At 32.9% G+C, this 57,671-nt stretch carries 48 protein-coding genes, 7 tRNA genes, 3 rRNA genes, 4 pseudogenes and 1 riboswitch (1 of these 63 running past the window's edge); of the genes and pseudogenes, 46 read left to right on the plus strand and 16 right to left on the minus strand.

What is annotated here, in order from left to right:
- From AJ932_RS05720 to rrf, 5 genes are all read left to right on the plus strand, one after another.
- Positions 1-1,512 (plus strand): 16S ribosomal RNA (locus AJ932_RS05720).
- Positions 1,513-1,614: 102 nt separating this feature from the next.
- Positions 1,615-1,690 (plus strand) — tRNA-Ala (locus AJ932_RS05725).
- An 8-nt stretch (positions 1,691-1,698) separates the two neighbouring features.
- A tRNA-Ile gene (locus tag AJ932_RS05730) sits at positions 1,699-1,775 on the plus strand.
- Positions 1,776-2,502: 727 nt separating this feature from the next.
- Positions 2,503-5,561: ribosomal RNA gene (locus AJ932_RS05735) — 23S ribosomal RNA — on the plus strand.
- 274 nt (positions 5,562-5,835) lie between these two features.
- Positions 5,836-5,952: ribosomal RNA gene (gene rrf / locus AJ932_RS05740) — 5S ribosomal RNA — on the plus strand.
- The 16S, 23S and 5S rRNA genes sit together here with 2 tRNA genes alongside, the layout of an rRNA operon.
- A 180-nt stretch (positions 5,953-6,132) precedes the next feature.
- Here rrf and murD read toward each other — a convergent pair.
- Both murD and mraY read right to left on the minus strand, forming a co-directional pair.
- Positions 6,133-7,341 (minus strand): UDP-N-acetylmuramoyl-L-alanine--D-glutamate ligase, encoded by a 1,209-nt coding sequence (gene murD / locus AJ932_RS05745; RefSeq protein WP_002861185.1) that lies wholly within the window; start codon positions 7,339-7,341, stop codon positions 6,133-6,135.
- The gene (gene mraY / locus AJ932_RS05750) at positions 7,341-8,402 is read right to left on the minus strand and encodes a phospho-N-acetylmuramoyl-pentapeptide-transferase (RefSeq protein WP_002859004.1); all 1,062 of its coding nucleotides are present in this window, start codon (positions 8,400-8,402) and stop codon (positions 7,341-7,343) included. Before mraY ends, murD begins: the two co-directional genes overlap by 1 nt.
- Before the next feature lie 79 nt (positions 8,403-8,481).
- Here mraY and gpmI point away from each other — a divergent pair, with 79 nt between their 5' ends.
- The 7 genes from gpmI (at position 8,482) to sdhE (ending at position 15,187) form a co-directional block, all read left to right on the plus strand.
- Positions 8,482-9,960 (plus strand): 2,3-bisphosphoglycerate-independent phosphoglycerate mutase, encoded by a 1,479-nt coding sequence (gene gpmI / locus AJ932_RS05755; protein WP_002861186.1) that lies wholly within the window; start codon positions 8,482-8,484, stop codon positions 9,958-9,960.
- On the plus strand, positions 9,944-10,042 hold the full coding sequence (locus AJ932_RS10960) for a hypothetical protein (RefSeq protein WP_002869268.1): 99 nt from the start codon (positions 9,944-9,946) through the stop codon (positions 10,040-10,042). The genes gpmI and AJ932_RS10960 overlap by 17 nt, the downstream gene beginning before the upstream one ends.
- Entirely contained in the window at positions 10,032-10,775 is a 744-nt protein-coding gene (gene fabG / locus AJ932_RS05765) for a 3-oxoacyl-ACP reductase FabG (RefSeq protein WP_002870134.1), read from the plus strand. The genes AJ932_RS10960 and fabG overlap by 11 nt, the downstream gene beginning before the upstream one ends.
- A 6-nt stretch (positions 10,776-10,781) precedes the next feature.
- Positions 10,782-11,192 (plus strand): pyridoxamine 5'-phosphate oxidase family protein, encoded by a 411-nt coding sequence (locus AJ932_RS05770; protein ID WP_079396802.1) that lies wholly within the window; start codon positions 10,782-10,784, stop codon positions 11,190-11,192.
- Between the two features lie 336 nt (positions 11,193-11,528).
- Positions 11,529-13,364: an 8-methylmenaquinol:fumarate reductase flavoprotein subunit gene (gene sdhA, locus AJ932_RS05775; RefSeq protein ID WP_044778828.1), complete on the plus strand. Its 1,836-nt coding sequence runs from the start codon at positions 11,529-11,531 to the stop codon at positions 13,362-13,364.
- A complete protein-coding gene (gene sdhB / locus AJ932_RS05780) occupies positions 13,361-14,326 on the plus strand; it encodes an 8-methylmenaquinol:fumarate reductase iron-sulfur subunit (protein WP_002854950.1) in 966 nt (321 codons plus the stop codon). The genes sdhA and sdhB overlap by 4 nt, the downstream gene beginning before the upstream one ends.
- A 3-nt stretch (positions 14,327-14,329) precedes the next feature.
- Complete coding sequence (sdhE, locus tag AJ932_RS05785; protein ID WP_044794418.1) at positions 14,330-15,187, plus strand: 8-methylmenaquinol:fumarate reductase membrane anchor subunit; 858 nt, start codon at positions 14,330-14,332, stop codon at positions 15,185-15,187.
- 23 nt (positions 15,188-15,210) lie between these two features.
- Here sdhE and tenA read toward each other — a convergent pair.
- Positions 15,211-15,879 (minus strand): annotated as a pseudogene (gene tenA / locus AJ932_RS05790) (thiaminase II).
- 109 nt (positions 15,880-15,988) lie between these two features.
- Between tenA and acpP the strand changes: the two are divergent.
- The 5 genes from acpP (at position 15,989) to AJ932_RS05815 (ending at position 21,287) form a co-directional block, all read left to right on the plus strand.
- The gene (gene acpP, locus AJ932_RS05795; RefSeq protein ID WP_002854831.1) at positions 15,989-16,222 is read left to right on the plus strand and encodes an acyl carrier protein; all 234 of its coding nucleotides are present in this window, start codon (positions 15,989-15,991) and stop codon (positions 16,220-16,222) included.
- 25 nt (positions 16,223-16,247) lie between these two features.
- Positions 16,248-17,462, plus strand: a complete 1,215-nt coding sequence (locus tag AJ932_RS05800) for a beta-ketoacyl-ACP synthase II (protein WP_070278948.1) — start codon at positions 16,248-16,250, stop codon at positions 17,460-17,462.
- 1 nt (position 17,463) lies between these two features.
- On the plus strand, positions 17,464-18,402 hold the full coding sequence (locus tag AJ932_RS05805) for an acetyl-CoA carboxylase carboxyltransferase subunit alpha (RefSeq protein ID WP_044779800.1): 939 nt from the start codon (positions 17,464-17,466) through the stop codon (positions 18,400-18,402).
- Positions 18,403-18,553: 151 nt separating this feature from the next.
- The gene (locus tag AJ932_RS05810) at positions 18,554-20,608 is read left to right on the plus strand and encodes a TonB-dependent receptor domain-containing protein (RefSeq protein ID WP_044778839.1); all 2,055 of its coding nucleotides are present in this window, start codon (positions 18,554-18,556) and stop codon (positions 20,606-20,608) included.
- A gap of 82 nt (positions 20,609-20,690) precedes the next feature.
- Positions 20,691-21,287, plus strand: coding sequence for an NUDIX domain-containing protein (locus AJ932_RS05815; protein ID WP_044778825.1), 597 nt, complete (start codon positions 20,691-20,693; stop codon positions 21,285-21,287).
- 31 nt (positions 21,288-21,318) lie between these two features.
- On the opposite strand, the gene AJ932_RS11030 is transcribed toward AJ932_RS05815, so the two are convergent.
- From AJ932_RS11030 to rpmB, 4 genes and pseudogenes are all read right to left on the minus strand, one after another.
- Positions 21,319-21,753 (minus strand): CZB domain-containing protein, encoded by a 435-nt coding sequence (locus AJ932_RS11030; protein ID WP_373604568.1) that lies wholly within the window; start codon positions 21,751-21,753, stop codon positions 21,319-21,321.
- Positions 21,751-22,005 (minus strand): annotated as a pseudogene (locus tag AJ932_RS11035) (methyl-accepting chemotaxis protein); the annotation flags it as partial. The gene AJ932_RS11030 and the pseudogene AJ932_RS11035, both read right to left, overlap by 3 nt.
- A 420-nt stretch (positions 22,006-22,425) precedes the next feature.
- The gene (locus AJ932_RS05825) at positions 22,426-22,641 is read right to left on the minus strand and encodes a YdcH family protein (protein WP_002855201.1); all 216 of its coding nucleotides are present in this window, start codon (positions 22,639-22,641) and stop codon (positions 22,426-22,428) included.
- Between the two features lie 184 nt (positions 22,642-22,825).
- Positions 22,826-23,020 carry a 50S ribosomal protein L28 gene (gene rpmB / locus AJ932_RS05830; protein ID WP_002854974.1) on the minus strand — a complete coding sequence of 65 codons (195 nt, stop codon included), beginning with the start codon at positions 23,018-23,020 and terminating at the stop codon, positions 22,826-22,828.
- A gap of 139 nt (positions 23,021-23,159) precedes the next feature.
- Here rpmB and rpe point away from each other — a divergent pair, with 139 nt between their 5' ends.
- The 3 genes from rpe (at position 23,160) to thiC (ending at position 26,040) form a co-directional block, all read left to right on the plus strand.
- The gene (rpe, locus tag AJ932_RS05835) at positions 23,160-23,807 is read left to right on the plus strand and encodes a ribulose-phosphate 3-epimerase (protein WP_002859889.1); all 648 of its coding nucleotides are present in this window, start codon (positions 23,160-23,162) and stop codon (positions 23,805-23,807) included.
- Positions 23,804-24,565 (plus strand): 3'-5' exonuclease, encoded by a 762-nt coding sequence (locus AJ932_RS05840; RefSeq protein ID WP_044779802.1) that lies wholly within the window; start codon positions 23,804-23,806, stop codon positions 24,563-24,565. Before rpe ends, AJ932_RS05840 begins: the two co-directional genes overlap by 4 nt.
- Before the next feature lie 21 nt (positions 24,566-24,586).
- A riboswitch (TPP riboswitch) is annotated at positions 24,587-24,691 on the plus strand.
- A gap of 56 nt (positions 24,692-24,747) precedes the next feature.
- Positions 24,748-26,040: a phosphomethylpyrimidine synthase ThiC gene (thiC, locus tag AJ932_RS05845; protein ID WP_070278945.1), complete on the plus strand. Its 1,293-nt coding sequence runs from the start codon at positions 24,748-24,750 to the stop codon at positions 26,038-26,040.
- On the opposite strand, the gene AJ932_RS05850 is transcribed toward thiC, so the two are convergent.
- The 6 genes from AJ932_RS05850 to AJ932_RS05875 are packed head-to-tail and all read right to left on the minus strand — an operon-like array spanning position 26,032 to position 30,178.
- On the minus strand, positions 26,032-26,550 hold the full coding sequence (locus tag AJ932_RS05850; protein ID WP_044779804.1) for a hypothetical protein: 519 nt from the start codon (positions 26,548-26,550) through the stop codon (positions 26,032-26,034). The genes thiC and AJ932_RS05850 overlap by 9 nt on opposite strands.
- Complete coding sequence (locus AJ932_RS05855) at positions 26,540-27,067, minus strand: hypothetical protein (RefSeq protein ID WP_044779805.1); 528 nt, start codon at positions 27,065-27,067, stop codon at positions 26,540-26,542. The genes AJ932_RS05850 and AJ932_RS05855 overlap by 11 nt, the downstream gene beginning before the upstream one ends.
- Positions 27,064-28,023 (minus strand): hypothetical protein, encoded by a 960-nt coding sequence (locus tag AJ932_RS05860; RefSeq protein WP_044779806.1) that lies wholly within the window; start codon positions 28,021-28,023, stop codon positions 27,064-27,066. The genes AJ932_RS05855 and AJ932_RS05860 overlap by 4 nt, the downstream gene beginning before the upstream one ends.
- 1 nt (position 28,024) lies before the next feature.
- Entirely contained in the window at positions 28,025-28,654 is a 630-nt protein-coding gene (locus AJ932_RS05865; RefSeq protein WP_044778821.1) for a lysophospholipid acyltransferase family protein, read from the minus strand.
- Positions 28,638-29,939 carry a tRNA (N6-isopentenyl adenosine(37)-C2)-methylthiotransferase MiaB gene (miaB, locus tag AJ932_RS05870; protein ID WP_044778820.1) on the minus strand — a complete coding sequence of 434 codons (1,302 nt, stop codon included), beginning with the start codon at positions 29,937-29,939 and terminating at the stop codon, positions 28,638-28,640. The genes AJ932_RS05865 and miaB overlap by 17 nt, the downstream gene beginning before the upstream one ends.
- Positions 29,936-30,178, minus strand: coding sequence for an HP0268 family nuclease (locus AJ932_RS05875; RefSeq protein ID WP_002851103.1), 243 nt, complete (start codon positions 30,176-30,178; stop codon positions 29,936-29,938). The genes miaB and AJ932_RS05875 overlap by 4 nt, the downstream gene beginning before the upstream one ends.
- Before the next feature lie 127 nt (positions 30,179-30,305).
- Here AJ932_RS05875 and nusA point away from each other — a divergent pair, with 127 nt between their 5' ends.
- Positions 30,306-31,394 (plus strand): transcription termination factor NusA, encoded by a 1,089-nt coding sequence (gene nusA / locus AJ932_RS05880; protein ID WP_002859895.1) that lies wholly within the window; start codon positions 30,306-30,308, stop codon positions 31,392-31,394.
- A gap of 15 nt (positions 31,395-31,409) precedes the next feature.
- Here the strand turns inward: nusA and AJ932_RS05885 are convergent, their stop codons facing one another.
- Positions 31,410-32,597, minus strand: coding sequence for an MFS transporter (locus AJ932_RS05885; protein WP_070278943.1), 1,188 nt, complete (start codon positions 32,595-32,597; stop codon positions 31,410-31,412).
- A gap of 74 nt (positions 32,598-32,671) precedes the next feature.
- Here AJ932_RS05885 and AJ932_RS05890 point away from each other — a divergent pair, with 74 nt between their 5' ends.
- The 3 genes from AJ932_RS05890 to recG are packed head-to-tail and all read left to right on the plus strand — an operon-like array spanning position 32,672 to position 36,751.
- Complete coding sequence (locus AJ932_RS05890) at positions 32,672-33,718, plus strand: dehypoxanthine futalosine cyclase (protein WP_070278941.1); 1,047 nt, start codon at positions 32,672-32,674, stop codon at positions 33,716-33,718.
- Positions 33,718-34,938 carry a M16 family metallopeptidase gene (locus AJ932_RS05895; RefSeq protein ID WP_070278939.1) on the plus strand — a complete coding sequence of 407 codons (1,221 nt, stop codon included), beginning with the start codon at positions 33,718-33,720 and terminating at the stop codon, positions 34,936-34,938. The genes AJ932_RS05890 and AJ932_RS05895 overlap by 1 nt, the downstream gene beginning before the upstream one ends.
- Complete coding sequence (gene recG / locus AJ932_RS05900) at positions 34,928-36,751, plus strand: ATP-dependent DNA helicase RecG (RefSeq protein WP_070278937.1); 1,824 nt, start codon at positions 34,928-34,930, stop codon at positions 36,749-36,751. The genes AJ932_RS05895 and recG overlap by 11 nt, the downstream gene beginning before the upstream one ends.
- Here recG and ctb read toward each other — a convergent pair.
- Positions 36,748-37,131 (minus strand): truncated hemoglobin Ctb, encoded by a 384-nt coding sequence (gene ctb / locus AJ932_RS05905; protein ID WP_002861205.1) that lies wholly within the window; start codon positions 37,129-37,131, stop codon positions 36,748-36,750. The two genes, recG and ctb, sit on opposite strands and share 4 nt — an antisense overlap.
- A 94-nt stretch (positions 37,132-37,225) precedes the next feature.
- Between ctb and nssR the strand changes: the two genes are divergently transcribed.
- The 19 genes and pseudogenes from nssR (at position 37,226) to rpoC (ending at position 53,849) form a co-directional block, all read left to right on the plus strand.
- Positions 37,226-37,822: a nitrosative stress-sensitive transcriptional regulator NssR gene (gene nssR, locus AJ932_RS05910; RefSeq protein ID WP_002868789.1), complete on the plus strand. Its 597-nt coding sequence runs from the start codon at positions 37,226-37,228 to the stop codon at positions 37,820-37,822.
- Between the two features lie 16 nt (positions 37,823-37,838).
- Positions 37,839-38,540, plus strand: a complete 702-nt coding sequence (locus AJ932_RS05915) for an amino acid ABC transporter permease (protein WP_002861207.1) — start codon at positions 37,839-37,841, stop codon at positions 38,538-38,540.
- The gene (locus AJ932_RS05920; protein WP_002861208.1) at positions 38,533-39,189 is read left to right on the plus strand and encodes an amino acid ABC transporter permease; all 657 of its coding nucleotides are present in this window, start codon (positions 38,533-38,535) and stop codon (positions 39,187-39,189) included. Before AJ932_RS05915 ends, AJ932_RS05920 begins: the two co-directional genes overlap by 8 nt.
- A gap of 1 nt (position 39,190) precedes the next feature.
- A pseudogene (locus AJ932_RS05925) lies at positions 39,191-39,951 on the plus strand (amino acid ABC transporter ATP-binding protein).
- A 91-nt stretch (positions 39,952-40,042) separates the two neighbouring features.
- A tRNA-Thr gene (locus AJ932_RS05930) sits at positions 40,043-40,118 on the plus strand.
- Positions 40,119-40,167: 49 nt separating this feature from the next.
- Positions 40,168-40,253 (plus strand) — tRNA-Tyr (locus tag AJ932_RS05935).
- Between the two features lie 6 nt (positions 40,254-40,259).
- A tRNA-Gly gene (locus tag AJ932_RS05940) sits at positions 40,260-40,336 on the plus strand.
- A gap of 104 nt (positions 40,337-40,440) precedes the next feature.
- Positions 40,441-40,515 (plus strand) — tRNA-Thr (locus AJ932_RS05945).
- A 68-nt stretch (positions 40,516-40,583) separates the two neighbouring features.
- Positions 40,584-41,783: an elongation factor Tu gene (gene tuf, locus AJ932_RS05950; protein WP_002855271.1), complete on the plus strand. Its 1,200-nt coding sequence runs from the start codon at positions 40,584-40,586 to the stop codon at positions 41,781-41,783.
- A gap of 52 nt (positions 41,784-41,835) precedes the next feature.
- Complete coding sequence (gene rpmG, locus AJ932_RS05955; RefSeq protein ID WP_002793551.1) at positions 41,836-41,994, plus strand: 50S ribosomal protein L33; 159 nt, start codon at positions 41,836-41,838, stop codon at positions 41,992-41,994.
- 11 nt (positions 41,995-42,005) lie between these two features.
- Positions 42,006-42,081 (plus strand) — tRNA-Trp (locus AJ932_RS05960).
- 18 nt (positions 42,082-42,099) lie between these two features.
- The gene (gene secE / locus AJ932_RS05965; protein WP_002854985.1) at positions 42,100-42,279 is read left to right on the plus strand and encodes a preprotein translocase subunit SecE; all 180 of its coding nucleotides are present in this window, start codon (positions 42,100-42,102) and stop codon (positions 42,277-42,279) included.
- A gap of 9 nt (positions 42,280-42,288) precedes the next feature.
- Positions 42,289-42,822, plus strand: coding sequence for a transcription termination/antitermination protein NusG (gene nusG, locus AJ932_RS05970; protein WP_002851098.1), 534 nt, complete (start codon positions 42,289-42,291; stop codon positions 42,820-42,822).
- Positions 42,823-42,847: 25 nt separating this feature from the next.
- Entirely contained in the window at positions 42,848-43,273 is a 426-nt protein-coding gene (rplK, locus tag AJ932_RS05975) for a 50S ribosomal protein L11 (protein ID WP_002861210.1), read from the plus strand.
- A gap of 54 nt (positions 43,274-43,327) precedes the next feature.
- Positions 43,328-44,029, plus strand: coding sequence for a 50S ribosomal protein L1 (rplA, locus tag AJ932_RS05980; RefSeq protein WP_002854928.1), 702 nt, complete (start codon positions 43,328-43,330; stop codon positions 44,027-44,029).
- Positions 44,030-44,180: 151 nt separating this feature from the next.
- Positions 44,181-44,660 (plus strand): 50S ribosomal protein L10, encoded by a 480-nt coding sequence (rplJ, locus tag AJ932_RS05985; protein WP_044779815.1) that lies wholly within the window; start codon positions 44,181-44,183, stop codon positions 44,658-44,660.
- A 20-nt stretch (positions 44,661-44,680) separates the two neighbouring features.
- Positions 44,681-45,058: a 50S ribosomal protein L7/L12 gene (gene rplL, locus AJ932_RS05990; protein ID WP_002854820.1), complete on the plus strand. Its 378-nt coding sequence runs from the start codon at positions 44,681-44,683 to the stop codon at positions 45,056-45,058.
- A gap of 108 nt (positions 45,059-45,166) precedes the next feature.
- Entirely contained in the window at positions 45,167-49,303 is a 4,137-nt protein-coding gene (gene rpoB, locus AJ932_RS05995; protein ID WP_074497520.1) for a DNA-directed RNA polymerase subunit beta, read from the plus strand.
- Positions 49,296-53,849 carry a DNA-directed RNA polymerase subunit beta' gene (gene rpoC / locus AJ932_RS06000; protein WP_002880691.1) on the plus strand — a complete coding sequence of 1,518 codons (4,554 nt, stop codon included), beginning with the start codon at positions 49,296-49,298 and terminating at the stop codon, positions 53,847-53,849. Before rpoB ends, rpoC begins: the two co-directional genes overlap by 8 nt.
- Positions 53,850-53,879: 30 nt before the next feature.
- On the opposite strand, the gene AJ932_RS06005 is transcribed toward rpoC, so the two are convergent.
- Positions 53,880-54,641: an IclR family transcriptional regulator gene (locus AJ932_RS06005; protein WP_002793545.1), complete on the minus strand. Its 762-nt coding sequence runs from the start codon at positions 54,639-54,641 to the stop codon at positions 53,880-53,882.
- Between the two features lie 231 nt (positions 54,642-54,872).
- Between AJ932_RS06005 and AJ932_RS06010 the strand changes: the two are divergent.
- The 3 genes and pseudogenes from AJ932_RS06010 to AJ932_RS06020 all read left to right on the plus strand — a co-directional run.
- A pseudogene (locus AJ932_RS06010) lies at positions 54,873-55,373 on the plus strand (dihydrodipicolinate synthase family protein); the annotation flags it as partial.
- A gap of 189 nt (positions 55,374-55,562) precedes the next feature.
- Positions 55,563-56,612 (plus strand): DNA cytosine methyltransferase, encoded by a 1,050-nt coding sequence (locus AJ932_RS06015; RefSeq protein WP_002875392.1) that lies wholly within the window; start codon positions 55,563-55,565, stop codon positions 56,610-56,612.
- A protein-coding gene (locus AJ932_RS06020; RefSeq protein WP_070278935.1) for an ATP-binding protein crosses the window boundary here: on the plus strand, positions 56,605-57,671 show its 5' portion. Its footprint extends 964 nt past the window's final position; only the first 1,067 of its 2,031 coding nucleotides appear in the window; its start codon is at positions 56,605-56,607; its stop codon lies off the right edge, out of view. Before AJ932_RS06015 ends, AJ932_RS06020 begins: the two co-directional genes overlap by 8 nt.

The following is a 57,671-nucleotide window of genomic DNA, read 5'->3' on the forward strand; positions in this document are numbered from 1 at the left end:
TTATGGAGAGTTTGATCCTGGCTCAGAGTGAACGCTGGCGGCGTGCCTAATACATGCAAGTCGAACGATGAAGCTTTTAGCTTGCTAGAAGTGGATTAGTGGCGCACGGGTGAGTAAGGTATAGTTAATCTGCCCTACACAAGAGGACAACAGTTGGAAACGACTGCTAATACTCTATACTCCTGCTTAACATAAGTTGAGTAGGGAAAGTTTTTCGGTGTAGGATGAGACTATATAGTATCAGCTAGTTGGTAAGGTAATGGCTTACCAAGGCTATGACGCTTAACTGGTCTGAGAGGATGATCAGTCACACTGGAACTGAGACACGGTCCAGACTCCTACGGGAGGCAGCAGTAGGGAATATTGCGCAATGGGGGAAACCCTGACGCAGCAACGCCGCGTGGAGGATGACACTTTTCGGAGCGTAAACTCCTTTTCTTAGGGAAGAATTCTGACGGTACCTAAGGAATAAGCACCGGCTAACTCCGTGCCAGCAGCCGCGGTAATACGGAGGGTGCAAGCGTTACTCGGAATCACTGGGCGTAAAGGGCGCGTAGGCGGATTATCAAGTCTCTTGTGAAATCTAATGGCTTAACCATTAAACTGCTTGGGAAACTGATAGTCTAGAGTGAGGGAGAGGCAGATGGAATTGGTGGTGTAGGGGTAAAATCCGTAGATATCACCAAGAATACCCATTGCGAAGGCGATCTGCTGGAACTCAACTGACGCTAAGGCGCGAAAGCGTGGGGAGCAAACAGGATTAGATACCCTGGTAGTCCACGCCCTAAACGATGTACACTAGTTGTTGGGATGCTAGTCATCTCAGTAATGCAGCTAACGCATTAAGTGTACCGCCTGGGGAGTACGGTCGCAAGATTAAAACTCAAAGGAATAGACGGGGACCCGCACAAGCGGTGGAGCATGTGGTTTAATTCGAAGATACGCGAAGAACCTTACCTGGGCTTGATATCCTAAGAACCTTATAGAGATATGAGGGTGCTAGCTTGCTAGAACTTAGAGACAGGTGCTGCACGGCTGTCGTCAGCTCGTGTCGTGAGATGTTGGGTTAAGTCCCGCAACGAGCGCAACCCACGTATTTAGTTGCTAACGGTTCGGCCGAGCACTCTAAATAGACTGCCTTCGTAAGGAGGAGGAAGGTGTGGACGACGTCAAGTCATCATGGCCCTTATGCCCAGGGCGACACACGTGCTACAATGGCATATACAATGAGACGCAATACCGCGAGGTGGAGCAAATCTATAAAATATGTCCCAGTTCGGATTGTTCTCTGCAACTCGAGAGCATGAAGCCGGAATCGCTAGTAATCGTAGATCAGCCATGCTACGGTGAATACGTTCCCGGGTCTTGTACTCACCGCCCGTCACACCATGGGAGTTGATTTCACTCGAAGCCGGAATACTAAACTAGTTACCGTCCACAGTGGAATCAGCGACTGGGGTGAAGTCGTAACAAGGTAACCGTAGGAGAACCTGCGGTTGGATCACCTCCTTTCTAGAGTACAAAGTAATAAGTCTCACCACTATTACTTCAATATATAAACTCAATTGATTCTTGTTTAGATTTCAAAGATTGATGATAAAGCTAATTGTTTATGGGGAATTAGCTCAGCTGGGAGAGCGCCTGCTTTGCACGCAGGAGGTCAGCGGTTCGATCCCGCTATTCTCCACCATTTATTAAGGGCCTATAGCTCAGCTGGTTAGAGTGCACCCCTGATAAGGGTGAGGTCACAAGTTCAAGTCTTGTTAGGCCCACCATAAAAAAGATTTGAATAAAAAAGCTTTAAAATCTAAAGCAAGTATATAAAGTAGATTAAATATAAAATATAAACTCTATACTTAGATTTATTTTTATCTTTAGCTATAAAAGAATATACTTTAAATAGATATAAGTAGCATATACATTATGTATTTATATTTATAATGATTATATTAATATATATATACTTCCTTTAGGTTTTAAACCTAAATGTTCTTTTTAATTATCATTGTTAAGAGTCACAAGCAAGTTTTAATAAAAACAATTTTACAGGACTTGTTAAAGGATAAAACCTATTTATCTTTTCTTTGGTTTAACTTATATCTTTTAATTATCTTTATTTCTATAATAAAGAGAATATTAGATTTAAGATTTGTAAATTAAAGACAAGTTTCAAACTCACAGCTTAGTTAAGACTAAATCATTTAGTTCTATATTAAGTGTTTGAATGCTTTCCGTCTTAAGATAAAGAAGTCTTATCATAAAAACTTTAACAAGGAAGTGATGCGTTTTAGAATCAATAAAAAAGGTAGAAGTTAGGTTATATCTAACTTTTATGCAAATTGTTTTTTTAGCGATTAAGAATTGAAGCTTTATCTACATTAATTTTTTAATGAATGTTTAGTTTATTTCGTTTTAAGCCTAATATCTTTTAGGTTGGCGGGGTAGGTCTTTAGCTTTGGTTCTTTAGGATGAGCTTTGCTCATCTGCTAAAAGAACATCAAAAGGTAAGCTACTAAGAGCGAATGGTGGATGCCTTGACTGGTAAAGGCGATGAAGGACGTACTAGACTGCGATAAGCTACGGGGAGCTGTCAAGAAGCTTTGATCCGTAGATTTCCGAATGGGGCAACCCAATGTATAGAGATATACATTACCTATATAGGAGCGAACGAGGGGAATTGAAACATCTTAGTACCCTCAGGAAAAGAAATCAATAGAGATTGCGTCAGTAGCGGCGAGCGAAAGCGCAAGAGGGCAAACCCAGTGCTTGCACTGGGGGTTGTAGGACTGCAATGTGCAAGAGCTGAGTTTAGCAGAACATTCTGGAAAGTATAGCCATAGAGGGTGATAGTCCCGTATGCGAAAAACAAAGCTTAGCTAGCAGTATCCTGAGTAGGGCGGGACACGAGGAATCCTGTCTGAATCCGGGTCGACCACGATCCAACCCTAAATACTAATACCAGATCGATAGTGCACAAGTACCGTGAGGGAAAGGTGAAAAGAACTGAGGTGATCAGAGTGAAATAGAACCTGAAACCATTTGCTTACAATCATTCAGAGCACTATGTAGCAATACAGTGTGATGGACTGCCTTTTGCATAATGAGCCTGCGAGTTGTGGTGTCTGGCAAGGTTAAGCAAACGCGAAGCCGTAGCGAAAGCGAGTCTGAATAGGGCGCTTAGTCAGATGCTGCAGACCCGAAACGAAGTGATCTATCCATGAGCAAGTTGAAGCTAGTGTAAGAACTAGTGGAGGACTGAACCCATAGGCGTTGAAAAGCCCCGGGATGACTTGTGGATAGGGGTGAAAGGCCAATCAAACTTCGTGATAGCTGGTTCTCTCCGAAATATATTTAGGTATAGCGTTGTGTCGTAATATAAGGGGGTAGAGCACTGAATGGGCTAGGGCATACACCAATGTACCAAACCCTATCAAACTCCGAATACCTTATATGTAATCACAGCAGTCAGGCGGCGAGTGATAAAATCCGTCGTCAAGAGGGAAACAACCCAGACTACCAGCTAAGGTCCCTAAATCTTACTTAAGTGGAAAACGATGTGAAGTTACTTAAACAACCAGGAGGTTGGCTTAGAAGCAGCCATCCTTTAAAGAAAGCGTAATAGCTCACTGGTCTAGTGATTTTGCGCGGAAAATATAACGGGGCTAAAGTAAGTACCGAAGCTGTAGACTTGCACACAACTTAGATTATTTAAGTTTAGAATATAAAAAACTAAGTTATATGTTTTAAGTTATATTTTTACTGATTTTTATAGAGTAAAGATAGAAATAAAACTTAGTAAAATCAGTAAAAATATTCTTGGTTTAAAGTTTAAGTAGTTTAAGTTGTGTGCAAGTGGTAGGAGAGCGTTCTATTTGCGTCGAAGGTATACCGGTAAGGAGTGCTGGAGCGAATAGAAGTGAGCATGCAGGCATGAGTAGCGATAATTAATGTGAGAATCATTAACGCCGTAAACCCAAGGTTTCCTACGCGATGCTCGTCATCGTAGGGTTAGTCGGGTCCTAAGTCGAGTCCGAAAGGGGTAGACGATGGCAAATTGGTTAATATTCCAATACCAACATTAGTGTGCGATGGAAGGACGCTTAGGGCTAAGGGGGCTAGCGGATGGAAGTGCTAGTCTAAGGTTGTAGGAGCTTATACAGGCAAATCCGTATAAGAACACTCCGAGAACTGAAAGGCTTTTTGAAGTCTTCGGATGGATAGAAGAACCCCTGATGCCGTCGAGCCAAGAAAAGTTTCTAAGTTTAGCTAATGTTGCCCGTACCGTAAACCGACACAGGTGGGTGGGATGAGTATTCTAAGGCGCGTGGAAGAACTCTCTTTAAGGAACTCTGCAAAATAGCACCGTATCTTCGGTATAAGGTGTGGTTAGCTTCGTACTAGGATTTACTCCGAAAGCGAAGAAACTTACAACAAAGAGTCCCTCCCGACTGTTTACCAAAAACACAGCACTCTGCTAACTCGTAAGAGGATGTATAGGGTGTGACGCCTGCCCGGTGCTCGAAGGTTAATTGATGGGGTTAGCATTAGCGAAGCTCTTGATCGAAGCCCGAGTAAACGGCGGCCGTAACTATAACGGTCCTAAGGTAGCGAAATTCCTTGTCGGTTAAATACCGACCTGCATGAATGGCGTAACGAGATGGGAGCTGTCTCAAAGAGGGATCCAGTGAAATTGTAGTGGAGGTGAAAATTCCTCCTACCCGCGGCAAGACGGAAAGACCCCGTGGACCTTTACTACAGCTTGACACTGCTACTTGGATAAGAATGTGCAGGATAGGTGGGAGGCTTTGAGTATATGACGCCAGTTGTATATGAGCCGTTGTTGAGATACCACTCTTTCTTATTTGGGTAGCTAACCAGCTTGAGTTATCCTCAAGTGGGACAATGTCTGGTGGGTAGTTTGACTGGGGCGGTCGCCTCCCAAATAATAACGGAGGCTTACAAAGGTTGGCTCAGAACGGTTGGAAATCGTTCGTAGAGTATAAAGGTATAAGCCAGCTTAACTGCAAGACATACAAGTCAAGCAGAGACGAAAGTCGGTCTTAGTGATCCGGTGGTTCTGTGTGGAAGGGCCATCGCTCAAAGGATAAAAGGTACCCCGGGGATAACAGGCTGATCTCCCCCAAGAGCTCACATCGACGGGGAGGTTTGGCACCTCGATGTCGGCTCATCGCATCCTGGGGCTGGAGCAGGTCCCAAGGGTATGGCTGTTCGCCATTTAAAGCGGTACGCGAGCTGGGTTCAGAACGTCGTGAGACAGTTCGGTCCCTATCTGCCGTGGGCGTAAGAAGATTGAAGAGATTTGACCCTAGTACGAGAGGACCGGGTTGAACAAACCACTGGTGTAGCTGTTGTTCTGCCAAGAGCATCGCAGCGTAGCTAAGTTTGGAAAGGATAAACGCTGAAAGCATCTAAGCGTGAAGCCAACTCTAAGATGAATCTTCTCTAAGCTCTCTAGAAGACTACTAGTTTGATAGGCTGGGTGTGTAATGGATGAAAGTCCTTTAGCTGACCAGTACTAATAGAGCGTTTGGCTTATCTTTAATAAAGCATCACTTCCTTGTTAAGGTTTTTAAGAAAGCTTTGAATATAGATAATATTTAGAGTTTCATAGAAATCTTTCAAGTAGAGTTTATATTAGAACTTGCTCTTAACATTGTTTTTTAAGTATTCTATATAAAAACTTATCAAAGATAAAAGATAAGTAAAGAAGAAAGAAAAACAAAAGAAGAAAGAGAATAAAGAAAAAAGTAAAGAAATAAAAGATTAATCTTTATTTTTTAAATTCAATCTTTCAAAGAATATTTAAATAACAATGTCCGTGATTATACAGATGTGGAAACGCCTTGCTCCATCCCGAACCAAGAAGCTAAGCACATCGTGGGTGATGATACTACGCCTTACTGGCAGGGGGAAAGTAGCTCATTGCGGACTTGTTAAATGTCTTTATTGCTTACTTTATATATAAATCCTATGTTTATTTTTATTGTTGTTTTAGATGGTGCTTAGAATCGTGTTTAAAAAAGAGTTTGTTGCTGGTTAAGGTTTTTAAGAGAATAGGGTGTTTTTAGGGGTTTGGAAAGTTAAGTATATTTGTATGGATTGTAAAATAAATTAAATTTTATTCACACATTCTTTAAAGACTTTTCCACGCTCTGAGTAAGAGTTGAACTGATCTAAACTTGCACAAGCGGGACTTAAAAGAGCCACTTCATTGTCTTTTAAGTGATTTGAAATTTCATTTACAGCTTTAGATAAAACTTCACATTTATAGGCTTTCAAATTCGCTTTTTTTGCATAATCAAGCATTTTTTCGGTACTAATACCTATAGCATAGAGTTCTATATCAAATCCTTTCATAAAATCAAATAAATTGCTAAGATCTACACCCTTATCATCTCCCCCTATGATGAGATGAATTTTTTTATCTTTATAGCGACTAAGTGCAGCCATTACCGCACTTTCATTTGTAGCTTTAGTGTCATTTACCCAAAGCCTATTTTGACTGTCTTTAAGCTCTTCGAGTTTATTTTTTTCCATTACAAAGCTATTTAAAAGCTCATAGCTTAAAGTATCAAGTAGAATTTTTTCTATAGCTAAAGCCATGATAGCATCGAGTAAAAAAGGACTTTTAAAGGAAATTTTTTCCGTATCAATGCCAAATTTAACAGCTAGATCTTTTTCATCTTCATAGCTTATTTTATGAGCTTTTGTTGGAGTATTTGCATAAATTTTAGGCAGTATTGCTACATCACATTCATTCATTCTTTTTAAAACGCTTAGCTTATCTTGAACATAATTATCAAAACTTCCATGCCAAGAAAGATGATCAGGACTTATAGGTAAAAGTGCATAAATTTCAGGTTTAGCTTTATGAGTGTAGTGTAGGGTGAAAGATGAAGTTTCAAGTATCCAAAGTTTTGCATAAGGATCAAGCTCTGCTAAAGGAGTTCCAACATTTCCACCCATAACAGCACCAATGTGTGATAATAAATGTGTAGCCATTTGAGTGGTAGTAGTTTTGCCATTGGTTCCGCTTATCCAAACGGATTTTGGCATGATATCATAAAAAAAGTCATATTCGCTTTGTAAATTTTTTGCTTTTTGAATGAGTTTGTGCTTTGGTGGAAAACCTGGACTAGGAATTTCAATATCGCTTAAATTATCATCAAAATCATTAGGATTTAAAAGTAAATTTCCTAGTGTATCTTTTTTTGTTTCTGTAAAATGATCATCATAGATATCAAAAGGCCCAAATTTATCTACCAAATTTTCAGCAATAGCACGTGTGGTTTTTCCGTATCCAAAAAGTGAAATTTTCATTATCTTAGCTTTATTGATGCAAGTGCAAGTAAATTTGAAAGTAGGGCTATCATCCAAAAACGCACTATAATTTTATTTTCTACCCAGCCAACTTTTTCAAAATGATGATGAATAGGTGCCATTTTAAAGACTCTTTTATTAAAAATTTTAAAACTTCCAACTTGTAAAATTACAGAAACAGTTTCAAGAACAAAAACAAAACCTATGAGTAAAAGTAAAATTTCATTTTTGCTAATGATAGCTAAAAATCCTATGAATCCACCTAAAGCTAAACTTCCGCTATCCCCCATAAAAACCTGTGCAGGATAACAGTTGTACCATAAAAATCCCATTAAAGCACCGATTAATGCAGCGCAAATAATCACCACTTCACCAAGTCCTTGAATTTTTGGCAAAAGTAAATATTCACTATAATTTAAATTTCCGCTCAAATATAAGAATATTCCTAAAGTAGATAAAGAAAAAATACTTGGAACTGTAGCTAAGCCATCAAGTCCATCGGTTAAATTTACAGCATTAGAGCTAGAAATTAAAACCAAAATCCAAAAAGCAATGGCAAAAATTTCCATATCAAAAAGAGGGTGTTTATAAAAAGGTATAAAAAGTTCCGTGCTAAGCTCTGAACTAAAATATAAAGGTAAGATGCAAATAAGTCCAGCGATGATTTGTGCTAAAAGCTTCATTCTTGGACTAAGTCCTGAATGATTATCTTTTTTTAGAACTTTGCCTAAATCATCTATGAGACCTATCAAACAAAAAAGTATCAAACAAAGTAAAGCACTTATAGCAAAAATATTATCAAATTTGATACAAAATAAACTTGCAATTACTGCAGAACTGATGAAAATAAGCCCACCCATGGTTGGAGTATGGCATTTGGTTTTATGAGTTTCTGGGGCGTATTCGTAAATAGGTTGACTAGCATTTTTAGCTTTTGCCCAAGTAATAAATTTAGGCATTAAAAATAAAGACAAACATAAAGCGATAAAAAATGCAAATCCTGCACGCACACTAATATAAGTAAAAAAAGCATAATGACTTAAATCTGAAAGATAATACAAAACCTAGCCTTCTTTTTGGTTTTTAAAAGTTTAATTTTAGTAAAATCTAACCAAAAAAATTCTTATAAAAGAGAGAAAAATGAAGCAAAAATGCGTTTTAATTATTACAGATGGAATAGGGTATAATAAGAATAGTAAGTTTAATGCTTTTGAAGCAGCTAAAAAACCAAGTTATGAAAAGCTTTTTAAGGAAGTCCCAAATTCTTTACTAAAAACGAGTGGTTTAGCTGTAGGTTTGCCAGAAGGGCAGATGGGAAATAGTGAAGTAGGGCATATGTGTATAGGAAGTGGGCGTGTTATTTATCAAAATTTAGTGCGTATTAATAAAACCATTGAAAACAAAGAACTTGAAAAAAATGAGAATTTACAAAAACTTTTAGCAAAATGTAAAAGAGTGCATATTATAGGGCTTTATAGCGATGGCGGGGTGCATTCTATGGATACGCATTTTAAAGCCATGCTTGAAATTTGTGCGAAAAATGGCAATGAAGTTTTTGCTCACGCAATCACTGATGGGCGTGATGTAAGTCCAAAAAGTGGCTTAAATTTCATAAAAGATTTAAAAGAATTTTGTGAAAATTTAGGCGTGCATTTTGCTACGCTTTGTGGGCGTTTTTATGCTATGGATAGAGATAAGCGTTGGGATAGGGTGAAAGAATATTATGAGTGCTTGTTAGGTAAGGCTTATAAAGTGCCAAATTTATTAGAATACCTACAAAAATCTTACGATGAAAATATTACTGATGAGTTTATTAAAGCAGCTCAAAATGAGAATTACAAGGGCATGAGAGAAGAAGATGGCATTATCTTTATCAACTTTAGAAATGATAGAATGAAACAACTTGTTGAAGTGTTAAATTCCAAGGATTTTAAAGAGTTTGAACGCGAAAAAATCTTTGAAAATTTACTTACTATGAGTGTTTATGATGATAAATTTAAACTCCCTGTGCTTTTTGAAAAAGAAAAAATTGAAAATACTTTAGCTCAAGTGATTTCTAAAGCAGGGCTTAGTCAGCTTCATACCGCAGAAACCGAAAAATATGCCCATGTAACTTTCTTTTTTAATGGCGGAAAAGAAGAGCTTTTAGAAAATGAAACAAGGGTTTTAATCCCAAGTCCTAAGGTAAAAACTTATGATGAAAAACCCCAAATGAGCGCTTTTGAAGTGTGTAATGCAGTGAAAAAAGGTATAGAAAAGGGCGAAGACTTTATAGTGGTAAATTTTGCAAATGGAGATATGGTTGGACATACAGGCGATTTTAATGCTGCTATAAAGGCTGTTGAAGCGGTGGATACTTGTTTGGGCGAGATTGTAGAATGTGCAAAAAAGCATGATTATGCTTTTATCATTACAAGTGATCATGGAAATTGCGAGGCTATGCAAGATGAAAAAGGAAATTTGCTTACCAATCACACTACTTTTGATGTTTTTGTTTTTGTGCAAGCAAAGGGAGTTTCAAAGATTAAAGATAATATGGGGCTTAGTAATATCGCTGCAAGCGTGCTTAAAATTTTAGACTTAGAAATTCCAAAAGAAATGAATGAGGCTTTATTTTAGTTTGTTTGCCTTTTTTATAAGAAATTTGTTAAGATTGCAATTTTTAAAATTAAACTTATTAAGGATAGATAATGAAATTTAGTGGAAAAAATGTTTTAATTACTGGAGCAAGTAAGGGAATAGGCGCTTCTATCGCAAAAACTTTGGCGGGTTTTGGACTTAAAGTTTGGATTAATTATCGTTCAAAACCTGAACTTGCAGATGCTTTAAAAGATGAAATTATTGCAAGTGGTGGCGTTGCTGCTGTGATTAAATTTGATGCAAGCAAAGAAGATGAGTTTGAAAATGGTGTAAAAACCATAGTGGAGAGCGATGGAGAGTTAAGTTATCTTGTAAATAACGCAGGCGTTACAAATGATAAACTTGCTTTAAGAATGAAATTAGAGGACTTTAGTGGCGTTGTGGATACGAATTTAAGCTCAGCTTTTTTAGGTTGTAGAGAAGCTTTAAAAACTATGAGTAAAAAACGTTTTGGTGCTGTTGTAAATATCGCTTCTATTGTCGGAGAAATGGGCAATGCTGGACAAGTAAATTATTCTGCTAGTAAAGGTGGAATGATAGCTATGACTAAATCTTTTGCTAAAGAAGGAGCAAGTAGAAATTTACGCTTTAACTGTGTAACTCCAGGTTTCATAAAAAGCGATATGACTGAAGTTTTAAGCGATGAAATCAAACAAACCTATCAAGATAATATCCCTTTAAAACGCTTTGCAGAACCTGAAGAAGTGGCTAATTGTGTAGCATTTTTACTTAGTGATTATGCCTCTTATGTGACAGGCGATGTACTTAAGATCAATGGTGGTTTATATATGTAAGGAAAAATGATGGATTTAAAAGAAATAGCACAATTTTTAGATGATAATGCACCGGCATTTTTAGCCACTTTAGGAACTTGTGGAAATCCTAGAGTGCGTCCTATACAAAGTCCATTGCTTGTGGGAGATAAAATTTATTTTTGCACAGCAAACACAAAAGGACTTTTTAAGCATATAAAAAATTATAATGGTATTGAATTTTGTTCTTGTGCAAAAGATGGGACTTTCTTAAGACTTAGAGCTAATGCAATTTTTGAACCAAATTTAGAAGTTAAAAAAAAGATGTTTGAAAAATATCCTTATCTTGTAAATCTTTATGAAACTCCACAAAATTCAAAATTTGAAGTTTTTTATCTCGATAATCTAAGCGCTAGAATGCAATTTATGAATGGAGAAATTAAGCTTTTTAAAGCTTAATGATTTGATAATTTTATTAACTATATATTAATTAAGATAAATATTATCTTAATTAATATTAACTTTTTGTTATTTTTTTAAGGTATAATCATTCCGTTTAATTTGCAAGGAATAGATTATGATATATTGCAAAAATTTTTTAATATTTATTTTATTATATTCGTCTATCTTCTTTGATTACTTATCTTATACTTTTTTATATTTATTAAATTATAAATTTATTTTTAATCCATTTTATATTGAAAGGAGAGTTTGTTTTTGGATTTTTGGCATGCGGTTATGTAAGATTGACTTACATTAAAAATTATTATTAATTTTTTAAATAAGGAGAATGATATGGGTGAATTTTCTAGAAGAGATTTTATAAAAACAGCCTGTATTAGTGTAGGAGCTTTAGCTGCAAGTTCAAGTGGAGTTTATGCCTTAGATGATTCATCTAAGATAGATAAAGATACAAATTTACCTTCTTGTGATGTTTTGGTAATTGGATCAGGTGGAGCAGGTTTGCGTGCTGCAGCCGCAGTGAGAAAAGAAAATCCAAAATTAAGCGTTGTAGTAGCTACAAAGATGATGCCATCGCGTAACGCAACTTGTATGGCAGAGGGTGGAATTAATGGAGTTACTGATTTTTCTAATGGAGATTCCTATAAATTACATGCTTATGATACTATCAAAGGCGGAGCTTATTTGGTAGATCAAGATGCGGCTTTAAAATTTTGTGAATTAGCTGGAAAGGCTATTTTTAATATGGATTTTATAGGAACCTTGTTTTCAAGAAATGAACAAGGTGGAGTAGCTCAGCGTTTAATGGGAGGAGCTTCTAAGAAACGCTGTAACTATTCTGCAGATAAAACAGGTCATATTTTAATGCATTCTTGTTTAGATGATGCTATTAGTAGCGGTGTGAAATTTTTAATGGATCATGAGCTTTTGGATATAGGTGTTGTGGATGGAAAATGTGAAGGTGTCGTTTTAAGAGATATACAAAGCGGTGGAATTTATCCTGTGTTATGTAAAGCTTTGGTAATTGCTACAGGGGGATACACAAGGATATTTTATAATAGAACTTCAACTCCTTTTATTGCCACAGGAGATGGTGTGGCAGCTGCTCTTAGAGCAGGACTTGGTTTTGAAGATCCTGAGATGATACAATTTCACCCAACAGGAGTTGCAAATGGTGGAACTCTTATTACAGAAGCGGCGCGCGGTGAAGGGGGATATCTTTTAAATAATCGTGGTGAGCGTTTTATGAAAAATTACCATGAAAAAATGGAGCTTGCACCGCGAGATGTGGTTGCGCGTGCTATAGAAACAGAAATTCGTGAAGGTAGAGGTTATGGTGAGGGACTTGGAGCTTATGTTTTGTGCGATGTACGCCACTTAGGAAAAGAAAAAATTTTAAAAGATTTACCAAAAATTCGTCACACTGCAATGCTTTTTGAAAATATTGATTTAGTAGATACTCCTGTACCTATCCGTCCAACGGCGCATTATTCTATGGGTGGAATTGAAGTGGCTAAATTTGAAGATATGAGTACTAAAATTGCTGGAATTTATGTAGGTGGAGAAGCTTCTTGTATTTCTATACATGGAGCTAATAGACTAGGGGGAAATTCTTTAGCCGATGCAGTTGTAACGGGGCATTTAGCAGGTATTGGTGCGACAAATTATGCCAAAGATGCAAGTTTTGGAAAAGGGGTAAAAACTCATGAACTTGCTCAAAAATGGCAGGCTAGATTTAAAGAAATTACAAATAATGGCGGAAATGGTCAAGAAATGTATGAATTGCGAGAAGAGCTAGGAAGTCAAAATTGGGATAATATGGGGATTTTTAGAACTCAAGAAAAACTCGATCTTCTAGCAAAAAATTTAGAAGATATACAAGCAAGATATGAAAAAATTCGTATTCCAAATCCTAATGAAGTGATGAATACTGCTTTTACAGATTATGTAGAGCTTGGTAATTTGATTTTACTTTCTCGCTGTGCTTGTTTAGCAGCTAGAAATAGACTTGAAAGTCGTGGGGCTCATACTAGAGAAGATTATCCAAAGCGAGATGATAAAAATTTCTTAAAACATAGCATTGTAAATTTAGAAAATGATGAATTAAAGCTTAGTTATAAAGATGTCGTGGTAACTGAGTTTTCACTTGATGGAAGGAGAGTACAATGAAAATCATCATAGATCGTTTTAATGGCAAGGAAAAATATGAACAAAGTTATGATATTGATGATAAGGATATACAGGGAAAAACTCTACTCTCTCTTTTGCTTTTTATTAAAAAAACAAAAGATATTACTCTAAATTTTACCGCATCTTGTCAATCTGCGATTTGTGGGGCTTGTGCAGTTCGTGTGAATGGGCATTCTTATCTTGCTTGTGATACTAAAATGCAAGATTTGTTAAAAGAATATGATAATCCTTCAAGTATACGCATTTCTCCGCTTGGAAATTTTAGAGTAATTTCTGATTTAATTGTGGATTGGGAGCCTTCTATAGAAAATTTAAGAAAAATTCGTCCTGCCATGGTGGCAAAAAATGAATTTTCAGCGGAAAAGGGCTGTAAACAAAGTCAAGAAGAATTTGATCGTATTAGCAAGCAATGGGATTGTATTTTATGTGGTAGCTGTGCTTCAGAGTGTAATAAATTAGAAGCAGATAGTAGCGATTATATGCAACCTTTTGTTTTTACTCATGCTTGGCGTGCAGCGGCAGACTCTCGAGGTAAGGATCCTATGTTGCATGTAAAACCTAGTGTAATGAATGGACTTTGGCTTTGTGTTCATTGTCAAGAGTGCGCTGATCGTTGTCCAAAGGGTATAAGTTCAGTAAGTGATATAGCAAATTTAAGAGTGATGGCGATTAAAAAAGGTTTAAATGAAGGCTTAGGGCCTGATCATGCTGAAGCTTTTTATAAAGATTTAGTTGAAGGTTCAGGACGTTTGAATGAAATTTATCTTGCTTTGCGTTCTGAGGGTGTTATAGGTTCTATGGGCAAAACAGATATAGCTTTTAAACTTATGCGCGCAGGAAAAATGAATCCTATGCATGTTTTTGGCGAGGATGAAATAGAAGGGCATAAAGATTTGGTTAAAATGATAAAGGCGGCACAAGAAGCTGCTGTTAAGGAGTAAAATATGCAAAAAGAATACGCTTTTTTTCCAGGTTGTGTTTTATCTCAAGCTGCAAAAGAATCTAAAATTTCACTTGAAGCTATTGCACCTATTTTGGGTTGGAAGTTGAATGAAATTAAGGGATGGAGTTGTTGTGGAGCTTCTCAAGCGCAGTGTGTTGATCCTATTGCGACTTTGGTAGCTAATGCAAGAAATATTGCTTTAGCGGAAGAGATGAAAATGCCAATGCTTACAACTTGTAGTACTTGTATGCTAACTTTAACTAAAGCAAAAAATACTCTTGATAAGGGTGCAAAAGAACGCATCAATACTTTTTTAGCACAAGGTGGAATGAAATATCAAGGTTCAACGCCTATTACAAGTCTTTTGTGGGAGCTTTATGAGGATTTGGATAATTTAAAAAGCAAGGTGAAAAAGCCGCTTTCAAATTTAAAAGTAGCTTTATTTTATGGTTGTCATAGTTTAAGACCTGAAGATACTTTCGGTAAAAAAGAAAGTTCAACCAATCCAAAAAGTTTTGAAAGTGTAGTAGAAGTTTTAGGGGCTAAAATAGTTCCTTTTGAAAAACGCCTTGATTGTTGTGGTTTTCATGCTTCTTATCCTGCAGAAAAATCTGTGAAAAAAATGTCTAGTCAAATTGTCAATAATGCAAGTGAAAATCAAGCTGATTGTGTTGTAACACCTTGTCCACTTTGTCAAATGCAGCTTGATATCTATCAAGAAAGATTTCAAGATTATACTAATTCTAAAGCAAGATTGCCTATTATTCATTTATCACAATTAGTAGGACTTGCATTAGGACTTTCTAAAGAAACGGTTGGTTTAGATTATAATATTATTGATGCAAGTAAAATTGCATAAAAACATGGGCAAAAAGCCCATGTTTAAAGATTTAATTCCATTCTTAAAGAATGCTCCCAAAAAGCCACTTCCAAGCGTGTTACAGTATGAAAAATTTCGCTGAGTTTTTGGAATTTTTGTGCACTAACACTTGAAGTATAAGAATTAACAAAATCTTCAAATTCTTTAGCTTCATTTTGAAAATTTTCACTTCCATAGGTCAAAATCCATTCCTTGTAAGGATGATCTTTTAAATTTTCATTTTTTAAACGATTTATAATTTCAGCACCTATTTTTGCATAGCCTATAGCGCAAGCACTAAGAGCAACTAACATATCTAAAAAATCTCCATTTTCACCTACGCTTAACATATAACGCGAATAGGCTATATTGACTAAACTTTCATCTTTTATATCGAGTTCATCTGCATTAATGCCAAGAGATAAAATTGCACGATGAAGCTCCATTTCTCCTTCAACTATATAATTTTGAAATTTCATAGCAAAACGAAGTTCTTTTGCGGTATTTGAGTTAAGTGCTAATCTTGCATAACATTTTGCGTAATTAAGCAAATAAATATAATCTTACTTGAGATAAAAAAGAAAATTTTCTTGCTTTAGGCTTTTATCTTCCAATTTTTTAACAAAATCATGATGTAGATAAGCATTCCAAATTTTTTGATTTTCTTTGATTAAATTAGAGAAAAGCATTATTTTTCCTTTATGTTTTAATATTTTATTTTCAAGTATAATGAAAAACTATAAATATTTTAAGCTTTTTATAGTAAAATACGCTTTATTTTAATTTTTTGAAGGAGAACAAATGGCAACATTTGATGATGTAAAAGCAGTAGTAGTAGAGCAATTAAGTATTGATGCAGATGCAGTTAAAATGGAATCAAAAATTATTGAAGATTTAGGTGCTGATTCTTTAGATGTTGTAGAGCTTATTATGGCTTTAGAAGAAAAATTTGAAGTAGAAATTCCAGATAGTGATGCTGAAAAATTAATTAAAATTGAAGATGTTGTAAATTATATTGATAATCTAAAAAAATAATTTTTTTCTTGCAAGGAGCTTATTCTTGAAAAGAGTTGTAGTTACAGGTATTGGTATGATCAATGCCCTTGGTTTAGATAAAGAAAATTCATTTAAAGCAATTTGCAATGGAGAAAGCGGAGTAAATAAAATTACTCTTTTTGATGCCACAGACTTTCCTGTTCAAATTGCAGCTGAAGTTAAAAATTTTGATCCATTAGAGGTTGTTGATGGCAAAGAGGTAAAAAAAATTGACCGTTTCATACAACTTGGAATTAAAGCAGCAAGAGAAGCAATGCAGGATGCTGGATTTAGCGAAGAATTAGACAAAGAAGAATTTGGCATTGTTTCGGCTGCTGGTATTGGAGGTTTGCCTAACATAGAAAAAAATTCCATTATTTGTTCCGAGCGAGGTCCGCGTAAAATTTCCCCTTTTTTCATACCTTCGGCACTTGTAAATATGTTAGGAGGTTTGATTTCTATAGAGCATGGACTTAAAGGGCCAAATATTTCTTGTGTTACAGCTTGTGCAGCAGGAACTCATGCTATAGGAGAAGCTTATAAAAGTATAGCTTTGGGAAATGCTAAAAAGATGTTAGTCATAGGTGCAGAAGCTGCGATTTGTCCTGTGGGTATAGGTGGTTTTGCTTCAATGAAAGCTTTATCAACTAGAAATGAAGATCCACAGCATGCTTCAAGACCATTTGACAAAGAAAGAGATGGTTTTGTCATGGGAGAAGGTGCTGGAGCTTTGATTTTTGAGGAATATGAAGAGGCTAAAAAACGCAGTGCTACAATTTATGCTGAATTAATTGGATTTGGAGAAAGTGCAGATGCGCATCATATTACTTCACCAACTTTAGATGGGCCTTTAAGAGCTATGAAAAAAGCTTTAAATATGGCAGGGAATCCAAAGGTAGATTATATCAATGCACATGGAACTTCAACTCCTATAAATGACAAAAATGAAACAGCAGCAATTAAAGAGCTTTTTGGTGATAATATCCCACTTATAAGTTCCACCAAAGGACAAACAGGTCATTGCTTGGGTGCTGCAGGTGCAATTGAAGCAGTTGTTAGTGTTATGGCTTTAAGAGATGGAGTAGTTCCACCTACAATCAATCAGCTTGTAAAAGATAATGAATGTGATCTTGATTATGTTCCAAATATATCAAGAAAAGTAGATTTAAAAGTAGTGATGAGTAATTCTTTTGGTTTTGGTGGCACAAATGGCTGTGTTGTATTTAAAAAAGTAGATTAATATGGCTTCTTATTTAGATTTTGAAAAAAATATTCAGCAAATTGATGAGGACATTATCAATGCTCAGATTAAAGGAGACACTGAGGCTGTATCGATTTTAAAGAAAAATCTTGAAAAAGAAATTTCTAAAACTTATAAGAATTTAAGTGATTTTCAACGTTTGCAATTAGCGCGTCATCCAGATCGCCCTTATGCTCTTGACTATATTGAACTTATTTTAAATGACGCTCACGAAATACATGGTGATCGTGCCTTTAGAGATGATCCTGCTATTGTTTGTTTTATGGGTTATTTAGCAGAGAAAAAAATAATTGTAATTGGTGAGCAAAAAGGACGTGGAACAAAAGATAAAATCGCTAGAAATTTTGGGATGCCACATCCTGAAGGATATCGTAAAGCCTTAAGAGTAGCAAGGCTTGCAGAGAAATTTCAAATTCCTATTTTATTTTTAATAGATACTCCAGGTGCTTATCCTGGAATAGGTGCTGAAGAAAGAGGGCAAAGTGAAGCTATCGCTAGAAATTTATATGAATTAAGTGATTTGAAAATACCGACCATTGCTATAGTTATCGGAGAAGGTGGTAGTGGCGGGGCGTTAGCTATAGGGGTTGCAGATAGACTTGCAATGATGAAAAATTCTGTTTTTTCAGTAATTTCTCCTGAAGGTTGTGCTGCAATACTTTGGAATGATCCTGCAAAAAGTGAAGCTGCAACCAAGGCTATGAAGGTAACGGCTGATGATTTAAAATCTCAAGGTTTAATTGATGATGTTATAGATGAGCCTACAAATGGTGCACATCGTAATAAAGAAGCTGCAGCAGTAGCTATTGCTGATTATGTAAAAAAATCTCTAAATGAACTTGAAAATATTGACGTACGAGAACTTTCTGCAAATCGTATGCAGAAAATTTTAAAGCTTGGAGCCTATCAAGAGGCTTAGGCTTTTACTTCGCTTTTTTAAATAATTTTATTATTTATAATTGTTATCAAAATTAAGTTAATTAAAAGTATTCTTTTTTTATACTTCAAAAATGATTTTAAATATCAAAATAATTATTTTTAAAGGAATTAATTTGACTCAAATTAAAAATATGAAATTTAAAAAAAGTTTACTGTGTTTTTTAATTTTATCTGGAGCTTTGTTAAAAGCAGAAGAAAAATATCAACTTAATGATGTTGTGGTTAGTGCTAGTGGTTTTGAACAAGATTTGGTTGATGCGCCTGCTAGTATTTCTATCATTACAAAAGAAGAGCTTGAAAAAAAGCCAATTAAGGATATAGGGGAGGCTATAGGAGATATTCCAGGTGTAGATGTGACTATGAATAAAACAGGCACTTATGATTTTAGCATACGAGGTTTTGGTAGTTCTTATACTCTAGTTTTAATTGATGGAAAACGTCAAAGTGTTGCAAATGGGTTTTATGATAATGGTTTTAGTGGCAGTGAGTCAGGATATCTACCACCTTTGTCTATGATAGAGCGTATTGAGGTTATACGTGGTCCAGCTTCTACACTTTATGGCAGTGATGCTGTAGGTGGTGTGATAAATATTATCACTAAGAAAAATCCTGATAAGACTGAGGCAAATATAGAATTTAACACTCTTTTACAACAGCACTCTAATCACTATGGCAATGCTGGGGGATTTAATGCTTATGTGGCAACTCCTTTGATTGAAGATACATTATCAATTTCTGCAAGGTTGAAGTATTATGATAAGGCAACTTCTGATTTAAAATGGCCTACACCGGTTTGGAATGGTGGTACCCAAAGACCTGAAAATTTTCAAATTGCTAGTCATAGTCCAGGTGCTTTTACTAGTTTAGGTTTTGGTTCTAGGCTTAATTGGACAGTAAATGATAAAAATAATATATATTTTGATATAGAACGATATATTAATGAAATTTCAGTGAATTCTACAAGTAGTAGGGCTATTAAAAGCGAAAGGCAACTGTTTAAAGATAATGTTGTTTTAAATCATGATGGTAATTATGATTTTGGTTCAACTAGCTCATATTTACAATATGGTAGCACTAAGGATAAGGAGTTACATAGTCAAATTTGGGTAGGAGAAGGTAAGGTTGTTTTACCTTGGAATTTAGGTCAATACGGTAATTTAGTAAATACCTTTGGTGTAAGGATTGATTATGAGATGTTAAAAAATGATCAAGCAAGCGCAGGTAGTCAAATAAGAGGTAAAAATCTTGATCAAACCACGGTTGCGCTTTATGGGGAAAATGAGTATTTTATAACCGATGATTTGATTTTTACTACAGGTTTGCGTTATATTTATAGCAATTTGTTTGATTCTGAATTTACCCCTAGGATTTATTTGGTTTATCACTTAAATGATAATATAGCCTTTAAAGGAGGTGTTTCAAAAGGCTATAAAACTCCTGCTGTCAAGCAGTTGACAAATGGATATTATAATTATGCCAATAATAATGCTTATTTTGGAAACCCTGACTTAAAACCAGAAGAAAGTATAAATTATGAATTGGGTGTTGATTTTAGGGTATTTGATTTTGCACATTATTCTATCACAGGATTTATTACTGATTTTACAAATCAAATCAGTAGTGAAGATTTAACAGGTATGCAAAATGGTATTAATTGTAACAATACCACTGTTTGCACTCGTCCTATTAATCTTGGAAAAACACAGACTAAAGGTGTAGAATTTGCATTTAATACCAAAACTTACAATGGCTTTAGCCTAAATTCAAGTTATACTTTTATGGATAATCGCTACAAAGATGGTCAAAAAAATTGGTTTGGTGGTGATAGAATAGAAAATTTACCAAGGCATATAGCAATGTTAAAATTAAACTATGAGCGAGGTAAATTTAGTTCCTATATAAAAACACGGGCAAGACTTGATACTATAGCTAAAGCAAAAGGTGGCGGTAATGGTAGTCTGCCATGGCAAAAATATAAGCCTTTTTATATAGTAGATTTAGGGATAAATTATAAAATTAATAAGCAATCTAGCTTAAGTTTTGCAGTGCAAAATCTTTTTGATAAAAATTTCTTCGATCCTCAAGTTACTAAATGGGATGGGGCTAATCCTGCTGGATATGCAAATCGTTATCAAGACTATACAGAAGGAAGGAGTTTTTGGTTGAGTTATAAATATGATTTTTAATTTTTTAAGGCTTTAATCATCTTTATATTTTCAAAAAAGCAAAAATAAAGTACAATGTGAAAAATAAATAAAAGGTTTTATTATGGCGTTTAAAAATTTAAAAGAACTTTCTTTTGAAAAATCAAATTATATTAAGCCTAAGAGATTTGCTTATGAAAGTAATGGTAAGTTTTGTACTTGGGATTTTATAGAATCTAAAGATAGTGTTTCAGTGCTTTTGTATCATAAAGAATTAGAAAGTTTTATTTTTGTACGCCAATTTCGCATACCACTTTGGTATCATCAAATGCATGATAAAGATTATGTAAAAGATGATAATATGGGCTATACTATAGAGCTTTGTTCAGGACTTGTAGATAAAAAATTATCTTTAGAGGAAATAGCAAAAGAAGAATGTATAGAAGAACTAGGGTATGCTCCTAGAAATTTAGAAAAAATAGGAGATTTTTATACAGGGTTTGGTTCAGGTGTAAGCAAGCAAAGCTTTTATTTCGCAGAAGTTGATGAAAAAGATAAAATTTCTTCTGGAGGTGGAGTTGGTGATGAAGAGATTGAAGCTGTTTATGTTAAGGTGCAGGATTTTGAAAAAAAATGTAAAAATATGATAAGAACGCCTTTGCTTGATTTTGCTTATATGTGGTTTTTAAAGGAAAAGTGGGGAAAATTAAAGATTATTTAGGTTAAACCTTAAAAAGGTTCAACCTAGGATTTTAATGATCTGACTCATCAAGCATTTCTTTAAATACATTGAAAAGATCAAGCGATGCATTTTCAGCAACTTCACATTTATTAATTATGCTGTGTTGAGTAATATCTTTGCTAATATCTTCTGTATTTGCTATTGTTATAGCATTATTCATATTTTCATGAACTTTTTCATGTGGCTCGTTAATTTTTAAGAAGCTTTTATTTTGCCCAAATCTTTCTTTTCCAGTGCTAGCAAGCCATTTTCCTAAGCGACAAGATGTATGATCGGCTAATTGCTTTCCTGATTTGGAAAAAATTTCTTTATAAGCATTTAGTTTAAAAGCTATATGATCTAGTTTTGCTAAAGATACGAAAGCTTCTGAAGCGATACCAACTGCATTTGAATTGGTAGAATGCGCTTCATTTACTAAGTGAGTAAATTTTTCGGAAAAACTCATAATATGAGCATTAGAATCTATAGAAATTTTTTCAACTTGCTCACTTTGAGTATACATTTCATTTGCATTTTGCTTTAAAAGGTTGATATTCATTTCAACTTCTGTGGTTGCTTTTTGTGTTTTTTCAGCTAGTTTTCTTACTTCATCAGCAACAACAGCAAAACCACGCCCATGTTCACCTGCGCGTGCAGCTTCTATAGCAGCGTTAAGAGCTAAAAGATTGGTTTGATCGGAAACATCTTTAATTAAATTGATTACATTAGTAATTTCATCAACACTTCTATGCAATGTTCCTGCAACATCTCTTGTTTTATTGGCTGATTCTGTAATATCCCCTAAGGAAGCATTGATAGAATTAGCAATATGGTTAAGTTCATCCATTTCAGCAAGAGAAGTTTTAGAATAGCTAGAGATAACTTCTGCCTTATTTACATTTTCTAACATATCGCCTTGAACAATAGTAATATTTTTTAAAACCCCAGTTAATAAAACATTTAAAAGATCTGTTTTAAGTTTAGACTCTAAAGCCGCTTGTTCTAATGATGTAATTTTATTTTTTAATTCTAAATTTTCCGATTGAAATTTTTCAATTTTATGTGCAAGATTTTTATTTTCTTCTTCAAGTTTTTGAAGATCAGAATGGTTTATTTTACTTCCAAACATTGTTTTGCCTTATTTTTTATAATTTGCTAGATATTGGCTAAGTTCATCTTTTACATGAAGCTTTTCTTTTTTTAAGGTTGAAATTTCCATGCTGCTAAGAGAAGTTCTACCTTCTTCTGCATCTTTAATCATGTCATCAAGTTCATTATGACGATCAAATAGTTTATCAAAATGAGCATCTTTACCTTTTAGCTCTGACATTAATTCTCTATATTCATGTAGCATAAACTCTCCTTGTATTAGTGAAATTTAAAATTCATTTAATAAGGTATTTTACACTATTAAAAGATATTTTTGGCTTAAAAAATAATAAACTTAATAATAATTTTTAAATGTGTGTTATATAAGTGATTTATTAAATTTTATTTTTAAATTTGAAATATTAAAATTGAGGAATAAATCCTCAAAATTATTTAGAATTTTGTTTTTTTAGAGTTCTCAGAGTAGAAGCTGCAATTCTCATTTTTCTCGTGGTGCCATCTTCTAAAGTTACACGAACTGTTCTGAGATTAGGTAAAAAGCGTCTTTTTGTTTTATTGTTAGCATGGCTGACATTATTACCCACCATTGGACCCTTGCCTGTGATTTGACATACTCTTGCCATTTTCTTGTCCTTATGAAAATTTTTAAATGGAGATTTTATCAAAATTAAGCTTAAAATATTCCATAATTTATAGTTTTTTTAATATATAAGTCGATAAAATATTATTTATCACATTTATATATACTTTAAGGTTTTGATCATGTATGTAGCTCCAAGTTTATTGTCTGCAAATTTTTTGAAATTAGAAGAAGAAGTTAAAGCTATTGAAGCTGCAGGTGCAGATCTTTTACATATTGATGTAATGGATGGACACTTTGTTCCAAATTTGACTTTTGGACCTTGCGTGATCGAAAAAATTTCAACTATTAGTAAGTTGCCATTAGATGTGCATTTGATGGTTAAAGATGTAAGTAAATTTATAGATCTTTTTATCCCTTTGAAACCAAAATTCATTTCTTTTCATATGGAAAGCGAAGTTCATCCTATAAGACTTTGTGAATATATAAGAAGTCAAGGAATCCATCCTGCTATTGTTTTAAATCCGCACACTCCTATTGATTCTATTAAACACATGCTAGAATTTGTAGATATGGTACTTTTAATGAGTGTTAATCCTGGATTTGGTGGACAAAAATTTTTACCTTTGGTGCATGAAAAAATCAAAGAATTGCGCCAAATGATTGATAAAAAAAATGCTAAAGTTTTTATAGAGGTTGATGGTGGTGTTAATGGTTTAAATGCTAGCGATTTAGAAGAATCCGGAGCTGATATTTTGGTGGCTGGAAGTTATATTTTTTCTTCTAATGATTATAAAACTGCAATTTCATCTTTAAAGCTTGAATTTTGAGTTTGCAGCAAATTGATCAGATTATTTCTATATTAAATAAGCAAAGCAAGCCTTATGATTGGGTGATGCAAGAGTTTGCCAAAGTTGAAGAATTAAAAAATTTTGATTTAGATTTGGAAACTTTTGAGCTTTTGGGTTTGGGTTTAACTTTGAATAAAGATAATATTTTTACCCTTAAAACACGCACAACAAAAATTAAAGATGAAATTTTTTGCATAGTAGATATAGAAAGTACTGGCGGTGTAAGTAAGGGGGAAATTTTAGAAATTGGAGCAGTAAAAATTCAAAATTCTAAAGAAATTGGACGCTTTCAAAGTTTTGTTAAAGTAAAAGAAATTCCAGAAAATATAACCGAACTTACGGGTATTACTTATGAGATGGTGGAAAATGCTCCAAGTTTAGCAAAGGTTTTAAGTGATTTTAGGCTTTTTTTAAAAGACAGTATTTTTGTAGCGCATAATGTGCGTTTTGATTATAGTTTTATTTCTAAGGCTTTAAATGAGTGTGGTTTTGGCATTTTGCTTAATCGTCGTATTTGCACTATAGAATTTGCACAATGTTGCATAGAAAGCCCAAGATACAAACTAGAAGTTTTAAAAGAGCTTTTGGGTATAGAAAATGCACATCATAGGGCTTTAGATGATGCTTTAGCAGCTGCTGAAATTTTTAAATATTGCCTTGGAAAACTTCCTTATCATATAAAAACTACAGAAGAACTTATAAATTTTACAAAGACTGCACGCATAAAGCAAAAATAAATATTTAAAGTGTATAATTAAAACATAAATGACGGGAGCTTGTGTAACAGGCTGAGAGTAAGCTAAAAGCTTAGACCGAACCGGATCTGGATAATGCCAGTGTCGGGAAGATTTATAAATTTCAATACTTTAAAAATTTATACTCACCCTTCATTTATCCAAATTTTTTAAAGGATAAATTTATGAAAACTCAAATGAATTATGCCAAACAAGGTATTTTTACTAAAGAAATGCAGATTGTTGCACAAAAAGAAAATTTAAGTAAAGATTTTTTGCTTGAAAATATTGCTTGCGGTAAAATTATTATCCCTGCAAATATCAACCATAAGAGTCTTGATCCAAATGGTATAGGCTTTGGACTTCGAACTAAGGTTAATGTAAATTTAGGAGTTTCAAATGATTGTGTTGATTATAGCGAGGAAATGAAAAAAGTAGAGCTTGCTCATAAATTTGACATAGAAGCGATTATGGACTTAAGCAATTATGGCAAAACAAGTCGTTTTAGAGATGAGCTTGTTAATGTTTCAAAAGCTATGATAGGAACAGTTCCTGTATATGATGCAGTAGGATTTTTAGAAAAGGATTTAAAACAAATTAATGCCAAAGACTTTTTAGATGTTGTATATCATCATGCTAAAAGTGGGGTTGATTTTATGACAATTCATGCAGGTATTAATTCTCGCGCAGCGCATATTTTTAAACAAAGTAAAAGACTTACAAATATAGTTTCAAGAGGAGGCTCTGTGCTTTATGCTTGGATGATGATGAAAGATGCTGAAAATCCTTTTTTTGAGTATTATGATGATTTGCTTGATATTTGTTTAAAATACGATGTAACTTTATCTTTGGGTGATGCTTTGCGTCCTGGCTCTACCCACGATGCAAGTGATGGGGCACAAATTTCAGAGCTTATAGAATTATCACTCCTTACTCAAAGGGCTTGGGATGTTGGGGTTCAAGTAATGATAGAAGGTCCAGGGCATATGGCTATTAATGAAATAGAGGCAAATACGCAATTAGAAAAGCGTTTATGCAAAGGAGCGCCTTTTTATGTCTTAGGACCTTTGGTAACAGATATTGGCGCAGGGTATGATCATATTAGTGGTGCTATTGGAGGAGCTGTGGCTGCAGCTAGCGGTGTTGATATGCTGTGTTATGTAACACCTGCTGAACACTTAAGACTTCCAAATTTAGAAGATGTTAGAGAGGGTATAGTTGCGACTAAAATTGCAGCTCATGCGGGAGATATAGCTAAACTTCCAAAAGAAAGAGCAAGAGATGATGAGATGAGTAAGGCTAGGCAAGAGATAGATTGGGAGAAAATGTTTAAACTTGCTATTGATGGAGAAAAGGCCAAAAAAATGTTTAATGAGCGTCGTCCTGATGATTTAAACTCATGTTCCATGTGTGGAAAAATGTGTGCAATGAATACTATGAATCAAATTTTAAAAGGCGAAGATGTGAGTTTAGCTTGAATAAACTTTGAGAGTAAGATCTATAGAGATACCTTGCTCTCCTGCTTTAAGATTAAGTGGATAATCAAGCTTGATTAAGTTATTATAGTTTTTTAGAGCATCAATAAAATCATAAAGCCTTCTAGGATTGTTCATTGTCGCTTTAATGGCTAAGCGGTTTTTTAGATATTTTTCTTGTTTTTCGGGCTTAGTTTCTTGAATTTTTACATTTTGAAAATATTTTTGTAAAAAAGTATCAAAATTTCCTATATTAAAATTTTGCTCAAATTGCTCTAAACTTTTGTTGTTTTCGCTTCTTAGAGTTGATATTTTATCTTCACTAAAGTCAAATTTTGATTTAGCGGCTTTTAAGATAGCAAGTTGTGAGTTTTCTCTAAGATTTGCTTGTTTGTAATTTTTTAATGTCGGTAAAAGTAAAAATAAGATCAAGGCTGTGCAAACGCTTATAAAACTTAACGCGCAAATGATAAGCTTTAATAAATCAATTTCTTCTAGGCTTTTATCTTTCATCTGCAACTCCTGGAATTTGTTTACTAATACTAACAAAACGATACCACCCATTATCTAAGCGATAATAGGTTGTATAGCTTTGATCAAAGATGCTTTTTAAAGGGGTTTCTAAAAGTAGAGTAAACATTTCTCTTGTAGGAGTGACTCCGATAAGTTTTAAGGAATATTCGTCTTGTTCAACACTTTCAAGAGTAATATTATCAGTTTTTACAATAATATCAAATAGATTTCTTAAGCTTTCTTTAATAATTTGATTTTGAGTGTTAAAATTTTTCGCTATTTGGCTTTGATCAAATAAAATTTCATAAAGCATTTCATTTTGCTTAGTTTGATTTTGAAGCACTATAACTTGTTGTTTTTCATCATCGATAGAGCTATTGATTAATGCAATTTTTATTGTATATGTAAAATATACTAGCAAGATAAATAATATACTAAAACCAAAAAGTCCTAGCCAAATTTTATCAAAGAGTGTGAAAATAGGTTTTTTTCTTGGCTGTATGAAGCTATAAGTCATTTAAGCTCCTTTCGCATCAATTCTATCATAAGATCTAAGGTGTTGATTTGTTTTGTTTTTATCTCTAAAAAAGTTTCACTTTCTAAAAAATCAATAGCACTTATGTTAATATCTGATTCGCTATATAATGAAATACCATTGATAAATACCCCAGCATATTTATCATCATTATAAAATTTTTCAATGCTCGTAATAATATAACGGCAAAGTTCCATATCATTGCTAAATTGATTTAATTCATCAAGATTAAAATTATCATTATTATCTAAAGTTTCAAGATTATTTTCTTGATCAAGTAGGTCAAATTTATTATTTAAGGCTTCATTGAAGTTATCTAAGGTAACTTCAGTATCATCGTTGTTGTTTTCAATTTCTTGATTATCTTCTGATGGAAGTTCAAGCTCTAAACCTAATTCTTGCTCAAATATTTTAAAATCACCGTATAAGATAGTATTGCCTTTAGCAACAATAATTGCCAAAAGATGTCCTTGCTTAAATCCATAAAGTAAGATTTGATCATCAGGCTGTTTTTCTTTTTGTATATTGTAGTAAAGAAGAGCAAAAGGGGAATATAAAAAATCTAAACCTCTATATTCTTCAAAAAGCTCGCTATAATATTCCACATGTTCGGTAGCTGTATAAACAAGGGCATTATTAAACAAAATATGCTGTAAGCTGATTTTTCCTATATTAAAGTGCTCACAATCTTGAATATTTGTACTAGGTATTAATCCTTGTTCTTTGGCGTCTAAAAATAAAGCAGTGTGGTAAAATAAGAAATGTTTGCTTAAATTTTTTATGTATTCTAATAAATTTTCACTTTTATCAAAAGTTTTTTCATTGCTACTGATTAGTTTACTTCCTCTATAAATAGAAGCTTTCACAATATTTTTTTTATCTTCTAAAATAATACTAATAAAAAGTTGTGGAAATATTTTTTTAAGTAAAAACAACATTTCATTCCTTAAATTGATCAGCTAAGCTAATTTTATCAAATTGTTCCATTAGAAATTCTTTAGCTTTTTCTTTATCTAAAGATAAAATATCCAAAGGTTCACTTAGACTATAAGTAATCTTACTAAAAGGTTTTGGCAAGATCATCTTATCCCAACTTTTAAATTCCCAAAAACGATTTGCTTCATAGTTTAAAATTCTTATCTTTAGTCCTTTTTTTTGAGCTAAAATGATGGAACCATCTGAAATACTATGATAAGGCCCTCGTGGACCATCGGGCGTGATAACTATATCGTCATTTTGTTCTAAAACTTTAAATGCAGCTCTAAGTGCACCGCTAGCACCCCTTGAAGTGCTTCCTCTTACGGTATCAAGACCGAAAAGCTTGATGATTTTTGCAATTTGTTCTCCATCTTTATGGTGAGAGATCATGACATAGGCTTTTTTATTTTTTTGTCTATAATGTCTAAACGCAAAAGGCATGAGTGCTAATTTTCCATGCCAAAAAAGTATCACACCAGCTTTACGGTCAACTTTTTCACCTTTATAGTGCTTTTTACAGCTTAAAAAAATAAGCCATTGCAAGATGAAAATTATATATGTTAAGCAATGGATTTTAAACGATTTCCCCATATAAAACCATACGCTTTGCATTAGTGATTTTTACTTCTTTAAATTGCCCTAAAAGTTCTTCGCTACCTTCAACTTGAACTAAAAAATTATTATCTGTTCTTCCAGCAATGCTATTGCCTGCTCTTAATTCTTCAAATAAAACTTTAAAAGTTTTATTTTCTTGTTTTTTTACAATTTCATCTAAAATTTCACTATGACGATTTTGTAAGGTGCTAAGTCTTCTTGAAGCTGTTTCTTCATCGATTTGATTAGGCATGGTTGCGGCTTTTGTTAAAGGGCGTTTGGAGTATTTAAAAGAAAAAATTTGTTCAAAACGCACTTTTTCCAAAACATCCATAGTTTCTTCAAAATCTTTTTCACTTTCCCCTGGAAAAGCTACAATAATGTCTGTAGAAATGCTAACATTTGGACAAAGTTCTCTAAGTTTTAAAGCTCTATTTAAATACCATTCTTTAGTATAGCCACGCTTCATAGCTTTTAAAATTTCACTTGAGCCGCTTTGTAAAGGCATGTGCATGGATTTGCAAACTTTTGGATTATTGGCAAAAACTTCTAAAAATTTATCATCCATATGCAAAGGATGTGGACTTGTAAAGCGAATGCGTTCCAAACCTTCTATAGTGCTAAGTTCTTCTAAAAGATCTGAAAAGTCCATTTTTTTATGTTCGTTTCTAAATCTTTTGCCGTAGTTATTGACATTTTGTCCTAGCAAGAAAATCTCTTTAGTGCCTTTTTCAACGGCTTTTTGAGCTTCTTTGTAGATGATGTTAAAAGGTATGGAAATTTCATCTCCTCTAGTATGTGGCACTATACAATAAGTGCAGTGTTTATCACAACCTATGGAGATATTAATATAGGATTTATAAATACTATTTCGAAAATCTGCAAAAGCAAATTCACTTTCATCATAGTCTATGTCCACCCCCATAAATTTTGGAGTTTTTATAGCTTGAGTGATTTTGGAAATATTTCTTGCCCCTAGAACAAAATCCACATAAGGAGCACGTTTGAAAATTTCATTTCCCAAATGTGATGCAGTGCATCCACAAACTCCTATTTTAGCACCTTCTTTTTTAACTTTTTCAAAGCCACCCACTTCTGAGAAAAGTTTATGCACAGGTTTTTCACGCACTGAACAAGTATTAATAAGAATAAGATCTGCTTCTTTGATATCTTCTGTTAGTGCGTAATTTTCTTTTTGTGTTAATTCTGCGATCATATGCTCAGAATCTCTGACATTCATCGCACAACCTAAAGTTTGGATAAAAAGTTTTTTAGCACTCAAAGAATATGTACCTCATACATAAAATCATTATCATCAAGTCCGTATTTTACGGTTCTATGATAAATGCTTACTCCTTTTTTTTCAAAATGATTTACAAGGGCAATGAGTTGTTTGTGTGTATTATCTTTATCAAAATAAAAAAACTTTTGTCCTTCTTTTTCTATAGCCTCTTCGATTTTTTCTAGGCTAATATTTTTAGGTTTTTCATTAATCAAAGTTCTTGCCAATTTTAATTCCATAGCTAAATCCTTAAGAATTTTCATTTTAATCTGTAATTTTAGCAAATTTTACTTTTAATTAAACTTATTAAGGATATAATTTTTACCTACATTATTTAAATTTCCCACAAAAAAGGTTTTATAAAATATGGAAAAGATAGCAGATATTATCGAATCTATTGCTAATGAAAAAAATTTAAACTTAGAGAATGTAAGAGAAAAGGTAGCTACCGCTTTAATCAATACTGCAAAAAGAATTTATGGACAAGAATATGAGTTTTTTGTGGATCCTAAAAATTTAAATCTTTATCAAAAAATTACCATAGTAGCAGATAATGACGAGAGATTACAAAATAAAAGTGAGAGTTTTATCGCGTTAAGTAAGGCAAAATCAGAAGCTCCAGATGTTGAAATAGGAGATGAATTAACCTATGAATGTTCTTTGGAAAATTTAGGAAGAACTGCGGTAAATACCTTGCATAAAGAACTTGAATATCATATACAAAAATTATTAGAACAAACTATTTTTGAAAAATATAAAAACAAAGTAGGGCAAATGGTTTTTGGTACAGTTGTTAGAGTGGATAATGAAGAAAATACTTTTATTGAAATAGATGAATTAAGAGCTTTTTTACCAAGAAAAAATCGCATTAAAGGGGAAAAGTTTAAAATAGGTGATGTGGTAAAAGCTGTGATACGCCGTGTTTATACAGATAAGGGTATTAAAATCGAGCTTAGTCGTACAAGTCCTAAATTTTTAGAATGTTTACTTGAAGCTGAGGTTCCAGAAATCAAAGATGGTTATGTCAATATTATAGGATGTGCTAGAATTCCAGGTGAAAGAGCAAAAATCATTCTTCAGGCCAATGGAGCAAATATCGATCCTGTAGGTGCTACAGTAGGTGTTAAAGGTGTAAGAATTAATGCAGTAAGCAAAGAGCTTCATAATGAAAATATTGATTGTATAGAATTTACAAATGAGAGTGAAATTTTAATTTCTCGTGCCTTGGCTCCTGCTATTGTAAATTCTGTGAAAATTGAAGATAAAAAAGCTATTGTAAGTTTAAATAGCGAACAAAAAAGTAAAGCTATAGGAAAAAATGGTATTAATATTCGCCTTGCTTCTATGTTAAGTGGTTATGAAATAGAGCTCAATGAATTAAGCTCATCGCAGCTAAATAATGCCATCAGTAATGAAGAAGCAATGAAAAATCTTCAAGATTTGTTTAAAATTTAAAATATTTGTGAATTTTCACAAATATTTTTTATAAAACCACTTCCAATAAAATGCCGCAAAGATAAAAATCATACCCAATAAACCTGTAATCAGTTCTAAACTCAAGCCTATTTCAAATAAAAAGCCCATAAGCATTGAAATAATAGCGCTAAAACTAAGATAAATCATATCTGTATAAGCGATCGCTCTACCATGATATTCTTTGTCAGCATTTTTTTGTATCATAGTGTAGGTGTAAGCCCAAAGTGCTGAGGTAAAAAAACCTGCGCCAATTAAACCTAAAAAAGAAATATAAAAATTAAATTGAGTTAAAGCCCAAAGTATAATACCAAAACCTTGACCAAGATACATGTAAAATAAATTTTTATCATTAATAAATTTGCTTAAAACCATAGGTCCTATAGCTAAAGAACAAGCACGTACTGCATTTAAAAACCCTATTGCTAAAGCAGCAGATAAAACTTCTTTATATTGATGTTGCGCTAAAAGCGTAACCAAGGTTTCATAAGCAGTTAAACCTATAAAAGCGTGAAGCAAGATAAGATGAAAAATTATTTTATTATTTAAAACATAGAAAAATCCTTCTTTTATCATGGTAAAAAAGCGACTTTGTGTTTTTTGATGAAAATCAGGAATACTTAATCTTACTAAAAAAGAAATGCCTATGAGTATAAGTACACAGTCAAATAAAAAAGCGGTTTTAACTCCTAGAAAATAAATAAAAATTCCCGCACTTGCCATACCTGTTGTATAAGAAATCGCCCAAATGACACTGTGCATTTCATTAGCGAGTTTAAGTTCTTGAGGGGTTAAAATTTTCGCCAATAAACTCATTTCAGCTTGAAAATAAATCGAAGCAACGCAAAGTCTTATGAAGATTAAAATAAACAAAAGCCAAAGCATGCTAAGACTTGTGACAAAAATAAGACAAAAAATAGAAATTAATTCTATGCTAATCATACTGAGTAAAAGTTTTTTAGGTTTATTTTTCTCTACTATGACGCCATTAATAGGAGCAAGCAAAACTCCAGGTAAAAAAGCAAGCATAGCACTTGTAGCTGTTGCCCAAGTAGGAGCATTAAGCTCGACTAAAAGGGTAAAAACTCCAGTTTGAGAAAACCATGCTCCAAAATATACTATAAACTGAACCGAAGCTAATATTCTGATATTTTTATTATTTTTTAATAGTTCAATGTAATTCATAAGCGAAACTATAGCATAATTTATATTTTAAATGCTATAATTATTTTAATTATGTAAAAAAACAAGGAAAAATTTTGAAAAGACTGGATAAAAAAGAAGCTTTAGATTTATTATATCATGCGAGTTTAACGGAACTTGGAGAAATGGCTTATAAAAGAAAATTAGAACTTCATCCTGAAAAAATTACCACTTTTGTTGTGGATAGAAATATTAATTATACCAATGTTTGTTGTATTGATTGTTCTTTTTGTGCTTTTTATCGCCATCATAAAGAAGATGATGCTTATATTTTAAGCTTTGAGGAGATAGGCAAGAAGATAGAGGAGCTTGAAGCTATTGGGGGTACACAAATTCTTTTTCAAGGTGGGGTGCACCCAAAATTAAAAATAGAATGGTATGAAGAATTAGTTTCTTGGATAAAAAAACATTATCCAAATATCACTGTACATGGTTTTTCAGCAGTTGAAATCGCTTATATTGCAAAAGCATCTAAAATTTCAATTACTGAAGTGCTGCAAAGATTGCAAGCTAAAGGTTTATTTTCTATACCAGGAGCAGGTGCTGAGGTGCTAAGCGATAGGGTGCGTGATATCATTGCACCAAATAAATGCGATACAGCTACTTGGTTAGAAGTACATCGCCAAGCTCATAAAATCGGTATGAAAAGTACAGCTACTATGATGTTTGGAACGGTTGAAAATGATGAAGAAATCATCGATCATTTTGAGCATTTGAGAAAATTACAAGATGAAACAGGGGGATTTAGAGCTTTTATTTTATGGAGCTTTCAAAGTGATAATACTGCTTTAATCCAAAAACATCCAGAGATTATGAAGCAAAGTTCTAACAAGTATTTAAGACTTTTAGCTTTAGCAAGACTTTATTTAGATAATTTTAAAAATTTGCAAAGTTCTTGGGTAACTCAAGGCTCGATTATAGGTCAACTTGCTTTAAAATTTGGGGCTAACGATTTAGGCTCAACCATGATGGAAGAAAATGTAGTAAGTGCCGCAGGAGCAAGTTATAGAATGAATCAAGATGAGATGATAAGGCTGATTAGAAGTTTAGGCGAAAATCCAGCTAAACGCAATACCGCTTATGAAATTTTAGAAAGGTTTTAATGCAGTATTTAGAGAGTAGGGGTGTTAAAATCCCTTTTATTTTTGAAAAAAATTCTGATTTTCCTATTGTTGTTTTAAAGCTTGTCTTTAGAAATTGTGCTAGAAGTTATGATGAAATAGCAGGCTTAGCTAAGATGTTTTCACGTATTTTAAATGAAGGCGTGGATGATAAATTTTTTAAGGATTTAGAATTTAGAGCGATAAATTTAGAGGCAAGTAGTGGTTTTGAAAGCTTGGAAATCAATCTTTCTTGCTTGAAAGAAAATTTTGATTTTGCTTTAAAGAGTTTAGAAAAATTGCTTTTAAAACCAAGAATAGAAGAAAAAACTTTGCAAAAATTAAAAATCAATGCCTTAGGTGAGCTCGCGAGTAAAAATAGTGATTTTGATTATTTAGCAAAAAATTTACTCAATGCTCAAATTTTTAAATGTAAAGAATTTCAAAGTTCAAATGATGGAGATGAAAAAAGTATAGAAACTTTGTCTTTAAAAGATTTGCAAAATTTTTATAAAAATTTTATCCATCTTAGTGATTTGGTTGTGATTTTAGGAGGAGATTTAGAAGAAAAACAAGCCAAGGAAGATCTTTTAAAACTCTTATCAAAACTTCAAATAGGTAAGAAAAATACTCCAAAAAAATATGAGTTAAGCAAAAACATCAAAGATGAAATTTTGCTACGCCCAGAAAGTGAACAAGCTTATATTTATTTTGCTACGCCTTTTTTTGCCGATTTTAAAGATAAGGATTTATATCTTGCAAAAATTGCTTTATTTGTGCTAGGACAAGGGGGATTTGGTTCAAGGATTATGGAAGAAATTCGTGTTAAAAGAGGTCTTGCATACTCAGCTTATGCTATGCTTGATATGAATATGTCTTTTTCTAGAGTTTTTGGATATTTACAAACTAAAAATGAAAGCGCTAAAGAAGCTAAAAAAATTGTAAAAGAGCTTTTTGAAGATTTTATAAAAAATGGCATGACTCAAAACGAACTTGATCAAGCTAAAAATTTTCTCATAGGATCAACTCCTTTGCGTTATGAAAGCTTAAGCAAGCGTTTATCTATGGCCTTTAATGAATTTTATCAAGGTTTAAATTTGGGATATTATAAAGAAGAGTTAAAACTTATGGAAAAGGTTAAACTTGAAACCATCAATGCTTATATTAAAAAACATCAAGAGCTTTTAAATATAAGTTTTGCAAGCATACAAAATGAAAATTAAAGAAAGTGATTATGAATTTTTTAAAAAATTAAAAATTAGAAGTGCTATTGATTTAGCGCTTCTTTTACCTAAAAAAATTGAAAATTTAAATCCAAGTAAAAATCCTAAAGAAAATGAAATTTGTACCCAAAAAATCACTATAAAAAGCGTTAGTTCAAGAAAAAATCAACTTTTTGGTTTGGGTTTTTGTGAAGAATGGCAAGAAAATATCTCTTTTGTGTTTTTTCATCCTAGAGCTTGGCATTTTGGGATTTGTAAGGTAGGAAAAGAGCTTATTTTTAATGCTAAACTCTCACGTTTTAATCACACTTGGCAATTTAACAATCCTAAAATTTTAACTTCTTTTGAGGGTTTTAGTCCAAAGTATCAAATTTTAGGCTTAAAAGATACAAAAATTGCTGCTTTTATACATAAATATCTTAACTATGAAAATTTAAAAGAAAGTGGCATAGAGGATAAATATATACATTTTCTTTTAAATTTACATGCCTATGATGAAAAAAGTTTTTTTATGTTTGAAAATTTGCAAAATTTTAGCAAAGATTTAAAATATATAGAAATATATAATTTTTTAAAGCGTTTAAAAGCTAAAAAAACACATTTTAAAGCTCATCAAATCAATGTTTTTAATATAGCCAATTGGCTTAAAGATTTGCCTTTTTCTCTTACTAAAGATCAGCTTAATGCCTTAAAAGATATAGAAAAAGATTTGCATTCAAAAGAAGCTAAAAGGCGTGTGATTATGGGTGATGTAGGGTGTGGTAAAACCTTGGTTTTGCTTGGTGCGGCTTTGATGGTTTATCCTAAGCAGGCTATTTTAATGGCACCTACTAGTATTTTAGCGTATCAGCTTTATGAAGAGGCTAGGAAATTTTTACCTGATTTTATGAATATTTTGTTTATTAAAGGGGGTAAAAAAGAAAAAGATTTAGAACAAAATATCCAAAAAGCAAATCTTATCATAGGCACTCACGCTTTAATTCATTTAGAAAGTCATAATGCCGTACTTGTAATGATAGATGAACAACATCGTTTTGGGTCAGCTCAGCGTGAAAAAATTCATTCTTTAAATAAGCAAGAATTTACCCCTCATTTTATACAGTTTTCGGCTACGCCTATTCCAAGAACTTTAAGCATGATACAATCTGAACTTTTAAATTTTAGTTTTATTAAGCAAATGCCTTTTAAGAAGGATATTGCAACTTATTGTATACAAAATGAAGGTTTTTCTAAGCTTAGCGAGAAGATCAAGGAAGAAATTGCTAAAAATCATCAAATTATCATTATTTATCCCTTAGTGAGTGCTAGTGATAATATTCCTTATCTTTCTTTGGAGCAGGCTAGGGGGTATTGGCAGAGTCATTATGAAAAAGTTTTTGTAACTCATGGAAAAGATAAACAAAAAGATGAAATTTTAGAGCATTTTAGAGATGAGGGAAATATTTTATTAAGCACTACAGTGGTGGAAGTGGGCATTTCTTTGCCAAGATTGAGTATGATAGTGATTGTGGGAGCGGAACGTTTAGGACTTGCTACCTTGCATCAACTTCGTGGTCGTGTAGGTCGTATAGGGCTTAAAAGTACTTGCTATCTTTATACTAAGCTTAAAGAAATTCCGAGTCGTTTAAAAGAATTTGCTAGCACTTTAGATGGGTTTAAAATAGCAGAACTTGATCTTAAAAATCGTTTGAGTGGAGATTTGCTCGATGGTTTTATGCAACATGGAAATGAGTTTAAATTTTTTGATTTTTCTAAGGATGAGGAGATTTTACAAAAGGTAAAAAAAGATTTGGCAAAAAAATTGCCAAATTAATGCCCGCCGTACTTGTAAAGCATATTTTGAAAATGTGAAGCTATCATTTGTGCACGCTGTAAAATGACATTTTTCATTTCTTCATTATAAACTATATTTAAACTTTCTTCAAAAAGTTTTAGCCAAATTTCAAAAAACTCTTGAGGAAAAGGAGGTAGATCTAAGTGCTTTTTTAAGGGTTGCCCATTATAATCACCTTCGCCTAAAAGCATACCTGCCCAAAAATTTCCTATTTTTGCTTTATGTTCTTTCCATTCTTCATCGCTTGTTCCAATAGCATTGTTAAAAATAGGACCTAAATCTTTATCTTTTCTAACTTTTTCATAAAATATTTCCATGAGTTTTGCTATGTTTTCTTGATTAATTGTTTCAAATTTCATATAAGCCTTTCTTAAATGTTAATTTTATGGCGTTAATATAGCAAAAATAAGATAAATTAAATTTAACATAAGTTAAGAATGGAAAATGTATATAATGAAAGATTATTTGGAACTTTTATCTAGTGTAGGAAAATTAAAAAAATTTCAAAAAAATAGTATTTTATTTTATGAGGGTGAAGAGGCTAAAAAATTTTTTATTTTACTCAAGGGAAAAATACGCATTTATAAAAGTACAGCAAGTGATAAAGAAATTACTTTGCATTATTTTAATCCTCCAAATTTTATAGCAGAAATGCCTGCTTTTAAAAAATTAAATTATCCTGCTAATGCTATATTTGAGGAAGATGGAGAAATTTTGGAAATTGATTTTATTAATTTTCAAAATTTATGCAGTGAAAATAAAGAATTCAATTTTTTACTTATCAGTTCACTTTTTGATAAAATTAAAATTTTAGAAAAGAAATTATCTCAAAATGCATTAGATTTAAGGACGAGATTATTAAAGTATCTTTTGGAAAATGAAAAAAATTTAGATACAATTTCACAAAAACAAATTGCAATTGATTTAAATGTTAGAGCACAATCTTTATCTCGAGTGTTAAAAGAACTTAAAATTTCAGAACTTATTGATACAAAAAAAGGTAGAATTGAAATTTTAAATAAAGATATGATCATGAAAGAACTTTGGTAAAAATTTAAGGTAGAGAATGGATTTTGATTTTATATTAGTTCAAGCTCCTGCTTTTTTAACGGCTGCTTGGCTTACGATAAAACTAAGCTTTTTTGGAATTATTTTTTCTTTGATAATAGGCTTGTTTTGCATTTTAATGAGTTATTTTAAAATAAAAATTTTAGAAAATATTTGCAAGCTTTATATAGAGTTTTCAAGAAATACGCCTTTATTAATTCAACTTTTTTTCTTATATTATGCTTTACCTAAATTTAATATACATTTAGAGCAAATTCCACCGCTTGATTTGATTTGCTTAAGCGTAGAAGAAACTTTAAGGCCTTCTTTTGCTTGTGCTATAGTAGGACTTAGTTTTTTAGGAGGTTCTTATATGGCCGAGAGTTTAAGAGCGGGATTTGAAGCCATAAGAAAACAGCAGTTTGAAGCGGGACTTTCTTTGGGTTTTTCAAAATTTGGAAATTTGCGTTATGTGATTTTGCCGCAAGCTTTGGCTATTTCTATGCCAAGTATTAGTGCTAATATTATATTTTTAATCAAAGAAACTTCAGTCGTTAGTATTATTGCCTTGCCAGATTTGGTGAATTTAATGAAGAGTTTAAATTCCTTAACCTATAAGACAGATGAGCTATTGTTTTTGTTGTTTATGGGATATTTGTGTATTATCTTACCTTTGTCTTTTATTTTGCTAAAGTTTGAAAAAAGGTTGTTTCATGCTTGAACTTTTAAATACCGATACGCTTTTAAGACTCTGGCAAGGGCTTTTTGTCACTCTTGAAATTTCATTTATCAGCATTATTATTACTTCGATAGGTGGGTTGTTTTTGGGAATTTTAATGAGTTTTAAAAATACCTATATCTATGCTTTTTGTCGTTTAGGCTTAGAATTTGTGCGTGTTATGCCACTTTTGGTATGGCTTTTTGTGGTGTATTTTGGTTTTCCTAGATGGTTTGGGTGGGATTTGAGTTCTGTAAGTGCAGCTATTATTGTTTTTAGCATTTGGGGTTGTTTTGAGATGATGGATTTGGTGCGTGTTTCCTTGCAGAGTATTCCAAAGCATCAGTATGAAAGTGCATCATCTTTAGGTTTAAATACGGTGCAAAGTTTTGTTTATATTATTATTCCACAAGCTATGCGTCGTTTAACTCCTATGAGCATGAATTTACTTACTCGTATGATTAAAAGTACAACCTTTGCTTATTTAATCGGCGCGGTAGAGCTTGTAAAAGTAGGGCAACAAATTATAGAATTTCATAATAGAAATGATTTTGCACCTTTTATTATTTATGGTTTGATTTTTTTTATCTTTTTTATACTTTGTTATCCCATCACTTTATATTCAAGAAAATTAGAGAAAAAATGGAGCTAAAATGAGCATACTAAAAATAGAAAATTTACAAAAGTATTATGGTTCGCATCACGCCTTAAAAGATATTAATTTAGAAGTTAAAGCTAAAGAAGTTGTGGTGATTTTAGGTCCTAGCGGATGTGGAAAATCTACGCTTTTGCGTTGTATTAATGGGCTTGAAGAGATTGCAAGTGGTAATATTTATGTTGATAATGAGAAAATAGATAAAGATTTTAAAGAATGGCCAAGAATGCGTCAAAAAGTTGGTATGGTTTTTCAATCTTATGAGCTTTTTGAGCATTTAAGTGTTGAAGAAAATATACTTTTAGGGCCTATGAAAGTGCAAAAAAGAAAGAAAGATGAGGTTTTGAAAGAGGCTAAAATTTGGCTTGAAAAGGTGGGACTTTTGCATAAAATTCATGCTTATCCAAGAGAACTTAGCGGAGGACAAAAGCAAAGAATTGCCATAGTAAGAAGTCTATGTATGAATCCTGAGTTAATGCTTTTTGATGAGGTTACAGCAGCGTTGGATCCTGAGATTGTTAGAGAAGTTTTAGAAGTGATGTTAAATCTTGCAAAAGAGGGTATGACTATGCTTATTGTTACTCATGAAATGGGTTTTGCTAAAGCTGTAGCAGATAAAATTATTTTTATGGATGAAGGAAAAATCATCGAAGAAAATGATCCTAAAAGTTTTTTTGAAAATCCAAAAAGCGAAAGAGCAAAGAAATTTTTAAATTTGTTTGATTATCATAAATAGATAAAAATAATATTGGTTTATGATAATAAACTTTACAAGACTAAAATTTTATAGAAAAACTAAAAAAGTCTTGACAAAAATTTTTTTTTGAGTTATAATCTCACTTTTATTTTTGCTGGTTTAGCTCAGTTGGTAGAGCAGCTGCCTTGTAAGCAGCAGGTCGGGGGTTCAAGTCCCTTAACCAGCTCCATTTATTTTAGCAGTGTTTGACCAGAATATTGAAAAAGCAATATTTTTATGGTGAGTTACTCAAGTGGCCAACGAGGGCAGACTGTAAATCTGCTGGCTTTCGCCTTCCGTGGTTCGAATCCACGACTCACCACCATGCTTTGCGGGAGTAGCTCAGTTGGCTAGAGCATCAGCCTTCCAAGCTGAGGGTCGCGGGTTCGAGTCCCGTTTCCCGCTCCAATAATTTAAAAGAACTGGGAGCTGTATTTTAAAACCTTTAACTTACAGTATATATCCCATTTAAGAGTTTTTGTTGTCTGTTATTGTGTATAATTTTTCTGAGCGCTCGTATGGCTCAGAGGTAGAGCACTCCCTTGGTAAGGGAGAGGTCGCGGGTTCAATTCCCGCTATGAGCTCCATGAATTGAAAAAATTATATAGATATAAGACTTGCTTTGCTCAATTTATTTTTTATACGGAGGAAAAAAATGGCTAAAGAAAAATTTTCACGTAATAAGCCACACGTAAATATTGGTACTATTGGTCACGTTGACCATGGTAAAACTACTTTAACAGCTGCTATTTCTGCTGTTCTTTCTAGAAGAGGTTTAGCAGAGCTTAAAGATTATGATAATATCGATAATGCTCCAGAAGAAAAAGAGCGTGGTATTACTATTGCTACTTCTCATATTGAATATGAAACAGACAATCGTCACTATGCACACGTTGACTGCCCAGGTCACGCAGATTATGTTAAAAACATGATTACAGGTGCTGCACAAATGGATGGAGCGATCTTGGTTGTTTCTGCTGCAGATGGCCCTATGCCACAAACTAGAGAGCATATTCTTCTTTCTCGTCAAGTAGGCGTTCCATATATTGTTGTTTTTATGAATAAAGCAGATATGGTTGATGATGCTGAACTTTTAGAGTTAGTTGAAATGGAAATTAGAGAATTATTAAGCTCTTATGATTTCCCAGGCGATGATACACCTATTATTTCTGGTTCTGCTTTAAAAGCTCTTGAAGAAGCTAAAGCTGGACAAGATGGTGAATGGTCAGCAAAAATTATGGATCTTATGGCTGCAGTTGATAGCTATATTCCAACTCCAACTCGTGATACCGAAAAAGACTTCTTGATGCCAATTGAAGACGTTTTCTCAATTTCAGGTCGTGGTACTGTTGTTACAGGTAGAATTGAAAAAGGTGTTGTAAAAGTAGGTGATACTATTGAAATCGTTGGTATTAAAGATACTCAAACAACAACTGTAACAGGTGTTGAAATGTTCAGAAAAGAAATGGATCAAGGCGAAGCAGGAGATAACGTAGGTGTTCTTCTTCGTGGTACTAAAAAAGAAGAAGTTATCCGTGGTATGGTTCTTGCTAAACCAAAATCAATTACTCCGCACACTGACTTCGAAGCTGAAGTTTATATCTTAAATAAAGATGAAGGTGGTAGACATACTCCATTCTTTAACAACTATAGACCACAGTTTTATGTAAGAACAACTGATGTTACAGGTTCGATTAAATTAGCTGATGGTGTTGAAATGGTTATGCCAGGTGAAAATGTGAGAATTACTGTAAGCTTGATCGCTCCAGTAGCACTTGAAGAAGGAACTCGTTTTGCTATTCGTGAAGGTGGTAAAACTGTTGGTTCAGGTGTTGTTTCTAAAATTATTAAATAATTTAATAAAGCCAAGTTAAAAGCTTGGCTTTAATTTTTTAAGGAAAATTGAAATGAGAATTAAAGTTGGTTTAAAGTGTGAAGAATGTGGTGATATTAATTATAGTACCTATAAAAATAGTAAAAATACTACTGAAAAATTAGAATTAAAAAAATATTGCCCAAGATTAAAAAAACATACACTTCACAAAGAAGTTAAGCTAAAAAGTTAAGCTTGCGCCTTAGGGCAATAGCTCCAACGGTAGAGCGCCGGATTCCAAATCCGATGGTTGGGGGTTCGAATCCCTCTTGCCCTGCCATAATTAAGGTTTAAATAAATGGAAAAATTAATAACTTATTTTAAATTATCAAAAGCCGAATTAAGGAAAGTAATTTTTCCTTTAAAAGAACAGGTAAGAAATGCCTATATTACAGTTTTTGTAGTTGTTGCGGTGATTTCTTTGTTTTTGGCGTTAGTGGATTGGCTTATGTCCTCTATTGTTTCTGCGATCGTATAAGGAGAGTAAATGAGTACTCATAAATGGTATGCAATTCAAACTTATGCTGGCAGTGAAATGGCAGTTAAAAGAGCCATTGAAAATTTAGTAAAAGATAACGGAATTGAAGAACAACTTAAAGAAATTGTTGTTCCAACTGAAGATGTTATTGAATTTAAGAATGGAAAGGAGAAGATTAGCGAAAGAAGTTTGTATTCAGGATACGTTTTTGCACTTCTTGATTTAAATACGGAGCTTTGGCATCGCATTCAATCTCTTCCAAAGGTTGGTCGTTTTATTGGAGAATCCAAAAAGCCAACCCCTTTAACAGAAAAAGATATTAATTTGATTTTGGAAAAAGTTCACAATCGTGCAGCGCCTAAACCAAAGATTTCTTTTGAAGAAGGGGAAAATGTGAGAATCACAGAAGGGCCATTTGCAAACTTTACTGCAATTGTAGAAGAGTATGATATGGTTCGTGGTTTATTAAAATTAAATGTTTCTATTTTTGGACGCTCAACTCCAGTGGAGATCTTATATTCTCAAGTTGAGAAAATAATTTAATTTATATCAAGTAAGGAGATTTGTTATGGCTAAAAAAGTCGTAGGCGAAATTAAATTGCAAATTGCTGCCACAAAAGCAAACCCATCACCACCTGTTGGTCCTGCTTTGGGTCAGCAAGGTGTTAATATTATGGAGTTTTGTAAGGCTTTTAATGAAAGAACAAAAGATATGGCAGGTTTTAATATCCCTGTTGTTATCACTGTTTATGCAGATAAAAGTTTTACTTTTATTACAAAACAACCGCCAGCTACGGATTTGATCAAAAAAGCAGCTGGAATTTCTAAAGGTACGGATAATCCACTTAAAAATAAGGTGGGTAGGTTAACTCGTGCTCAAGTTTTAGAAATAGTAGATAAGAAAATTGCAGATTTAAATACTAAAGATAGAGATCAAGCTGCTAAAATTATTGCAGGTTCAGCTCGTTCTATGGGTGTTGAAATCGTTGATTAATCCTTTCACCGCCAAGGTAAAAGGCGGTAGCACTTTAAAATGCGGAGAAAATAAATGGCTAAGATAGCAAAAAGATTAAAAGAATTATCACAAAAAATTGATTCAAATAAAGAGTATGCTTTAAGCGATGCAATTGATACAATAAAGACTTTAAAGTCTGCTAAATTTGATGAGACTGTAGAAATTGCTTTAAAACTTAATGTTGATCCAAGACATGCAGATCAAATGGTAAGAGGATCTGTTGTTTTACCTGCTGGAACGGGTAAAAAAGTTCGTGTTGCTGTAATTGCAAAAGACGCAAAAGCTGATGAAGCGAAAAATGCTGGTGCAGATATTGTGGGTAGCGATGATTTAGTAGAAGAAATTCAAAAAGGTAATATGAATTTTGATGTTTTGATTGCTACTCCAAATTTAATGGGACTTGTTGGTAAAGTTGGTAGAATTTTAGGGCCAAAAGGTTTAATGCCAAATCCTAAAACCGGAACAGTGACTATGGATGTTGCTCAAGCAGTTAATAATGCAAAAAGTGGTCAGGTAAATTTCCGTGTTGATAAGCAAGGAAATATCCATGCAGGTCTTGGTAAAGTAAGTTTTTCCAAAGAACAATTATGGGACAATGTTAGCACTTTTGTAAAGGCAATTAACAAACACAAACCTGCCGCAGCTAAAGGTAGATATATTAAAAATGCGGCTTTATCTTTGACAATGAGCCCTTCTGTAAAGCTTGAAACACAAGAATTGCTTGATATGAAATAAGAGTTGCTTTTTTGCAACTCTTTTGTTTTAAAATAAACATTTGAAAAAATTTTTGATTTTTTGAGATGTTTATTTTAGATTGAAGATAGTCGAGGCGTAAGCTTAATTGGATTTCCACTCTACTTGAAATCTCAATCGGAAAGGAGAAAATGTGACTAGAAGCGAAAAAGTTGAGATTATTGCTAAACTTGAAGAAGATTTTAAAGCTAGTGAAGCTATTGTAGTTTGTAATTACAGAGGTCTTAGCACAAAAAAACTAGAAGAGCTTAGAAATAATGCAAGAGAAAACAATGTAAAAGTTCAAATTGTTAAAAATACTTTGGCTAACATTGCTCTTAACAATTCCGGTAAAACAGGTCTAGTTCTTAAAGATACAAATATTTATCTTTGGGGCGAAGATCAGCTAAGTGTTTCAAAAGTAGCTGCTAAATTTGAAGAAAATAACGATAAATTTGAAATCAAAACAGCTCATATTGAAGGCGAAGTTGCAGATGTTGCTAAGGTTAAAGCTCTTGCTAAAATGCCTTCACGCAATGAGTTGCTTGCTATGCTTTTGCAAGTTTGGAATGCGCCAATTACCAATTTCACAATAGGTTTAAATGCGCTTAAAAATAAAAAAGAATCTGAATAAATTAAATAAAAGGATAAAAAATGGCAATTTCTAAAGAAGATGTATTAGAATATATTTCAAATTTAAGTGTTCTTGAGTTATCAGAACTTGTAAAAGAATTTGAAGAAAAATTTGGTGTGTCTGCTGCTCCTGTAATGGTGGCTGGTGGTGCTGCAGCTGGTGGTGCTGCAGCTGCTGCTGAAGAAAAAACTGAATTTGATATCGTTTTAACTGATGGCGGTGCTAAAAAGATTGAAGTTATTAAAATCGTTCGTGCTCTTACAGGCCTTGGTCTTAAAGAAGCAAAAGATGCAGTTGAGCAAACTCCTTCAACTCTAAAAGAGGGTGTGGCTAAAGCTGAAGCTGAAGAAGCTAAAAAACAACTTGAAGAAGCTGGTGCTAAAGTAGAACTTAAGTAATTTTAAGCTTTAAAGTTAGAAGAAGATTTGCCAAGGCAAGTCTTCTTTTTTTATTTTTACCTAATTTTTAGGTCTTCTTTTTTAAATTTACAAAATTTACCATGAGGTATGTGCGATATGTTAGATAATAAATTAGGAAATCGTTTAAGAGTAGACTTCTCAAACATTTCAAAACAAATAGAAATCCCAAATCTTCTACAATTACAAAAAAAGAGTTTTGATTATTTTTTAAATCTTGATAATGGTGAAAGTGGTATAGAAAAAGTTTTTAAATCAATTTTTCCTATTCATGATCCGCAAAATAGATTGAGTCTTGAATATGTTAGTAGTGAAATAGGCAAGCCAAAATATACCATTCGCGAATGCATGGAAAGAGGTTTGACTTATTCTGTAAATTTAAAAATGAAAATCCGTCTTACTCTGCATGAAAAAGATGAAAAAACAGGGGAAAAAGTTGGCGTAAAAGATATTAAAGAACAAGAAATTTATATCCGCGAAATTCCTTTAATGACAGATCGTGTATCTTTTATCATTAACGGGGTTGAGAGGGTGGTTGTAAATCAATTACATAGAAGCCCTGGTGTTATTTTTAAAGAAGAAGAAAGTTCAACGGTTGCAAATAAGCTTGTTTATACAGCACAAATTATTCCTGATCGTGGTTCGTGGCTTTATTTTGAATACGATGCCAAAGATGTTTTGTATGTAAGAATTAACAAGCGTAGAAAAGTTCCTGTAACTATGCTTTTTAGGGCTTTAGGGTATAAAAAACAGGATATTATTAAGTTGTTTTATCCTATCCAGACTATACATGTGAAAAAAGATAAATTTTTAACAGAATTTAATCCAAATGATTTTATGGACAGAATAGAGTATGATATTAAAGATGAAAAAGGAAAAATTGTTCATCAAGCTGGAAAACGACTTACAAAGAAAAAAGCAGAACAGCTTATTAAAGACGGTTTAAAATGGATAGAATACCCTGTAGAAATTTTACTTAATCGTTATTTGGCAAATCCTATTATTGATAAGGAAAGTGGAGAGGTTTTATTTGATTCTTTAACTTTGCTAGATGAGAGTAAGCTTGCCAAGATTAAAGAGCAAAAAAGTTTTGATATAGCAAATGACTTGGCTAATGGCGTTGATGCAGCGATTATTAACTCCTTTGCTCAAGATGGAGAAACTCTAAAACTTCTTAAACAAAGTGAAAATATCGATGATGAAAATGATTTAGCTGCGATTAGAATTTACAAAGTTATGCGTCCAGGTGAACCTGTGGTAAAAGATGCAGCGAAGGCTTTTGTAAATGATTTATTCTTCAATCCTGAAAGATACGATCTTACCAAGGTAGGTCGTATGAAAATGAACCATAAGTTAGGTCTTGAAGTGCCTGAGTATGTTACTGTTTTGACTAATGAAGATATTATTAAAACTGCAAAATATTTAATTAAAGTAAAAAATGGTAAAGGACATATTGATGATAGAGATCATTTAGGAAATCGTCGTATCCGTTCTATAGGTGAACTTTTAGCCAATGAACTTCATTTAGGTCTTGCAAAAATGCAAAAGGCGATCAGAGATAAATTTACTTCTTTAAATGCGGATCTTGATAAAGTAATGCCTTATGATTTAATCAATCCTAAAATGATTACTACAACCATCATTGAATTTTTTACAGGAGGTCAGCTTTCGCAATTTATGGATCAAACCAACCCTTTAAGCGAGGTTACTCATAAGCGTCGTTTGTCAGCGCTTGGTGAAGGTGGACTTGTAAAAGAAAGAGCAGGTTTTGAAGTGCGTGATGTTCATGCGACACATTATGGTAGAATTTGTCCAGTTGAAACACCTGAAGGTCAAAATATTGGTTTGATTAACACTCTTTCTACTTATGCAAAAGTAAATGAACTTGGCTTTGTTGAAGCACCATATAGAAAAGTTGTAAATGGTAAAGTGACTAATGAAGTTGTTTATCTTACAGCAACACAAGAAGAAGGCTTGTTTATTGCACCAGCTTCAACCAAAGTTGATGCTAAAGGCAATATAGTAGAAGAATTTGTTGAGGCTAGACAAGATGGTGAAACTATACTTGCAAGACGCGAAGAAGTGCAATTAATCGATCTTTGCTCAGGTATGGTTGTTGGGGTTGCAGCTTCTTTGATTCCGTTTTTAGAGCACGATGATGCAAACAGAGCGCTAATGGGTTCAAATATGCAACGTCAAGCTGTGCCACTTCTTACTGCTTCAGCTCCGATAGTAGGAACAGGTATGGAACAAATTATTGCGCGTGATGCTTGGGAAGCTGTTAAAGCAAAGCGTGGCGGTGTGGTTGAGAAAGTGGATAATAAAAGCATTTTCATTTTAGGTGAAGATGATAAAGGTCCATTTATCGATCATTACACTATGGAGAAAAATTTAAGAACCAATCAAAATACAAATTATATTCAACATCCTATTGTTAAAAAAGGTGATATAGTAAAAACAGGACAAATTATCGCAGATGGTCCTTCTATGGATCAAGGCGAACTTGCTATAGGTAAAAATGCTTTAATCGCTTTTATGCCTTGGAATGGTTATAACTATGAGGATGCTATAGTTGTAAGTGAGAGAATTATTCGTGAAGATACCTTTACAAGCGTGCATATTTATGAAAAAGAAATTGAAGCAAGAGAACTAAAAGATGGTATAGAAGAAATTACCAAAGATATCCCAAATGTAAAAGAAGAAGATGTTGCACATCTTGATGAGAGCGGTATTGCAAAAATTGGTACCCATATCAAACCAGGTATGATTTTGGTGGGTAAGGTTTCTCCAAAAGGTGAGGTTAAGCCAACTCCTGAAGAAAGACTTTTAAGAGCGATTTTTGGAGAAAAAGCAGGACATGTTGTGAATAAATCACTTTATGCAACCGCTTCTTTAGAGGGCGTTGTTGTGGATGTTAAAATTTTCACTAAAAAAGGCTATGAAAAGGATGATCGTGCAATAAAATCTTATGATAAGGAAAAAATGGCTTTAGAAAAAGAACATCATGATAGACTTTTGATGATGGATAGAGAAGAAATGCTTCGTGTTTGTGCTCTTCTTTCCAAAGCCCCTTTAAATAGCGATCAAAAAATTGGAGATAAAAATTATAAAAAAGGACAAACCGCAGATATTAGCGAACTTGAAAAAATCAATCGTTTTACTTTAACAACTTTGATTAAAGCTTATTCTAAAGAGATTCAAAAAGAATACGATGATTTAAAAAATCATTTCCAAAATGAGAAGAAAAAATTAAAAGCAGAACACGATGAAAAGCTTGAAATTTTAGAAAAAGATGATATTTTACCAAGTGGGGTAATTAAGCTTGTTAAAGTTTATATTGCTACAAAGAGAAAGCTTAAAGTCGGTGATAAAATGGCAGGACGTCACGGAAACAAAGGTATAGTTTCAACTATAGTTCCTGAAGTGGATATGCCTTATTTACCAAATGGTAAAAGTGTGGATATTGCACTTAATCCACTTGGCGTTCCAAGTCGTATGAATATAGGCCAAATTTTAGAAAGCCATTTGGGTTTAATTGGACTTAGACTTGGAGATCAGATTCAAGAAATTTTTGACAGAAAGCAAAAAGATTTTCTTAAAGAATTAAGAGCAAAAATGCTTGAAATTTGTTCTATTCCAAGACTTGCAAGCGAAAAAGAATTTATTAAAAGCTTAAGCGATGAAGAGCTTTTAAACTATGCTAGAGACTGGAGTAAAGGAGTTAAATTTGCTACTCCTGTTTTTGAAGGTGTAAATATAGAAGAATTTAGCAAGCTTTTTGAAATGGCCAAGATAGATATGGACGGCAAAACAGAACTTTATGATGGACGCACGGGTGAGAAAATCGCAGAGCGTGTTCATGTAGGATGTATGTATATGCTAAAACTCCACCACTTGGTTGATGAGAAAGTTCACGCAAGAAGTACAGGACCTTACAGCTTAGTTACCCAGCAGCCTGTGGGTGGTAAAGCACTCTTTGGGGGACAAAGATTTGGGGAGATGGAAGTTTGGGCACTTGAAGCTTATGGAGCGGCTCATACTTTAAGAGAAATGTTAACTATCAAATCAGACGATGTAGAAGGTAGATTTAGTGCTTATAAAGCATTGACAAAAGGTGAAAATGTTCCAGCAACGGGAATCCCTGAAACATTTTTTGTATTAACCAATGAGCTTAAATCTCTTGCTTTAGATGTTGAGATTTTTGATAAGGATGAAGATAATGAGTAAATTTAAAGTAATAGAAATCAAAGAAGATGCAAGACCTAGGGATTTTGAAGCGTTTCAACTAAGACTTGCAAGTCCTGAAAAAATCAAATCATGGTCTTATGGAGAAGTAAAAAAACCAGAAACTATCAATTATAGAACCTTAAAGCCTGAAAGAGATGGGCTTTTTTGTGCAAAGATTTTTGGACCTATAAGAGATTATGAATGTCTTTGTGGTAAGTATAAAAAAATGCGTTTTAAAGGTGTTAAGTGCGAAAAATGTGGTGTTGAAGTAGCAAATTCAAAAGTGCGTCGTTCTAGAATGGGACATATTGAGCTTGTAACTCCTGTGGCTCATATTTGGTATGTTAATTCTCTTCCGAGTCGTATAGGAACGCTTTTGGGTGTTAAGATGAAAGATCTTGAGCGTGTGCTTTATTATGAAGCTTATATCGTTGAAAATCCAGGTGATGCTTTCTATGATAACGAAAGTACTAAAAAAGTAGAATATTGTGATGTTTTAAACGAAGAGCAATATCAAAATTTAATGCAACGCTATGAAAATAGTGGCTTTAAAGCAAGAATGGGTGGAGAAGTTGTTCGTGATTTACTTGCAAATTTAGATCTTGTAGCGCTTTTAAATCAGCTTAAAGAAGAAATGGCGGCTACAAATTCAGAGGCTAAGAAAAAAACCATCATTAAGCGCTTAAAAGTTGTAGAAAATTTCTTAAATTCAAATTTAAACGCCAATACCGATAGCGATGAAGCTGTACCAAATCGTCCTGAATGGATGATGATTACAAATCTCCCAGTTTTACCGCCAGATTTGCGTCCTTTAGTGGCTTTAGATGGTGGGAAATTTGCAGTTTCTGATGTGAATGACTTATATCGTCGTGTTATCAATAGAAATACACGTCTTAAAAAACTTATGGAGCTTGATGCACCTGAAATCATTATCAGAAATGAAAAAAGAATGCTTCAAGAGGCTGTTGATGCACTTTTTGACAACGGTCGTCGTGCCAATGCTGTAAAAGGAGCAAATAAACGCCCATTAAAATCTTTAAGTGAAATTATCAAAGGGAAGCAAGGACGTTTTAGACAAAACCTACTAGGTAAGAGGGTGGATTTCTCAGGTCGTAGTGTTATTGTTGTGGGTCCAAAACTTAGAATGGATCAATGTGGTTTACCTAAAAAAATGGCTTTAGAGCTTTTTAAACCACACCTTTTAGCTAAGCTTGAAGAAAAAGGTTATGCAACCACAGTAAAACAAGCTAAAAAAATGATAGAAAACAAAACCAATGAAGTTTGGGAATGTTTAGAAGAGGTGGTAAAAGGACATCCTGTTATGTTAAACCGTGCGCCTACTTTGCATAAACTTTCTATCCAAGCTTTTCATCCTGTTTTAGTAGAAGGTAAGGCTATACAACTTCATCCTTTAGTTTGTGCAGCATTTAACGCGGACTTTGATGGGGATCAAATGGCAGTGCATGTGCCGCTTTCTCAAGAGGCTATTGCAGAATGTAAAGTGCTTATGCTTTCATCAATGAATATTCTTTTGCCAGCAAGCGGTAAGTCTGTAACCGTTCCATCACAAGATATGGTTTTAGGAATTTATTATCTTTCATTGGAAAAAGCAGGTGCTAAAGGTTCACATAAAATTTGTACAGGCATTGATGAAGTGATGATGGCACTTGAAAGCAAGTGTTTGGATATTCATGCGAGTATACAAACTATGGTAGATGGTAGAAAGATTACCACTACAGCAGGAAGATTGATTATCAAATCCATTTTACCTGATTTTGTGCCTGAAAATAGCTGGAATAAAGTTTTAAAGAAAAAAGACATTGCCGCGCTTGTGGATTATGTTTATAAACAAGGCGGTTTAGAGATTACAGCAAGTTTCTTGGATAGACTTAAAAATTTAGGTTTTGAGTATGCAACTAAAGCAGGTATTTCAATTTCGATTGCAGATATTATTGTTCCTAATGACAAGCAAAAAGCTATCGATGAAGCAAAAAAACAAGTAAGAGAAATTCAAAATTCTTATAATCTTGGTTTGATTACTTCAGGGGAAAGATACAATAAAATCATTGATATTTGGAAAAGTACAAACAATGTCCTTTCAAAAGAGATGATGAAGCTTGTAGAAAAAGATAAAGAAGGTTTTAACTCTATTTATATGATGGCAGATTCTGGTGCTAGGGGTAGTGCGGCTCAAATTTCTCAGCTTGCTGCGATGCGAGGACTTATGACTAAACCTGATGGTTCTATTATCGAAACTCCTATTATTTCGAATTTCCGTGAAGGACTAAATGTTCTTGAATACTTTATTTCAACTCACGGTGCTAGAAAAGGTCTTGCAGATACCGCTCTTAAAACAGCAAATGCGGGTTATTTGACAAGAAAACTCATCGATGTTGCACAAAATGTAAAAATTACCATTGAAGATTGTGGAACACATGAGGGTGTTGAAATCAATGAAATTACCGCAGATAGTTCTATTATAGAAACTTTAGAAGAAAGAATTTTAGGCAGGGTTTTAGCTGAAGATGTGATCGATCCTATTACAAATTCTGTGCTTTTTGCAGAAGGTACTTTAATGGATGAGGAAAAAGCAAAAATTCTTGGAGAAAGCGGTATAAAAAGTGTCAATATCCGCACTCCTATTACCTGCAAAGCTAAAAAAGGAATTTGTGCAAAATGTTATGGTATCAATCTTGGTGAAGGTAAATTGGTAAAACCAGGCGAAGCAGTAGGAATTATTTCCGCTCAATCTATCGGTGAACCAGGAACGCAGCTAACTTTAAGAACTTTCCACAGTGGGGGAACTGCAAGTACGGATTTACAAGATAGACAAGTAAGTGCACAAAAAGAAGGTTTTATAAGATTTTATAATCTTAAAACTTATAAAAACAAAGAAGGTAAAAATATCGTAGCAAATCGTAGAAATGCGGCGGTTTTACTTGTGGAGCCAAAAATCAAAACTCCATTTAAAGGTGTGATTAATATAGAAAATATTCATGAAGATGTGATTGTTTCTATTAAAGATAAAAAACAAGAAGTAAAATACATATTAAGAAAATACGATCTTGCTAAACCAAATGAATTAGCAGGTGTAAGTGGCAGTATAGATGGAAAACTTTATTTGCCATATCAAAGCGGTATGCAAGTAGAAGAAAATGAAAGTATCGTAGAAGTGATTAAAGAGGGTTGGAATGTACCAAATCGTATCCCTTTTGCGAGTGAAATTTTAGTAGAAGATGGTGAGCCTGTAGTTCAAAATATCAAAGCAGGCGAAAAAGGAACGCTTAAATTTTATATCCTTAAAGGCGATGGTTTAGATAGAGTAAAAAATGTTAAAAAAGGTGATATTGTTAAAGAAAAAGGATTCTTTGTAGTGATTGCTGATGAAAATGATAGAGAAGCAAAAAGACACTATATTCCAAGAGAATCTAAGATAGAATTTAACGATAGTGAAAAAATCGATGATGCAAATACTATCATTGCAAGTGCTCCTAAAAAAGAAAGAAAAGTGATTGCAGAATGGGATGCTTATAATAATACTATCATTGCAGAAATTGATGGTGTTATAAGCTTTGAGGATATTGAAGCAGGTTATAGTGCTGATGAGCAAATTGATGAAGCTACAGGTAAGCGTTCTTTAGTGATTAATGAGTATTTGCCAAGCGGAGTTAGACCGACTTTGGTAATTGCAGGAAAAGGTGATAAGGCTGTGCGTTATCAGCTTGAACCAAAAACCGTTATTTTTGTTCATGATGGTGATAAAATCACTCAAGCAGATATTTTAGCAAAAACTCCAAAAGCTGCAGCTAAATCAAAAGATATTACAGGAGGTCTTCCAAGAGTTTCTGAACTTTTTGAAGCAAGAAAACCAAAAAATGCGGCTGTGATTGCAGAAATTGATGGTGTTGTTCGTTTTGATAAACCTTTGCGTTCTAAAGAAAGAATTATTATCCAAGCAGAAGATGGTACAAGTGCTGAGTATTTAATAGATAAATCAAAACACATTCAAGTAAGAGATGGCGAGTTTATCCATGCAGGTGAAAAACTTACAGATGGAGTTGTTTCAAGTCATGATGTGCTTAAAATTTTAGGTGAAAAAGCCTTGCATTATTATTTGATTTCTGAAATTCAACAAGTTTATCGCGGACAAGGTGTTGTGATTTCTGATAAACATATAGAAGTTATCGTTTCTCAAATGCTAAGACAAGTAAAAGTTGTAGATAGTGGACATACGAAATTTATCGAGGGTGATTTGGTTTCAAGACGTAAATTCCGTGAAGAAAACGAAAGAATCATTAGAATGGGTGGAGAACCTGCTATTGCTGAGCCTGTGCTTTTAGGTGTAACAAGAGCAGCGATTGGAAGTGATAGTGTGATTTCTGCAGCTTCATTCCAAGAAACTACTAAAGTTCTAACCGAAGCAAGTATAGCGGGTAAATTTGACTACTTAGAAGATTTAAAAGAAAATGTTATTCTAGGTAGAATGATACCTGTTGGAACAGGGCTTTATGGTGAACAAAATTTAAAACTTAAAGAACAAGAATAAAACTCTATTTTATAGCCCTCCTGGGCTATATTAATACAGTGTATCTAAATCATTAAAATAAATTTTTAAAACTTTTTCTATTTTATTTTTTTCTTCTAGAAGTATTTTTTTATTTTTTTCTCTAAAAGCTTTATTAGAGCAATAAATTAGATAAGATATACTAATGGCAGCAATTATTTTATTTTTATGTTCTATGCCTATAGCCATACATTCAATTTGAGGATTCATTTCTCCAATTTCTATGGCAATTTTTTCTTTTTTAATTTGTTTGATTTGTTGATAGAGTTCATTTATATTATTTAAGGTGTTTTCTGTAATTTTATCAAAATTTTTAGGATAAAGTTTTTCTAATTCCTTTTTATTTTTATTTGATAGTAAGGCTTTGCCTAAAGATGTTGCATAAGCAGGATACGAAGTGCCTATAAAAGATTTTAATTGCACTGTATTATTGGCATCAATTTTTTCTAAATAAAGCACATTTCCATCTTTTAAAATTCCCATTTGACAAGTTTGATTGGTTAAATTTCTTATATTTTTCATATGCTTTTTGATTATTTCAAAAATATTATTTTCGTTTTTTATATTACATCCTAATTCTATAATCTTAAAATCCAAATAATAACTTTTATTTTTTAAATCACATTTGATATATTTTTTTTCTTGAAGAGTTTGTAAAATAGGCCAAAGAGTTCCAGCAGGAATGTTTAGTTTTTTAGCTATAGCACTTAAGGTAAGCTTTTCTTTTGCAAGTAATTCTAGAATATTTAACACTCTAAGAGTGGGCTGATGCATATTGTCTTTATCCTTGTTTTATTTTTATAAATTTTAGCATATTTTTTACTTTTAGTAACATAAAATCATAATTTTTATTATTTATTAATTTTAATATTTTTTTGTAAAAATTGGCAGTTAATAAGAATAAAATACGAATTTTACCAAGCTAACAGCTTGATTTTTTTACAAATATTTTGTTATATTTTTTGTATATAAATATATTTTTGTATATACGAAAAGAAAATAAAAATGGGAATTTTAAAAGGAACTTTACCGGCTTTGCTTACTCCATATAAAGATGATGGAAGTATTAATGAAAAAGAATTTATTCATTATTGTGAATTTGGTATTTCTAAAGGCTTGAACGGATTGTTTTGTAATGGAAGTGCAGGAGATTCTCAAGCTTTGAGTGTGGAAGAGCAAGTTAAACTAATGAAACTCACAAAAGAAGCTGCAAAAAATAATGTGCCTATTATCACAGGTATTGCTTCAACAATTTATCAAAATACTTTTACTTTGGCGCAAAAAGCTCATGAATTAGATCTTGATGCTTTGTTGCTTGCTATGCCTTATTATTATAAATTAAGCGAAGATGCACTTTTTGAGTATGTAAAAGATCTATCTTCTAAAGTGAAACTTCCCTTGTATGTTTATAATATACCTCTTTTTGCACCAGCACTTAGTTTGAAATTTATAGAAAAGGTTTCAAAGCTTGATAATGTTGTGGGTATAAAAGATAGTAGTGGGGATGTATAAAACCGCTTTTCAAATCAAAGTCATTTGATACTTAAAATCAAAGTATTGTTTTTTGAATTTGATTTCTAATGCAAAAAATATCATTAATGTTGTCTAAGGTGTTATTAAACATTTAGCTAAAAGTCTTTTAAGCATCTTATATAAAAATTAATTGTATAATTTAAAAAAGAGATAAAGTGTTTTATGAAAGAAAGTAAAGTAATTGATTTATTTTGTGGTGTTGGTGGATTAAGCTGTGGTTTAAAACAAGCTGGCTTTGAAATAATAGCAGGATATGATTTGGATAAAACTTGCAAATATGCTTATGAAAAAAATATAAAAGCACAGTTTATAGAAAAAAATATAAAAAATATTTCTTCAAATGAGATCCAAGAATATTTTGGTGATACAAAATATAAGATTCTAGTAGGATGTGCTCCATGTCAAACATTTTCCAAATACACCAAAGGCAAAAATAATGAAAATGATGAGAAATGGACTTTACTTAATGAATTTCTTAGATTAATAATTGAAATAAAACCTGAAATTATTAGTATGGAAAATGTGCCTGATTTGGAAAAATATCCGATATTTAAAAATTTTATTAGTACTTTAAAAAAACATGGTTATTTTATTGATTATAAAATTATATTTTGTCCAGAATATGGCATGCCTCAAAATAGAAAAAGATTAGTTTTATTGGGATCTAAAATTAAAGAAATACACATTATAAATAAAACACACCACAAAGAAAATTACAAGACAGTAAGAGATGCAATAGGCTTTCTACCTAAGATTAAATCAGGAGAACAATCTAAAACAGATCCATTACACATAGCTAAACCTTTATCAGGATTAAATTTAGAAAGAATTAAAGCTACTCCTAAAAATGGAGGTAGTTGGAAAGATTGGCCTGAGCATTTAATACTTAAATGCCATAAAAAAGAATCTGGTAAAAATTTTGGTAGTGTATATGGAAGAATGAAATGGGAAGAACCTTCTCCTACAATGACTACTTTTTGCACGAGTTTAGGAAATGGTAGATTTGGACATCCTGAACAAAATCGTGCAATAAGTTTAAGAGAGGCAAGTTTATTGCAAACATTTCCTTTAGATTATGATTTTATTGATAATGAAGTTGGAATTAAAACATCTGTTATCTCAAGACATATAGGAAATGCTGTTCCTCCAAGACTTGGGGAAATAATAGGAATAAGCATTAAAAAACATCTGATAGGAGAAGCGTATGGCTAATACAATTGAATTTTCTATAGCAAATAAAGCTGTAAATCATTTAGGAAGAAAACTGTATAATAGCAATCCTCCAGCAATAGCAGAACTAATAGCAAATTCTTATGATGCTTATGCAACACAGGTAGATATAGTTCTTAATAAAACCTTTCTTGTAGTAGCCGACAATGGGAAAGGTTTAAATGTTGATGAGCTGCAAAAAAAATATGCAAAAATAGGAAGAAACAAGGATAAGGAAAATCCTATCAATAATCTTAAAGAAAGACTTCCAATGGGGCAAAAAGGAATTGGAAAACTAGCTGCTTTTAGTTTGGGAGATATGTATACCGTATATACAAAAAGTATTAATTCTGATAAGTGGATTACTTTTACATTAAAATATGAAGAACTTTTAAGTGAAGAAAATACTCATAATGTTGTCTATCAAGAAATTGAAAATTTACCGACTGAATTTAGTCAATATAACTCTAATCAATCTGGAATGATTGTCAAAATAGAACATTTAAGAAGAAGGGTGATAACTTCAACTACGGATAATTTAAAAATTCATTTATCTAGAAGATTTTATATTGCATCTAGCAAAGATAACTTTAAAGTTAAAATTAACGATGATGAAGTTAGTTTAGAGTCGCACATATATTATGGTAGCATAGAATTATTGGTTTATTTTGGATATAGCACAGAAGAGATTAATGAATTATTTCCCAATGTTGATGCATCTAAAAAAATCCTTTATAATAGAGAACAAGATATTATTAAATACTTTAATGAAAATAAAATAAAAGGATGGATGGGAGGTGTTGCAGAGCTTAAAAAAATTCAAACTAAAAATTTTGACTTTAACAATGTAATCGTATTCATTAATAAAAAAATTGCTGATGAAAATATTTTTAAAGAAAGTGCTAATGCAAGAATTGCTAGTCAATATTTAGTAGGAGAAGTTCATGCAGATTTTTTTTATTCTGAAAATGACTCTCCAATTACATCAAGCAGACAAGGTTTAGATATTTCTGATGAATATGTAAGCGAATTTATTGACAATTTAAAAGACGTAAGAAATGT

It is taken from the genome of Campylobacter sp. BCW_6873 (assembly GCF_001762365.1).
Taxonomy (GTDB): Bacteria; Campylobacterota; Campylobacteria; order Campylobacterales; family Campylobacteraceae; genus Campylobacter_D; species Campylobacter_D jejuni.

What these genes read in the sequence shown, in the direction of transcription:
- AJ932_RS05815 (WP_044778825.1), top strand. Translation starts at nt 20,691, where the DNA reads ATGGCGTTTAAAAATTTAAAAGAACTTTCTTTTGAAAAATCAAATTAT.
- rplL (WP_002854820.1), top strand. Translation starts at nt 44,681, where the DNA reads ATGGCAATTTCTAAAGAAGATGTATTAGAATATATTTCAAATTTAAGT.
- AJ932_RS06005 (WP_002793545.1), bottom strand. Translation starts at nt 54,641, where the DNA reads ATGCATCAGCCCACTCTTAGAGTGTTAAATATTCTAGAATTACTTGCA.
- AJ932_RS05850 (WP_044779804.1), bottom strand. Translation starts at nt 26,550, where the DNA reads ATGAAAGATAAAAGCCTAGAAGAAATTGATTTATTAAAGCTTATCATT.
- ctb (WP_002861205.1), bottom strand. Translation starts at nt 37,131, where the DNA reads ATGAAATTTGAAACAATTAATCAAGAAAACATAGCAAAACTCATGGAA.
- recG (WP_070278937.1), top strand. Translation starts at nt 34,928, where the DNA reads ATGAAAATTAAAGAAAGTGATTATGAATTTTTTAAAAAATTAAAAATT.
- secE (WP_002854985.1), top strand. Translation starts at nt 42,100, where the DNA reads ATGGAAAAATTAATAACTTATTTTAAATTATCAAAAGCCGAATTAAGG.
- AJ932_RS05770 (WP_079396802.1), top strand. Translation starts at nt 10,782, where the DNA reads ATGATGGATTTAAAAGAAATAGCACAATTTTTAGATGATAATGCACCG.
- sdhA (WP_044778828.1), top strand. Translation starts at nt 11,529, where the DNA reads ATGGGTGAATTTTCTAGAAGAGATTTTATAAAAACAGCCTGTATTAGT.
- AJ932_RS05855 (WP_044779805.1), bottom strand. Translation starts at nt 27,067, where the DNA reads ATGACTTATAGCTTCATACAGCCAAGAAAAAAACCTATTTTCACACTC.
- fabG (WP_002870134.1), top strand. Translation starts at nt 10,032, where the DNA reads ATGAAATTTAGTGGAAAAAATGTTTTAATTACTGGAGCAAGTAAGGGA.
- AJ932_RS05865 (WP_044778821.1), bottom strand. Translation starts at nt 28,654, where the DNA reads ATGGGGAAATCGTTTAAAATCCATTGCTTAACATATATAATTTTCATC.
- AJ932_RS05875 (WP_002851103.1), bottom strand. Translation starts at nt 30,178, where the DNA reads ATGGAATTAAAATTGGCAAGAACTTTGATTAATGAAAAACCTAAAAAT.
- AJ932_RS10960 (WP_002869268.1), top strand. Translation starts at nt 9,944, where the DNA reads ATGAGGCTTTATTTTAGTTTGTTTGCCTTTTTTATAAGAAATTTGTTA.
- AJ932_RS05915 (WP_002861207.1), top strand. Translation starts at nt 37,839, where the DNA reads ATGGATTTTGATTTTATATTAGTTCAAGCTCCTGCTTTTTTAACGGCT.
- tuf (WP_002855271.1), top strand. Translation starts at nt 40,584, where the DNA reads ATGGCTAAAGAAAAATTTTCACGTAATAAGCCACACGTAAATATTGGT.
- nusG (WP_002851098.1), top strand. Translation starts at nt 42,289, where the DNA reads ATGAGTACTCATAAATGGTATGCAATTCAAACTTATGCTGGCAGTGAA.
- sdhE (WP_044794418.1), top strand. Translation starts at nt 14,330, where the DNA reads ATGCAAAAAGAATACGCTTTTTTTCCAGGTTGTGTTTTATCTCAAGCT.
- rpe (WP_002859889.1), top strand. Translation starts at nt 23,160, where the DNA reads ATGTATGTAGCTCCAAGTTTATTGTCTGCAAATTTTTTGAAATTAGAA.
- rplK (WP_002861210.1), top strand. Translation starts at nt 42,848, where the DNA reads ATGGCTAAAAAAGTCGTAGGCGAAATTAAATTGCAAATTGCTGCCACA.
- AJ932_RS05810 (WP_044778839.1), top strand. Translation starts at nt 18,554, where the DNA reads ATGAAATTTAAAAAAAGTTTACTGTGTTTTTTAATTTTATCTGGAGCT.
- murD (WP_002861185.1), bottom strand. Translation starts at nt 7,341, where the DNA reads ATGAAAATTTCACTTTTTGGATACGGAAAAACCACACGTGCTATTGCT.
- AJ932_RS11030 (WP_373604568.1), bottom strand. Translation starts at nt 21,753, where the DNA reads ATGAGTTTTTCCGAAAAATTTACTCACTTAGTAAATGAAGCGCATTCT.
- AJ932_RS06015 (WP_002875392.1), top strand. Translation starts at nt 55,563, where the DNA reads ATGAAAGAAAGTAAAGTAATTGATTTATTTTGTGGTGTTGGTGGATTA.
- rpmG (WP_002793551.1), top strand. Translation starts at nt 41,836, where the DNA reads ATGAGAATTAAAGTTGGTTTAAAGTGTGAAGAATGTGGTGATATTAAT.
- gpmI (WP_002861186.1), top strand. Translation starts at nt 8,482, where the DNA reads ATGAAGCAAAAATGCGTTTTAATTATTACAGATGGAATAGGGTATAAT.
- AJ932_RS05885 (WP_070278943.1), bottom strand. Translation starts at nt 32,597, where the DNA reads ATGAATTACATTGAACTATTAAAAAATAATAAAAATATCAGAATATTA.
- rpoC (WP_002880691.1), top strand. Translation starts at nt 49,296, where the DNA reads ATGAGTAAATTTAAAGTAATAGAAATCAAAGAAGATGCAAGACCTAGG.
- AJ932_RS05895 (WP_070278939.1), top strand. Translation starts at nt 33,718, where the DNA reads ATGCAGTATTTAGAGAGTAGGGGTGTTAAAATCCCTTTTATTTTTGAA.
- rplA (WP_002854928.1), top strand. Translation starts at nt 43,328, where the DNA reads ATGGCTAAGATAGCAAAAAGATTAAAAGAATTATCACAAAAAATTGAT.
- sdhB (WP_002854950.1), top strand. Translation starts at nt 13,361, where the DNA reads ATGAAAATCATCATAGATCGTTTTAATGGCAAGGAAAAATATGAACAA.
- nssR (WP_002868789.1), top strand. Translation starts at nt 37,226, where the DNA reads ATGAAAGATTATTTGGAACTTTTATCTAGTGTAGGAAAATTAAAAAAA.
- rpoB (WP_074497520.1), top strand. Translation starts at nt 45,167, where the DNA reads ATGTGCGATATGTTAGATAATAAATTAGGAAATCGTTTAAGAGTAGAC.
- AJ932_RS05860 (WP_044779806.1), bottom strand. Translation starts at nt 28,023, where the DNA reads ATGTTGTTTTTACTTAAAAAAATATTTCCACAACTTTTTATTAGTATT.
- rpmB (WP_002854974.1), bottom strand. Translation starts at nt 23,020, where the DNA reads ATGGCAAGAGTATGTCAAATCACAGGCAAGGGTCCAATGGTGGGTAAT.
- AJ932_RS05825 (WP_002855201.1), bottom strand. Translation starts at nt 22,641, where the DNA reads ATGCTACATGAATATAGAGAATTAATGTCAGAGCTAAAAGGTAAAGAT.
- nusA (WP_002859895.1), top strand. Translation starts at nt 30,306, where the DNA reads ATGGAAAAGATAGCAGATATTATCGAATCTATTGCTAATGAAAAAAAT.
- acpP (WP_002854831.1), top strand. Translation starts at nt 15,989, where the DNA reads ATGGCAACATTTGATGATGTAAAAGCAGTAGTAGTAGAGCAATTAAGT.
- thiC (WP_070278945.1), top strand. Translation starts at nt 24,748, where the DNA reads ATGAAAACTCAAATGAATTATGCCAAACAAGGTATTTTTACTAAAGAA.
- AJ932_RS05920 (WP_002861208.1), top strand. Translation starts at nt 38,533, where the DNA reads ATGCTTGAACTTTTAAATACCGATACGCTTTTAAGACTCTGGCAAGGG.
- AJ932_RS05805 (WP_044779800.1), top strand. Translation starts at nt 17,464, where the DNA reads ATGGCTTCTTATTTAGATTTTGAAAAAAATATTCAGCAAATTGATGAG.